The organism is Halalkalibacter alkalisediminis (genome assembly GCF_028610705.1).
Classification (GTDB): Bacteria; Bacillota; Bacilli; order Bacillales; family Bacillaceae_D; genus Halalkalibacter; species Halalkalibacter alkalisediminis.
Map to the genome: position 1 here is coordinate 1 of NZ_JAQQWT010000019.1, position 57671 is coordinate 57671.

The following is a 57671-nucleotide window of genomic DNA, read 5'->3' on the forward strand; positions in this document are numbered from 1 at the left end:
TTTATTTCTAAATAAACCATTAAATATAGCTTATTTACAACAGGGTTCCTTTTAAAAGGACCTCTTTTACCTCAGCTGAATCAGATATTACAAAGTAATTGCACCGATATTAGCGAGTTTTGATTTTTATTCGCTAGTTTCGCTACTACATCGTAACTAGCATACGAATATACGTCACTTTAATAAGAATGTAAAGAAACCAAATAATTTGTTGAAGGTCAGCCCTTTAATGTTCTTTTAAATCATATCCAGCGATAGACACCGCGTAAGGTTTTTAAAAATACAAAAGAGCTGTCAAACAGCTCTTAAAAAGATTCACTTTAATTTTTCTCCTTCTTTAATTAAGAAAGATACCATTCTTCCAACTCCATCATAATCTAACTCATATGAGGCTGCTTTTATTTCTTCATAAATTAATAAGTCAATCACATCATCTCTTTCAAGATCATCCCATTTGTTCTCTTTATCTAATTGTGCAAGTTGTGATTTGATTCGATCCATTGCCTTTCCCATGTATAGTGCCCTCCTAATAGCTATTGGTTTTCTTTTATTATACTAAAAACCACTTCTTTTACTAACTCTGTTGAAAAAAACATACTATTATAGAAATAAATACTTATGTATATAGAGGAAATGAGGGTTTGATCGGATGATTATTCGAGAAAGAGAACATGAGTATGTTTTCATTTCACAGCATGACCATGCAAATTTATCGGGGAAGATAGCGAGACAATTCAAAGGGAATTTTTTTCAGTCAGACGATTTCATGAAAGATGCGATTACCGCTGTTTATGAGCATGATCGTGGGTGGATAAAGCTAGATCAAGCTCCTATCTGGAATGAGCAAGAGAAAGGTCCTTTCTCCTTCGCACAATACCCGCTTACTCCTAAGTTAATCCACTATAAATTAGGTTTAGAAGAAGTACAAGATATAAGTAAGTATGCAGCTTTATTATGTAGCATGCATTACTGTTCTTTTTTTTCGACTGCCAAAGACAAAAAAAGTAAAGCTTTTCTAAGAAGTGAAAAAAAGAGACAAGAACAACTAAGAGAAAAGATAGACGGGATAGACTATAAGTTGCTTAACCAACACTTCCGTCTTTTACAAGTTTGTGATGACTTATCATTGTATGTCTGTTTCAATGAACCTGGGACGAGTAAGGAAAATGAACATCCTTGGTTTAAAGAAGGATTTAGGAAAAGTGAATTATTTAATGATGGCCAACATTCTCTCTGTAGCACATGGGTTGATGATGAAACAATAAGTGTAACTGGGTTTCCATTTGTAAAAGAGTTTGAAGCGAATTTAGACTACAGAGTAGTTTCAAAAGTAGACATTGTTACAAAAGGGTTAGAACAAGCATATCTAACAAGTTCTGTTTACAAGCAACGATTGAGATTTGTCCCAGCTCAATAATTACCAAAATCAGTGTCTCAGTTCGGCTGTGGCACTGATTTTTTGCGGAATGGTCATCCATTTAATTTAAAAATGAGAAAATTTGATCTAGGATAGGCACATAACTAGAAAAGAAGAATAGATTAACAGTATATGAATGTATGAATTTTGAAATTAAGGCCGATAATGAAGTCAGGGGTGATGGAGATGCCGAAGACTAAAATCATGAAGATGCGGCTTGGGAAACAATGTGTAATTTGTGAGAAGAGGAAAGAAGAAGGGATTCTTATTGCTAAATCATTTATTTGTAACACGTGTGAACATGAGATGGTTCATTTAGATGAACAGGATCAACTGTATAATGAGTATGTCAAACAGATGAGAACATTTTCTTCGCAATATGTGTAAGGGTACGAATGGAGAGAACCAATAAAAAATAGAAAGACCCAAACGTTTATGTTCTAATAAACACGTTTGGGTCTTTTACGATTAAAAGAGCTTAACGGTTCAATAGCTTTCTTTTAATCGCCCATTCAATCACCGACCAGGGAAGGACACTCTTAAGGAAAATTATTTTTTTAACACCTTTGCCTACCTGATATCGAAACCTTGGCTTTTTAGCTCGGCAGATATGTAAAATCGTCCGTATAACTTCTTTGGGATTAGATGCATTTTCAGCTGTTTTTGTTGCTGCTTGATGAATATTCTTTATATATGTATAATCCTCATCTTCAATCACTGCTACGTTCGATAACCCCTTTTCCCAAATTTCCGTTTTGAAGGAGCCGGCTTCAATTAAACTTACATGAAGATTAAAAGGTAGTAGTTCAAGGCGTAGCGATTCACTAAATCCGCTGAGCGCAAATTTAGAGGTCACATAGGGACCGAGGCCAGGGAATCCTAAGCGTCCACTAATGCTACCGAGGTTAATAATTTTTCCACCACGGTGATGTCTCATTAATGGAAGAAAAGCTTTTGTGACAGAGATGACACCAAAGAGGTTAGTCTCTAGTTGTGCTTTCCAGTCCTCTGTCTCTAGGTATTCGGTTAAACCGCCTAAGCTGTAACCGGCATTGTTTATTAAAATGTCTAGCTTTCCATAACGGGTTTGAATGTCTCTTCTTACTTCTTCAATTTGAGCCTGATTTATTACATCCATTTCAACTAATTCTATCTTTTCTAATAGGTTCATTTTTGCTGCTTCTTCTTTTAGCAGATCTGCTTTCCTTAAATCTCTCATAGTGGCAATGACAAAATAGCCATTTTGGGCGAGCTCTAAAGATGCTAAAAGCCCAAACCCAGTACTCGTACCCGTGATTAATACGATCTCCCGCTTCATTTACTTCCCTCCATATCTTTTCTTATAAAAAATGAAAAGCACCGCTTTCTTTCAATTTTCATCAGGTATGACAATCAAGTATGATAGTATGTACAAACAATCCTTAGGAGGAACAAATAATTGGACATCCCTTTAATTAAGGCTTTACAAAAACACCAAAAAAACAATCCGACTTCATTACATGTACCAGGACATAAGAATGGCCAAGTTTTTCATCCGGCCCTTTCTGATTTTAGTCCTGTATTGCCTTATGATGTGACAGAGTTAGATGGTTTAGATGATTTGCATGCACCAACAGGCATCATTCTTGAGGCCCAGCAAGCAGCTGCGAGGTTATACCAGACGGCAGAAACCTTATTTCTTGTTGGTGGGACAACCGTTGGCAATCTGGCTATGATGTATGGGCTATTTGAACAGGGAGATGTGGTGTTTATCCAACGCAACAGTCATAAATCAATTTTTCATGCGGCTCAAATTGCAGGTGTGACCCCGGTTCTCTTATCTCCTGAATTTGATTCTGAAACAGGAATGGCAGTTGGTTTGAAAAAAGAAACGCTTGAAGAAGCGATGAGACAATACCCAGAAGCAAAGGGATTAGTGCTTACGTACCCTAATTATTATGGGGTGAGTTTACCTTTACAACCTATTATAGAGTATGCAAAGCAGAATAAGTTACTTGTATTAGTAGATGAAGCACATGCTGCTCATTATTGTCTAGGATCCCCTTTTCCACCATCGACACTTGAACTAGGAGCTGACGTTGCTGTTCAATCTGCCCATAAAATGCTACCTGCATTAACGATGAGCTCTTTTTTACATATGAGTGATAAACTAAATCACCCTATGCGACATAGTATAAAAGAGGCACTGGCCATGTTTCAGTCGAGCAGTCCCTCCTATCTACTGATGGCCTCTTTAGATGCTGCACGAGCATATGTCGAATCGTTAGAAGAAATAAAAATAAAGAGGATTCTTGCAGGAGTTGAGCAAGTAAAAAAAGAATTAGCTAAGATTAAACAAATCCAAGTGGTCAATTGGTCAGATAGCTATCTTTTGGACCCATTAAAAGTTACAATAAGGACAACAACAAAGCTAACTGGATTTGAGTTACAATCTATTTTTTATCAACATCATCTTTATACAGAACTAGCTGATGAAAACCATGTTTTACTTGTATTCGGTTTAGGTGAACAAACATTTCCAGAAAACGTATGGAACGAGTTAGCAAGCACACTGAGTCCGTTTGAAGTAAGGACTAAAACGATTGCCAAAACGGTTGATGTCGGTTGTAATCGAATCAAGAAACTAGAACGATCGGCCAAACAATTACGTTCTTTACCTAAAAAGAAAATAAATTTACAAGATGCCGTTGGAATGATTGCAGCAGAAGCTATTATTCCTTATCCACCAGGTATTCCAATTGTTCTACCAGGTGAAAAGGTAGATAGACAACTAATAAATGAAATCGAAACATTAAAGCAGGCTGGCGCAAGATTTCAGTCTGAACAAGAACTAAAAAGTGTATGGATCGTTGATTCGGAGGATGGACATGAATAAAGGTTTTTTTATCACCGTAGAAGGTGGAGAGGGAGCAGGAAAAACCACTGTTCTTGATCAAATTGAAGCACAATTAAAGCAAGATGGGTATGATACCATACGGACACGGGAACCCGGTGGCATTCGTATAGCAGAACAAATTAGAACCGTTATTTTAGATGTAACACATACAGAAATGGACAGCCGTACAGAAGCATTGCTTTACGCCGCTGCTAGAAGGCAACATCTCGTCGAAAAAGTGATTCCAGCATTAGAGCAAGGGAAAATGGTTCTTTGCGATCGTTTTATTGATAGTAGTCTTGCTTACCAAGGATATGCAAGAGGGATTGGCTTTGATGAAGTAAGAACCATAAATGAATTTGCGATAGAAGGGTATTTGCCAGATCTAACCCTATTCTTTGACGTTGACCCTGAGGTAGGGATTCAACGAATTCATCAAGATCAAGATCGTGAAATTAACAGGCTTGATCAAGAGAAAATGAACTTTCATGAACGCGTTCGAAAAGGGTATAGCAAAGTGATGGATGTGTATCCGGAGCGAATCAAAAGAATAAATGCAAACCAAGCAATTAATGAAGTGTTTGTAGAAGCGATGAAAGAAATTAATCACTTTGTAGGTAGCAGACTTAACTAAAAAAGGAGCTGTTAAAGATGAAATTAATAATGGCTGTCATTCAAGATAAGGATAGTAATAGACTTTCGGATGCTTTAGTTAAAGCGGACTATCGTGCTACAAAGCTAGCAAGTACAGGTGGCTTTTTAAAGGCTGGTAATACGACCTTTCTAATTGGGACAGAGGATGAAAATGTTGATAATGTGATGACAATTATTAAAGACAATTGCCAAAGTCGTGAACAACTGGTTGCTCCAATTTCACCAATGGGAGGAAATGCGGACTCTTATGTCCCATATCCGGTCGAAGTTCAGGTTGGAGGAGCCACTGTATTTGTATTACCAGTTGAGCAGTTTGAGCAATTTTAAAGGTGTTGAAAGCAATGGAAACATGGACTGAGTTAAGAGAAATACAACCAAGAATTATCAACCTACTTGTTCGCACGATTGAAAAAGGCCGTCTCGCTCATGCGTATTTATTTGAGGGGACTCGTGGAACAGGGAAGAAAAAAGTGGCTCTTCACCTCGCGAAGAGCTTCTTTTGCGGACAGAAAAAGGGAACAGACCCGTGTTTGGAGTGTCCAGATTGCAAACGGATTGAACACGGAAATCATCCAGACGTCCATTTGATTGAACCAGATGGACAATCGATTAAAAAGCATCAAGTTGAACATTTACAGAAAGAATTTTCATATCGTGGTGTAGAATCTGCTAAAAAAGTTTATATTGTCAACCACGCTGACCTAATGACGGTCGGAGCGGCTAACAGCATATTGAAATTTTTGGAGGAACCAGCATCCCAAACGCTAGCAATCTTGCTAACAGAGCAAGGAAGTAAAGTATTACCAACTATTCATTCTAGGAGCCAAAACTTAACATTTGCTCCACTATTAAGGGATACATTTATAAAAAAATTAATAGAAGATGGTAATTCTAGTACAATTTCCAGTTTATTGGCTAGTTTAACAACAAGTTATGAAGGCGCCAAGCAAATGTTAGAAGGAGATTGGATTGCACAAGCACGAAGCGTAGTGATACAATTGATGGAAGAGGTTTATACAAGACCGAGCCAAGTTTTGTTTACATTGCAGGAAAAATGGTTGCCTCTTTTTAAAGATAAGACTGAACAAGAAATTGGCTTAGATATGATCCTCTTATGGTTGCGAGATCTGATGTATACAAAGGTTGGGAAGATTGATTCTCTTACCTACGTTGATCAACAAAATAAATTAGAACAGCAAGCTCTGAGTAGTTCTCAGGATGTATTAAGCCGAAAAATGTCTGCTGTTCTACAAGCAAAAAGACATCTATCAGCCAATGTTAATCCTCAGTTATTGATGGAGAAGTTGTTACTTAATATACAGGAGGGATAGAAGATTGCATCAAGTTGTCGGTGTGCGCTTTAAAAAAGCTGGTAAAATCTATTATTTCTCCCCCGGTACTTTTCAATTAGAGAAGGGAGAAACCGTGATTGTCGAAACGTCAAGAGGCGTTGAGTTCGGACGAGTGGTCATCGGCGCTAAAACAGTCGGTGAGAACGATGTCGTTCTTCCACTAAAACAAGTCATACGGACAGCAACAGAAAAGGACAAGTTGATTGTGCAAGAGAACGTAGAAGCAGCGAAAAAGGCTTTTGACGTATGTTCAGAGAAAATCACTCAGCATAATCTTGATATGAAGCTTGTCGACGTTGAATATACATTTGATCGGAATAAAGTTCTATTTTATTTTACGGCAGATGGACGGATTGATTTTAGAGAATTGGTTAAGGATTTAGCGGCTGTGTTTCGTACAAGAATTGAACTTCGCCAAATCGGAGTTCGAGATGAGGCGAAAATGCTCGGAGGAATTGGCCCATGTGGACGAGTATTATGCTGTTCCTCCTTTCTAGGTGACTTTGAACCTGTTTCGATAAAAATGGCCAAAGATCAAAGTCTATCACTGAATCCAGCGAAGATCTCAGGTTTATGTGGTCGATTAATGTGTTGTTTGAAATATGAAAATGATATGTATGAATCGGCTAAACAAGAATTACCGGATATTGGGAGAAGAGTTAGAACCCCAGAAGGAAAAGGAAAAGTGGTTGGTCTAAATCTTTTAGAACGATTGATACAAGTGGAATTATCTGAAGGGGATCGAGTAGTCGAGTACACAATGGACGAGCTAATGAATAAGGAAGTTGTGTCGACCAAGGCTACAGAATAAAGAGGTGGGAGCATCGTGGACAAAAAGGCGATTTTTACACAGGTGAGCCAACTAGAAGAAAGATTAGGTGAATTGCATCATGAATTAAGAGGGCTAAAAGAACAATTAGCTTACTTAATTGAAGAAAATCACTACCTTCATATTGAAAACGAAAACCTCCGTGAGAGATTAGAAGCTCAAGAGGAGCTCGAACAAGAAGGTAAAAAAACGAATACAAACGATAAAAAGTCATTTGTCGGAGAAGGCTACGATAATCTAGCAAGACTATACCAAGAAGGCTTTCATGTGTGTAATACTCATTACGGGAGTATCCGTTCTGATGGAGACGACTGCTTATTTTGTTTGTCATTTTTACATCAAAAATAAATGCTTGAAAAGACAGATCTTTCGTTTAATACGAGAGATCTTTTTATAGATTTTAAAGAAAGGTCGAACTTAACCTTCTTTAAAATCTGTAAGCAACGAGCGAAACCGCTGCCACACTCTAATCCTTTTATAAGCGCACCTCTCATAAAAGGCGAAAGCCGTAAACCATTGCCGTAACTTAGGATATTAAAAAAAAGATCGTAGAAAATAAACAGCAAAAGCATCGATACACAAGAAGGAGAGACAACAACGTGGAGTTATTAGAAGGTGAGCGTGTAGACTATATTGCAGGGACGCCATTAAAAGTCATTCAAAGTCCCGATGTATTTTCATTTTCGATTGACGCGATATTGCTTGGACGATTTGTTCAAGTTCCAATCCAAAAAGGAAATATGCTTGATCTTTGTTCAGGAAATGGTGTCATCCCTTTACTTATGACAACGAGATCTAAGGCGAATTTAGTTGGAGTGGAAATTCAGTCAAGATTAACGGATATGGCAAGGCGAACTCTTGCCTTAAATAAGGTACATACTCAAATTCAAATGGTAGAGGCAGATTTAAATGAGATGCCCCCGCATATAAAGAAATCATTTTTTGATGTTGTTACATGTAACCCTCCTTATTTTGAAACGGTGACCGAGCATGAACGAAATCGAAATGAACATTTGGCCATTGCAAGGCATGAGATTTACTGTTCATTAAATGATGTTATTCGTGTAAGTAGCCAATATGTGAAGCAAAAGGGGAAAGTGGCTATCGTTCATCGTCCGGAAAGACTTACCGATATTATGACCTACATGCGTGACTACCGAATTGAACCGAAACGAATTCAGTTTATTCACCCAAAGGATCAAAAAGAAGCAAATATGGTATTAGTAGAAGGAATTAAGGATGGAAAAGCAGGTGTAGTTTGTCTTCCCCCATTAGTCGTGTACAATGAACAGGGAGAATACACGAAGGCGTTTAGCGATGTATATGAAGGAAAATAATCATTTTGCTATAGAGAAAGGGATTTAATGATGAATCAACAATCTAGTTTTATAGATGATGGTACAGTAGGCTTACTCTATCTAGTCCCAACCCCAATCGGAAATCTCGAGGATATGACGTTTCGAGCTGTTCGCATTTTAAAGGAAGTTGATTTAATTGCGGCAGAAGATACAAGACAAACGATGAAGCTATGTCGACATTTTGATATCGACACCGCCTTAATTAGCTATCATGAACATAACAAAAGAAAAGCAGGAGAAGTACTTATCGAGAAAATAAAAGCTGGAAATTCCATTGCACTTGTTAGTGATGCGGGTATGCCAGCGATCTCTGACCCCGGACAAGATATAGCTCAAGAAGCAATCAAAGAAGGAATTAAAGTCATCGCATTACCAGGTGCCAATGCCGCACTGACGAGTTTAGTTGCTTCTGGTTTATCGACTGAGAGGTTCGAATTTATTGGTTTTCTTCCGAGGCAAAATAAACAACGTCAAAGCTTCTTAGAAGAAATAAAAGGAGATAAAGCCACGCTCATTTTTTATGAGTCTCCACATCGATTAAAAGAATCGTTATCATCGATGTATAAGGTGCTTGGAAACCGACACCTCTCCATCAGTCGTGAGCTTACGAAAAAATTTGAAGAATACCAACGTGGCACATTAGAGGAAGCCATTCAGTGGTGTGAAACAGGAACGATTAAAGGAGAATTCTGTATCGTTGTCGAAGGATGTCATACAGAGGAAGTCAAGGATGAATGGTGGGAGCCAATATCCATGCAGCAACATGTTGAACACTATGTAGGCCTTGGTATGACATCTAAAGAAGCGATTAAACAGGTTGCTCTGGAACGAAATGTTCAAAAGCGGTTGGTTTATGCGGAGTATCATCAAGACTGAGAGTTAATTAGATACAGGGACATCAATAAATAAAAAAGGCACCTCAACAAGAACATACCCGATACGTAAAGTAACGATGTAGAACTTGTTAAGGTGCCCTTTTTATCAAAAGGTGATTAAACTTGAGTTGTGCGTGTAAGGTAATCTTGAAGATCCTTGATGATTTCTTGAGCACCTTGTGGGCTAAGAATAATTTTTCCATTTGCAATAGAAAGATTCTCATCTGAAACTTCTCCAGTTACTTGACATGTCATGTTTGGCTTGTACTTCTTTAAAATGATACGATCATTATCAACATAGATTTCAAGCGCATCTTTCTCGGCAATATCTAAAGTACGGCGAAGCTCTATTGGAATAACCACACGTCCTAATTCATCAACTTTACGAACGATACCTGTAGATTTCATTCTACTTTCTCCTCTCAGACTAAAACAATTTATTTTGGTGTCATTATTCGACAATTTTCTATCTGCATTTAGAGTACCAGTGTTTCCAAATCAAGTCAATTAGTTTTTATTCTTTTAGAGCAAGAAAATTTTTACTTTTTTTTGAGAAATGCTGATAATATGCAAGTTACAGAGCGAGGTGATTTTATTACATGTTACAAATTTATCCTGAAATTGTAATTAAATTAAAAAAAGTAAATAATAGTCTGCAACATATTTACCAACACTCAGGGAGTGATAAAACGATAATTCGACAAAAACTCCATCAATCCAAAGCTGAAATTCGACAAATCCAACGATTTTCGACAGAAGCTCTTCATGATTGGTTGAAGGGAAAACATGTAGCGGCTGTTGATGGGTCTGTTAATCAAACGAAGGGTGATCCACCGCATGTTCTTTATTTTTTTCAAGCACTAGCTAAGACCACAACTGGTCATGCATGTCAGGCAGCAGATATTTACTCTCCTTTATTAGAAGAAACGATAGAAGAAGACAATCACAAGAATTGGCGTTCTCATTTATTAGCGAAATTGGAGTTAAAGGTAGCTATTCAATTAATTGAAGAAATGCCCTTGACGATTTTGCTAATGGATGGAGCTCTGTACCACTACCGAATTGATGCCCCAGATGAGTGGGAACAGCTAAAAAGAAAAGCGATTGAACAGCAAGTTCTCCTAGTTGGAGTCTCGGAGGAAATTACGACGGAAAACTTAGTGAAGTTAGATTCATTTGCTGACTATGGAAAGCAGCCGCATACCTATGACCGTGATTTACTGTTTGGTGTGTTAGAAAAAGAAGAAATGCTTTTTGTTGAGTCGATTCAGAGTAAGGCGGGGTTACAATCCGTTTGGATGAGGTTAAGCTCAGATCCTGCAATCACAGGATTTGATGTACTAGAGGAACAAGCTTCAATGAAAGAGGAGATTGCTAGTCTATTATTAACCTTAACTCCTCGTGATGGTCGTGGAATCCCACTTTGGCTTGATCATGTAGACCTTGAAGTACGAGTAACCGATAAGTTAGTCGAGGCATTAGTCGAACAGTATATTGACCCAGAAATGAAAAAGAGATTTTTTGAGAAGAAACGAGGAGCAAGACCATGGTGAGGAAAGGTTTTTGTAAGAGTTAGTGATGACCTTTAAATTCTTGTTAAAACAGGGGGAAAGAGAATGCAAATAGTTGGGGTAACAACGCAGCATGAAGTGTATGTAGCTTCTAAGACGCATAAATTTAGAATGAATGAAATGCTCGTAATAGAAGATGAGGCACTCTATTTTCCAAAGGGTGAAGTCGTGGAAACCTTCTCTTATAACCGTTATATCCCAATGGGGTTTGATAAAGGTATTGCTGATGATCAAGTTTTAAAGACACTCGAGCATATTGGGTATGATATTGGAGCAGACGATATCAACCTAGCTAAAGTGCGGTTGTTTGAAGAAGCTGTTCAACCGATACAAACAGGGGCGAATGTTCGTCACCCGGAGTTCAGCGAAATCTCCTCTTTATTAGTTAAAACATCACCTGAGGATGGACTTTTGCTTGGAGAAGTCAAATCAACTGACTTTATTGAATCAACATTACCTGATCACTTAAAAGGTTTGTTACATATTCAAGATCATGATCAAGTGCGTAAGCAAAATGGTGTCCCTTTTATCTTTGATATCAGGGCGATGCAGCAATACCCTCATATTGGGGTTTTTGGTGGGTCTGGATCAGGGAAGTCATTTGGATTACGAGTCATGCTTGAAGAAATTATGAAATTGCAAATTCCATCTTTAGTATTTGACCCTCACTTTGAAATGAATTTTGCTACTCAGGCAAAAGAAGTAGCTAATGCGCCTTCTTATAGGGATCGCTATATCGTCGTACAGATAGGTCAGGATGTCGGTGTCGATTTTTCAGCGCTTTCTACTAGAGATGTAGAACGTTTGTTGTCTGCAGCTGGTTCACTCACTGAATCGATGATAAATGTTATTCAAACCGTACATAAGCGCAAAGATAGCTATCAGTCCTTTAGTGACCGAGTGGCTAATTTAGCAGAGGCATTAGAGCTTGGTAAGCAAAAAGTCGAGGCAATGCTTCATGATGCGGGAATGACAAGAGATGAGATCAACCGGTTTGCTACGTTTAAAAGATTGTTAGACCAATATGGTAGTTTACCATTAGCGTCCATTAAGGGGATACAATGGCGTGTAAATCGGCTTTATCAAGCTGGATTATTCCAACAAAATATTCGGGTGATTGAGCAAGGTATTCACGCAGGGAAGCTGGTAGTCATTCAAGGAGCGGTGTGGTTGCTTCAAGTTTTTTCAAGTTACGTCATTGGGGCGTTATATGGAAAGCGTCGCTCGTTTCGCGATGCCAAACTACAACAAAAGCAAGGTGAGTTTTTCCCGCCTTTTATTGTTGTAACGGACGAAGCTCATAACTTTGCTCCAAAAGGCTATGATGCACCAGCTAAATCAGTATTAAAGGAAATTGCTCAAGAAGGTAGAAAATATGGAGTTTTTCTTATTTTCGCCACGCAGCGACCTACTCTGCTAGATGAAACAATTACTGCGCAATTGAACTCGAAGTTTGTATTTCGAACCGTAAGAGGAACCGATATTCAAACGATTAAAGAGGAAACGGATTTAACACATGATGAAGGAAAGCGACTCCCTTATTTACGATCAGGCGACGTTTTTATTTCCTCGGCTATAATGGGGAGAACAATGGCTGTTCGAATCAGGTTTGCACATTCTGCAAGTCCGCATACATTAAATCCATTCGATGAACTAAAAAAAATGAAAGAACAAGATTCAGAGCAACTTTTAAAAGCGCTCGATTCCTATTTACCTTTGGCTGAAATGAGTATCATGAATCACTTGACGAATTTGAATCAAGATGCGGAGAAAAACTGGGACGTACAAACGTGGAAACAAGAGCTTGAACGATTAAGTAGCGAGGGCGTGATAAAAAAAGAAAAAACACCATTTGCTACTTTATACACACGACCTTGACTAGTATGCATGGATTAGGTATATTTTGGGTAGAATCGTTTATAGAGTCTATTCAAATAGGTGATGTTTCCCAGTATGAACAGACTCGAAGCAATGAGTGGAACCGCTACAAGACTTTGAGCCTCTAGGGGGGTTCTTAGAGACGTGTTGCGTGTGGAGCCATTGCCATCTTTTTAAACACGGTCTAATAGGTGAATAAATGAACATCCGATGAAGGGATAAGTAAAATCAATGATCTATAGGTAGCACTTGCTATGTAGAGAGCCGGGGGAGCTGAAAACCGGTATAGATGTTGATTTGAAGATGGTCCTGGGAGGAATTTGCTTTCGAGTGTTAGACATAAGAGAGTGACGTAGCTGGCGTTAACAGTGGAAGTCTTGGACTTCGTGAGCCTTTTTGTTGTGAAACGGAAAGGGAATTTGGGTGGTACCACGTGAGATATGCTCTCGTCCCTAGGATGAGGGCTTTTTGTATGCAAAAAATGAGGAGGAAGAATTGTGACAGAAAAAAAGACATTTTATTTAACAACACCGATTTATTACCCGAGTGATAAGCTTCATATCGGCCATGCTTATACGACCGTAGCTGGGGATGCGATGGCTAGATACAAACGTTTACGTGGCTATGATGTTCGCTTCTTAACAGGAACGGACGAGCATGGACAAAAAATTGAAACAAAAGCCGCAGAAAAAGGACAAACCCCTCAGGAGTTTACAGATCAAATTGTTGCGGGGATTCAAGAGCTATGGAAGAAATTAGATGTCTCGTATGATGATTTTATTCGTACGACAGAAGATCGTCATAAAAAAGTCGTCGAACAAATTTTTGAGCGTCTGCTTGAAAAGGGCGATATTTATTTAGATGAGTATGAAGGTTGGTACTCCATCCCAGACGAGACGTTTTACACAGAACGTCAACTAGTTGACCCGATCAAGAATGAAGCAGGTGAAGTGATTGGCGGAAAAAGCCCAGATAGTGGCCACTCAGTTGAAAAAGTACGTGAACAATCTTATTTCTTTAAAATGAGCCATTATGCGGATCGCCTGCTGAAATTTTATGAGGACAATCCAACATTCATTCAGCCAGAGTCGCGGAAAAATGAAATGATTAATAACTTTATTAAACCAGGACTAGAGGATTTAGCTGTATCAAGAACATCTTTTAAATGGGGTGTTCAAGTTCCAAGCAATCCTAAGCATGTGGTCTACGTTTGGATTGATGCGTTATCCAATTATATTACAGCGCTTGGATATGGCAGTGAGAATGAAGAGCTTTATCATAAATATTGGCCGGCGGATGTTCACTTAGTAGGGAAAGAAATTGTTCGTTTCCATACAATTTATTGGCCAATAATGCTCATGGCGCTTGACTTGCCATTACCGAAGAAAGTATTTGGACATGGCTGGTTGCTTATGAAGGATGGAAAAATGTCTAAGTCTAAGGGCAATGTTGTTGATCCGGTACCACTTATTGACCGTTATGGTTTAGATGCGTTACGTTATTACCTCCTTCGTGAAGTTCCTTTTGGGTCTGATGGCGTATTTACACCAGAAGGCTTTGTTGAACGTGTCAATTACGACCTAGCTAACGATTTAGGGAATTTATTAAATCGCACAGTAGCGATGATTAATAAGTATTTTGGTGGTGAGATTCCAGAGTACGTGAAGGATGCAACACCTTTTGATGCGAGCCTAGTTGATTTGGTTCAGTCAACGGTTGCCAAAGTAGAAGAAGCTATGGAAGAGATGGAGTTCTCAGTTGCTTTGACAGCGATTTGGCAACTTATTAGCCGTACAAATAAATACATTGATGAAACACAACCATGGATTTTAGCTAAGGATGAGGCAAAAAAGGTAGAACTTGGATCTGTCATGTACCATCTAGCTGAATCATTGCGTCAAGTTTCGATTATGGTGCAACCATTTATGACGGCAACACCAAAGCGTATTTGGGCACAATTAGGTCTTAAAGAAGAGGTCACGGCTTGGTCGACGCTCACAACATTCGCTCAAATCCCAACTGGTACAAAGGTTGAAAAAGGGGAACCTATCTTCCCACGTCTTGAGATGGAAGAGGAAGTGGCTCATATTGTTGGTTTAATGGGTGGTACAAAAACAGAAGCATCTGCTGAAGAAGAAGTACCTGAAGGGAATGAAAATGAAATAACGATTGATGATTTTACGAAAGTCGAACTTCATGTAGCTGAAGTATTAAAAGCAGAACCTGTATCAGGCGCAGATCGTTTGTTAAAAATACAATTAGATCTTGGATTTGAGCAACGTCAAGTTGTTTCTGGTATAGCGAAATACTATTCTCCAGAGGATCTTGTTGGAAAAAAAGTCATCTGTGTGACAAACTTAAAGCCTGTGAAGCTTCGTGGAGAACTTTCTCAAGGAATGATTTTAGCAGGATCAAAAGGCAAGAAATTACAGCTAGCAACGATTGACGGCAGTTTGCCAAATGGAGCAAAAGTAAAATAAAGAAAAAGGAAGGAGAGAGTGTTCGATTCTCTCCTTTATTATATTAGTAAAACAAAAAGGGGTTAGTAGTCATGTTATTTGATACACATGTACACTTAAACGCAGATCAATTTGATGAAGATCTAGAAGAAGTGATTACTCGTGCCAAAGAAGCAGGAGTCGAAACGATGGTCGTCGTCGGTTTTGATGAGAAAACGATTAATCGTGCTTTATCCTTGATTGAAACGTATGACTTTTTGTATGCAGCAGTAGGTTGGCACCCGGTCGATGCAGTCGATATGGAAGAGAAGCATCTAGTCTGGTTAGAGGAATTAAGTGCACACCCGAAAGTGGTTGCTTTAGGGGAAATGGGCCTTGATTATCATTGGGATAAGTCACCAAAAGACGTCCAAAAAGAAGTGTTTCGTAAACAGATTCAATTAGCTAAGAAAGTGAAATTACCTATTGTGATTCATAATCGCGATGCAGATCAGGATATTGTAGATATCTTGAAAGAAGAAGAGGCACATGAAGTCGGTGGAATTATGCACTGTTTTGGTGGCAGTGTTGAAATTGCGCAGGAATGTTTGCGAATGAATTTTCATATATCTCTGGGAGGCCCGGTTACATTTAAAAATGCAAAACGTCCAAAACAAGTGGCCAAGGAAATTCCGCTTGACCGATTGCTCATCGAAACCGATTGTCCATATTTAGCCCCCCATCCTTATCGTGGAAAACGAAATGAACCTGCGTTAGTAAAGCTTGTGGCAGAGCAAATTGCAGAACTGAGAGAGATGGAATATGAGCAAATTGCAGAGCAAACAACAATCAACGCAAAAAAACTTTTTGGCATATCTTGATAGCGAACTTTGGGGACTTTTGACGAGGCTTGTCTAAGTTTCGTCTGATTCGAACTAGTTCTACAAAGCTCCTCATCAGCATAGAGTGGACGTGTCGATAAGTTTTTGTTTTCAACGCGTTTGTTTTCATAGATAATGGGGACAATGCGGATTTTACAAAAATTAGAGCGTTGACAAAAGGGGGTACAGTGTTTATAATTTTTGACGTTGAGAAGGAGGAATGCTTTGAGATGGAAACAAACAGGAGCCAGTTCCTTTCCGCAATGAGTTTTGGAAAGAAGTTGGTAATCTCCGTTGTCAGTCTCATTCTCTTCGGAGGCGTGATTACTTACGCTGTATACGAGGCGACAAAGGCAACTGTAACAATCTCTATCGATGGAGAAGATCTTGAGGTGCAAACACATGCATCGACAGTTGCTGAGTTGATGAAGGAGCAAGAATGGAACGTCCAAGAATATGACCATGTAGAGCCCGGGTTAGATACGGAGATTTCAGGTAATATGAATGTTACTTGGGATCAAGCGAAGGAAGTATTTGTCACGATTCATAACCATGAAGAACAAGTATGGACAACCGCAGATAATGTTGAAGAGTTTATACAAGAATTAGATATTGAAGTAAAAGAACATGATTTTATTGCACCAGCATTGAGTGAAGAAATAACTGATAGAATGAATCTAATCTATGAATCTGCCTTTCAAGTTGAGCTTACTAGTGACGGTGAACAACAGGAATTATGGACAACTTCGACGACTGTCGCTGACTTTTTAGAGAGAAAGTGTTACATTAGGTGAGCTTGATCGTGTTGAGCCCAATTTAGAAGAAAGGCTTGACCGAGAATCAGAGATTAAAGTAATACGGGTAGAAAAAGTCACCGATGTGGTGGAAGAGTCCGTTGCTTTTGGAACGGTTACACGCAAAGATAATAATTTGCGTAGTGGGAAAGAAGAAGTCGTTCAGTCAGGAGAAAACGGAAAAGTAGAGAAGCACTATGAAGTGATTCTTGAAGACGGAGAAGAAATTTCAAGAGAGCTTGTAAAAACAGATACAGTAAAGGAAAGCAAGGATCGTATTGTAGCGATTGGTACACAACCAGCACCGACACCGACTGTATCACGTGGTTCGACTCCAAGCTCTAGTTCAAGTAATACAACAGCGAGCAATGGTCGAACATTTTCAGTAACAGCAACAGCTTACACGGCTGGTTGTAGTGGGTGCAGTGGAATTACAGCAACGGGCATTAATTTAAATAATAACCGTAATATGAAAGTCATTGCCGTGGATCCAAGTGTGATCCCTTTAGGTACTCGTGTACATGTAGAAGGATATGGCGAGGCCATTGCAGGGGATACGGGTGGCGCCATTCGAGGCAACAAGATTGACGTTCATGTTCCAACGAAGTCAGAAGCCTATCGCTGGGGAAAGCGGACAGTGAAGGTTACCATTTTAAATTAACGTCTTTTCGGCACAGAGTGGCTAACCACCCTGTGCTTTTCTTGTTGTTTCAATGAAATTCACTTATATTTATGTAAACACGTGGTAAAGGCTAAACTAAGGATGAAACCTATTTTTTCGAGGAAACTGAAAAAATATTTTCATTTTTAGTGGCTTCATTTGGTTAGGGGTATAAAGATGAAAATTAAAGAAGTAATTGTTGTCGAAGGTAAAGATGATACGGTTGCTGTAAAAAGGGCGGTAGAAGCCGATACGATTGAAACAAATGGTTCGGCTGTTAGTGAAAGTACACTCGCTCAAATTGAACTAGCGCAAGAACGCCGAGGGGTTATCATTTTCACAGATCCAGATTATCCAGGAGAGCGGATAAGACATATTATTAGTAAGCGTATTCCAGCTTGTAAACATGCGTTTTTGCCGAAAAAAGAAGCCATTTCTAAAAACCTGGATGATCTAGGTGTAGAAAATGCTTCGGTTGAGGCCATTCGTGAGGCATTATTGCATGCGAAAGAAGAAAATGAACATTTTCTTGAGGTTGTCACCTGGCAAGACCTCCATGATGCTGGTTTGATTGCTGGACCTACCTCTAGGAAAAGAAGGGAACGGGTGGGAGACTTGCTACGAATCGGTTACGCCAATGGAAAACAACTACATAAACGCTTGCAAAAGTTTAGGATTACAGCTACTGAGTTTGCAGAAGCCATGGAGCGTGTGTTTGAGGAGGAGAAAAAGTCATGATGAAAGACATTGCTACACCACAGAGAACGAAAGAGATCTTAAATAAGTATGGATTTAATTTTAAGAAAAGTTTAGGTCAAAACTTTTTAATTGATACAAATGTATTACGAAATATCGTGGCTGCGGCCGACATCACCGACGAAACGGGTGTTATTGAAGTAGGTCCTGGTATTGGTGCTTTAACAGAACAGCTAGCTAAAAGGGCTAAAAAGGTTGTTTCCTTTGAAATTGATCAAAGATTGTTACCGGTACTTGATGATACGTTGCAACCGTATGAGAATGTTGAAATTATCCATTCAGATGTGTTAAAAGCAGATATACAAGGAACGATTGATCAACAGTTCGAAGGTGTAGAAGATTTAATGGTTGTAGCAAATTTACCTTATTACGTAACAACACCTATTTTGATGAAGTTGCTTGAAGAGCATTTGCCGGTCCGGGGCATTGTTGTCATGATTCAGGCGGAAGTCGCTGACCGTATAGCGGCTAAGCCGGGAACAAAGGAATATGGAGCGTTGTCGATAGCTGCACAGTATTATGCAACCGCTGAAAAAGTCATGACAGTGCCAGGCACTGTATTTATGCCTCAGCCACGAGTTGATTCTGCTGTATTACGTTTAACGATAAGAGAAGAACCCGCTGTAGCGGTGCAAGATGAGGCGTATTTTTTCAAAGTATTCCATGCTTGCTTTGCTAATAGACGAAAAACAATCTTAAATAATTTAGTTCATAACCTAGGTCCAAAAGAGAAGAAGGTAGAAATAGAAGCTGCGTTACAAGAAGCTAACATTGATCCGAAACGACGAGGTGAAACACTTTCCTTAGATGAGTTCGGCAAATTAAGTGATGCTCTTTTAAAAAGATTATAGAATATAAGCACATTAGCCTGCCTTTCCACATATTTTAGTTGGAGAGGAGGCGTGACAATGAAGGTGAATAAAGGAGATATCGTCGCTCGCCCTTCGTATAAGTGCGATCTGTTATTTAGGGTAGTCGAAATATATCCAGACTATGTGGAACTAGCTGGTGAGGACATGCGCCTAATTGCAGATGCTCCACTAGATGATATCGTAATCGTTTCTGAAAAAGATCGGTCTGAACATGAGAAAAAGTCTAAAGAAATAGAAGAACATTCTTATCTTCTTTTTAGACAAGATGCAAAGCTCATGAAGCAGCGAGGAGAGTACGAAATAACATCTGGTTATAAGAGAGAGCCGAATCATTTTGAATTGCGAGGACGTGTCCTGCATATTGATGGCGACCCTTTGTATTTACGCAAATGTACAGAGCTATATAATAGATTAGGTGTACCTGTTTACGGTGTCCATCTCCACGAAAAGGAAATGCCTGAACAAATAGGGTCTTTGCTCGAAATGGTCCAACCTGATATCGTAGTTGTCACAGGACACGATGCTTATTTAAAAGGAAAAGGCTCTGAAGAGGATTCAAGGTCCTACCGTCATACGAAGTATTTCGCTGAGTGTGTGAGAATTGCTAGAAAATATGCTTGGCACCGAGATGAGCTGGTGATCTTCGCCGGGGCGTGCCAATCTCATTTCGAAACATTGATTAAAGCAGGAGCTAACTTTGCTAGTTCACCGGAACGGATCAATATTCATGCCTTAGATCCAGTTTATATTGCAGCTAGAGTTAGCCTCACATCCTTTATGGACGGAATCAGTTTATCGGATGTTTTACGTAACACGATAAGTGGTGAGCAAGGTCTTGGTGGGATTGAAACAAAGGGAGTTATGAGACGCGGGATGCCAATTAAATATGATTAAATGAAGGTGACTTAAGGTCTTTATATGCGGATTGGATACAAACTGTAATAAAGATCTCGAGTCATCTTTTTCTCTTTTTTATAAACAGTTGTTGGCATAAATAGAAACGCCCTTGAAATTTTCACTATTTTTTCTCTACATAAAAAATTTCCCTTTCTGCCATACTAAAGTCGAGTTAGTAATAGTACTTTTTATTTTTTCTCGTCAAAATCATTGACAAAAATCTTGTTCACTTGATATAATTTTAAATTTATTTGACGAAAAATGTAGATTGTGGTATGCTACATATACAGTGAGGTGGGGTGTAGTAATGGCAAAAACGTTAATAGACATTAAGCGCGCATTAGATGCTAATGTTGGTAAGAGAATCACGATTAAGGCAAATGGTGGTCGTCGGAAAACGTCAGAACGTTCTGGTCTCCTTGAAGAAACTTACCCTTCTGTGTTCATCGTAAAACTAGATGAACAACAAAATGCGTTCGAACGAGTTTCTTACAGTTATGCGGATATCTTAACCGAAACTGTAGAATTAATGCTTTGTGAAGAAGGCGTCGATTCAACCGTTTTAAAAGCATAATGTACGGACTAGATATACACACAAACATAACCCTCTGAAGGTAAATTCTTCAGTGGGTTATATTTGTGTAGTGACCAATACTATTACTGTCTTCGGTACGATTAACGTGCCGAAGACTTGCTTTTCTGACTAGCTTATAAAGGGGTTGTTGTGACATGAGTAGAAGAAGAGGGATCATGTCTGACAGGTTCAAAGAAGAACTAGCGAAAGAGCTTGGCTTTTACGACACCGTTCAAAAAGAAGGATGGGGAGGCATTCGCTCAAGGGATGCTGGGAATATGGTTAAAAGAGCCGTTGAGATAGCTGAACAGCAGTTAGCTCATGAAAAGAGCCAGAAAAGATCATAAATTGATAACCGGTGCGAAAGCCCGGTTTTTTTAGTGACCTTAAAGCAAAGTACGGAGCCATGGCCACTTCCTCGAAATCAAATGTTTTGTGTGATAACTTTCACTTGAAAATTCCACAATCAATTTAATGTTTATGTATTCCATACTAGGCGAAACTAATAAAATCCAATTATATAAAAAATGTTTCACTTTGTTACGGACATGATAGAAAAATTTTCAGATTGTGGTATGTTAGGTGGACAAATGATAAAATAACGTAAGCAAATGGATATAGAAGGTGACTAGTGTGAAATGTTCTGTGAAAGCACCGGCGAAAATTAACTTATCGCTTGATGCGATAAAAAAACGTGATGATGGGTTTCATGAAGTTGAAATGATAATGACAATGGTTGATCTTGCTGACCGAATTGATTTAACTGATACCGATGATGGTAGGATAACAGTTGATGTATCTGAAGGGTTTGTTCCAAACGATCATCGGAATTTAGCTTATCAGGCAGCATCTTTGTTGAAAGAGCGTTGTAATGTGAAAAGGGGAGTATCGATTTATATTACAAAACGAATACCCGTTGCTGCTGGTTTGGCAGGGGGGAGTAGTGATGCTGCTGCCACGTTGAAAGGATTAAACCAGTTGTGGGATTTAGGGTTAAGCTTGGACGAGCTTGCTGAAATGGGAGCTGAGATCGGATCCGATGTTTCATTCTGTGTGTACGGAGGAACAGCTCTAGCAACAGGTAGAGGGGAGATTATAAAAGCCATTTCTTCTCCGCCACCGTGTTGGGTAATTTTAGCTAAACCACCTATTGGTGTGTCAACAGCAGAAGTATACAAACGTTTAAAAGTAAATGAGGTTGAACATGCGAACACGTCAGCTATGATTAAGGCGATTGAAGAACAGAGTTTTTCTGGTATTTGTAATAATTTACATAATGTTCTTGAAACGGTTACGTTGGATTTGTATCCAGAAGTAAAAAATATTAAAGAACAAATGATTCGCTTTGGGGCTGATGGTGTACTAATGAGTGGAAGTGGACCTACGGTTTTTGGACTCGTTGAACATGAATCCCGCTTACACCGTGTATACAATGGTTTAAGAGGATTTTGTCAGGATGTCTTTGCCGTTCGGCTTATACGTTCAACAGACTCTTGATAAAAACCGAACAAACGTGTTATATTAAATGAAAATATTCGGTTTTTTGGAGGTAGCATGAAAAAGCTAAAGCGTAGTGGTCGTCTTGTTGATATGACCCATTTTTTACTCCAGCATCCTCATGAAGTGATTTCGCTTACTCATTTTTCGGAACGTTATCAATCTGCAAAATCCTCCATCAGTGAGGATCTCGTAATTGTTAAAGAAATTTTTGAAGATGAGGGATATGGTTCCCTTTTAACGATTTCTGGGGCAAGCGGTGGGGTTAAATTTATCCCTCGAATTCATGAAGAGCAAGTTGAGGATTTTGTAAATGAAGTGATTGAACAACTAGCTGTACCTGAGCGGATCCTTCCTGGTGGATACTTATATATGATGGATTTATTAGGAAATCCGAAATTTATTCAAAAACTAGGTCAAGTGTTTGCATCCGTATTAGCCAACCAGAAAATAGATGCAGTCTTGACGGTTGCAACTAAGGGGATTCCGCTAGCGTATGCTGTCGGCCAATATTTAAATGTTCCTGTTAGTATTGTCAGAAGAGACCATTTAGTTACGGAAGGCTCAATGGTTAGTATTAATTATGTATCTGGGTCTTCGAAACGAATTCAAACCATGACGCTCGCAAGAAGAAGTTTAGCTCCGGGTTCACGCGTTTTTATTATTGATGATTTCATGAAAGCTGGCGGTACCATTAGAGGAATGATGGACTTGCTTGAAGAGTTCCAAGCTGAATTAGTAGGAATTGGTGTACTTGTCGAAACAATCGGGGTTGAAGAGCGGTTAGTTGACGAGTATATGTCTATTACAAGGCTTTCTGAAGTTGATGTAAGAAATAAAACGATTAAAGTAGAACAAGGTAATGTTCTTGAGTTATTAAAATCAATGGAATTGAGGGATGAGAAATGAAAACTGTTTACACGAAATTAGCACCTGATGCGATTGGACCTTATTCTCAAGGGATTATTGTGAATAATCTTTTTTACAGCTCAGGTCAAATTCCTTTAACAGCAGACGGCGATTTAGTACAAGGAACTGTTGAAGAACAAACACATCAAGTTTTTAAGAATCTACAAGCCGTGTTAACAGAAGCAGGCGCTTCATTTGAAACTGTTGTGAAAGCGACCGTTTTTATAAAAAATATGGACGATTTTCCTCGAATTAATGAAGTGTATGGTCAATATTTTAGTGAACATAAGCCAGCACGTTCATGTGTAGAGGTAGCACGCTTACCTAAGGATGTTCAAGTAGAGATCGAAGTAATTGCTTTAGTGAAATAGTTAAAAAGACCTTTAGCCTCGTAAGGATTAGGTTAAAGGTTTTTTTTAGTGTTCTTTTATTAATAGTAAATATCCGCCAATATTTGTGAACGGATACATGCGAAGGATTATGTTTTTTAGTAAAAAAATACCGAACCAATTCGCTAAAAACTGGTCTTTAGTCATGCTCTTTATTTAATTTGTCAAAAAAGAAAGAAAAAGTTGAAAAAAGTTTTGACTAAAGAAGGAATTATTAAATATTTAGAGAATTGATAATGTATGACAAACACAAATATAGGTGGTGGCCAGCATGCAGGTAACAGATGTGAGATTACGTCGAGTTAATACTGAAGGTAGAATGAGAGCGATTGCTTCAATTACGATTGATCATGAATTTGTGGTTCATGATATTCGCGTAATCGACGGTAATAATGGATTATTTGTCGCAATGCCAAGTAAAAGAACTCCAGACGGTGAATTTAGAGACATTGCGCACCCAATTTCTTCTACAACTAGAGAGAAGATCCAAAATGCAGTGTTATCGGAATATGAGAAAGCAGGAGAATTTGAAGAAGTTGAATTTGAAGAAGCTGGAGCTTCTTAAACAGGAAAGAAGATGTTTCTAAAGGTGACCTTTTGACCTTTTGAAGCATCTTCTTTTTTGGGGATTGGGTTATTATTCAATAAAAAAATGTGTCAAAAAGTTGTCAATGTAAGAGAAAGCGATATTTCCTTGAAATACCCTCGGTTTTAAGATATATTCGTAAGGGAAAACGGAACACCTGGAGGGGAAATATGAGCAATCGTTATGCGATCATACTAGCAGCAGGTCAAGGAACACGAATGAAATCCAAATTATATAAAGTGTTGCACCCAGTATGTGGAAAACCAATGGTTCAACATGTCGTGGATCAAGTTTCAAGTTTAGGCTTTGAGGAAAAGGTAGCAGTTGTAGGCTACGGGGCCGAAATTGTTCAAGAACAATTAGGGGATCAAGTTTCTTATGTTGTACAGAAAGAACAATTGGGTACGGGCCATGCAGTGATGCAAGCTGCAGACATACTACAAAATAAAAACGGTACTACAGTGGTTCTTTGTGGAGATACTCCACTTTTGACAGCTGAAACGATTGACCGTTTACTAACTTGCCATGCCAATGAAAACGCAAAGGCAACGATTTTAACGGCTGTAGCGGAAGATCCAACAGGATACGGAAGAATTATCCGAAATGACGATGGACTTGTTGCACGAATTGTTGAACATAAAGACGCAACAGAAAAAGAGCGAAGCGTTCAAGAAATCAATACAGGAACGTACTGCTTTGATAATGCTTCTTTGTTTGCTGCTTTGCAAAAAGTTGGAAATGACAATGCTCAAGGTGAATATTACCTCCCAGATGTAATTGAAATTTTAAAGAATAACGGCGAAACGATCTCAGCTTACCAAACACCATCATTTGATGAAACCATTGGTGTGAACGATCGCGTAGCATTAGCGGAAGCAGAAACGATTATGAAGCGTCGTATTAACGAGAATTGGATGAAGCAAGGTGTCACCATTATCGATCCAGTTAATACTTATATTTCAACAGAAGCTGAAATTGGTCAGGATACGGTTATCATGCCTGGAACGATGATCGTAGGAACTGTAAAGATTGGTGCAGAATGTTTGGTCGGTCCTCATACGGAGATCAAAGACAGTACAATTGGTGATGCTACGGTAATTAAGCAATCAGTAGTGTATAATAGTGAAGTTGGAAACAATGTTACTATTGGACCTTTTGCTCACATTCGACCAGATTCAATGATAGCAGATGATGTGAGAATTGGTAATTTCGTTGAAACGAAGAAAGCAACTTTAGGCAAAGGTAGTAAAGCGTCTCACTTAAGCTATATTGGCGATGCTGAAATTGGTGAAAATGTAAACTTCAGTTGTGGTGCAGTAACGGTAAACTATGACGGGAAAAATAAGTTTAAGACGACGATTGAGGATGGGGCTTTCATTGGCTGCAATGCTAATTTAATTGCTCCTGTAACAATCGGTAAGAATGCACTGGTAGCAGCTGGTTCAACGATTACAGATGATGTACCCGGCGAATCACTTTCGATTGCACGTGCAAGGCAAACGAATAAAGCGGATTATTTAAAGAAGAAGTAGAGCTAATTAGAATAGCGGAGGGAAAAAAAGTGGCTAAATACGGCGATCCAAGTTTAAAAGTTTTTACATTGAATTCAAATAAAGGGCTAGCACAGGAAATTTCAGATCATATTGGAGTTACACTGGGAAGAAGCTCTGTTACTCGTTTTAGTGATGGGGAGGTTCAAATTAATATTGAAGAAAGTATTCGTGGTTGTGATGTTTATTTAATTCAATCAACATCTGCTCCTGCAAATGAGCACATCATGGAGCTATTAATTATGATTGATGCCCTAAAACGTGCATCTGCTAGAACGATTAACGTAGTTATGCCATACTACGGCTATGCACGTCAAGATCGTAAAGCGCGTGCCCGTGAGCCTATTACGGCTAAGCTAGTTGCAAACCTAATCACAACAGCCGGTGCAACTAGAGTACTTACTCTTGATCTACATGCAACACAAATTCAAGGGTTCTTTGATATTCCAGTCGATCAATTAATGGGTGTGCCGATTCTAGCTGAATATTTCTCTCAAAAGGAATTAGACGATATTGTCATCGTATCTCCTGACCATGGTGGAGTGGTACGTGCACGTAAAATGGCTGATCGCCTAAAAGCTCCTATTGCTATCATTGATAAGCGCCGACCTAAGCCTAACGTTTCTGAAGTGATGAACATCGTTGGTAACATTGAAGGCAAAACAGCGATCATCATTGACGATATCATCGATACAGCTGGCACTATTACGTTAGCAGCTAATGCACTCGTTGAACATGGAGCAAAAGAAGTATATGCATGTTGTACGCATCCTGTATTATCGGGTCCAGCTATGGAGCGCATCAACAATTCAAAAATAAAAGAACTTGTTGTAACAAACTCTATTGTGTTAGATGACGAAAAGAAAAGCGAAAAAGTAACAGAACTTTCAGTAGCCGCGCTTATGGGAGAAGCCATTATCCGCGTTCATGAACATGCATCTGTAAGTACGTTATTTGACTAAAAAAGGGCGAACTTTCCCTTTTTTGGTGCAATGAGCGCAGCGTGTGCAGCCATTGCCATCTGAATTCACTAAAGCTCCCTGAATTTGCTCAAGGTCTTTTGAAGAGACCAACTCACTCTTCTCAAACCAATTATAAAAACAAGCCACACCTTTTAAATCACCCAAAAAACGTTTAAATTTTCTCTAGAAGGGAACATATGTATAGAGAGAGTTTTAAAACTATTATGAGGTGATAAGTCATGGCTACAGTTTTAAAAGCAAATCCAAGAGAAGATTTAAGAGGTTCAGCAACAAGGAAGATCCGCAAACAAGGACTTGTTCCAGCAATCCTTTATGGAAATAAAATCGATAGTCAACCTGTGTCAGTAGAAAGTGTTGATTTTCTCAAAACAGTTCGCTCTGCTGGGAAAAATGGTTTATTTTCTCTTGAGGTAGCAGGGAAGAAAAGTCACCAAGTGATGATTCATGATATGCAAATTGATCCATTGAAGAATGAATATACACACATTGATTTTTTTGAAGTTGATATGACTTCAGAAATTGACGCCAGCGTTCCAGTTCGATTAGAAGGTGAGTGTCCTGGGGAAAAAGAAGGTGGCATGGTTTCTCATCTTATGTATGAGATTACGGTAAGGTGCTTACCATCAGATATCCCAGAAGAGATTACAGTCGATGTTTCAAATTTAAATATTGGTGATTCCATTCAAGTCGCTGATATTCGTTCGGTTGTGTCTGTCACGATTACAAGCCAAGACGATGAAACCATTGTTACGGTCCAGCCACAAGCCGCTGAGCAAGAGAATGGTCAAGCTGGTGACGAAGAAGTAAGTGGAACGGAAGAAGCTGCTGAAGCAACAGAAGAAAAACCGGCAGAAGAATAAAAGAAAGAGAGGGTGACATAGTCGCCCTCTCTTTAACAGTGTGAGGAGAGGTCGAATTGAAGCTAATTGTCGGACTTGGCAATCCAGGTCAAAAATATGCGGGTACACGACATAATGTAGGTTTTGATTGTATTGACTACTGCGCCGAAGAAATGAACATTGACCTAAGCCAAACGAAATTTAAAGGGCTATATGGACAGGGTATGGTAAATGGAGAAAAGATTTTTCTACTAAAACCACTTACATATATGAATTTATCAGGTGAATCAGTACGTCCTTTTGCCGACTATTTTAATATTGAACTTAAAGATATTGTTGTGATTTATGATGATATGGACTTGCCAGTAGGAAAGATTAGACTAAGACAAAAAGGCAGTGCTGGCGGCCATAATGGCATCAAATCATTAATTCAACATCTAGGGACAGCAGAGTTTAATCGAATTCGAATTGGGATTGATCGTCCGCAAAATGGAGAATCGATTGTGAACTATGTGCTTGGGACGTATCACCCTGATCAGCGTGAGCCTGTTCAAGATTCCATTATTCAAGCTGCAAAGAGCGTACGGGCATGGACGTCAAAGTCTTTTCTTGAAGTTATGAACGAATTTAATTAGAATCGTATAGAGTGCTTCTTTGCTGTTAAGAATAGTAGTAGTTCTATCAGCAAAAGGAGGTTCAACTCTTGGCTATTCACTATCAATGTCGACATTGTAAGACTAAGTTAGGTGAAATTGTTCAACAGGTCCACTCAGATTCGTTAGGTTTTAATCAGCTAACAAGTCAAGAGCGAACGGATATGTTGACATACCATTCAAGTGGAGATATTCATGTTGATGCAATTTGCGAAGATTGTCATGAAGCTCTCATGCGAAACCCGGACTTATATGAATTAGACCATGTTATACAATAATCACCAGTAAGAATTTAGCTTTGGTTCATAACCAAAGCGTTTTTCTGTTCTAACTATTTACAAAAATATATTTTGACGAGTGAGATTCCACTCCTTGCTCGAGTATAGGTAAAAAGGGTGATATCTTCTTTTTTTGAAAGCCCTTGAGCAGGATTCTAGTGCTCGACCAAGAATAGAGAGAAGAGTGATTGAATAATTATAGCTGGTAAGAGGATGAAGATACATAGATGGGTCATGAAGCCCATAGTAGGTGAAGACATAACAGGGGGAACGACATGTTAGGATTGCAACAATACTTACGTTCAAACGAAGAGATAAAAGCGGTTTCAGATAGTTTGGAAACCAATATGAAGGAGCAGCTTATTTCTGGGTTAACTGGTTCTGCAAGGACATTATTTATGTCCTCTTTGTACCGTGAATCTAGACGACCACTGCTTGTTGTCACACATAATTTATACCAAGCACAGAAGTTATACGATGACTTAGTTAGTTTCTTAAATGAAGAGGATGTTTTGTTATATCCTGTTAATGAATTAATCTCGGCTGAAATTGCGATTGCAAGCCCAGAGATGAAAGCCCAAAGAATAGATGTCTTAAATAAATTGGTGCACTCATTTAAGGGAATTGTTATAGCCCCATTAGCCGGGGTACGGAGACAGCTTCCTCCGGTTCATGTTTGGGAAGACGCCCAAATCGAGTTAGAGGTCGGAATTGATATAGATGATATTGCCTCTTTACTAGAGAAATTAATCATGATGGGCTTTCAGCGAGTTGATATGGTGGCCTCACCAGGCGAAGTGAGTGTTCGTGGAGGAATTATTGATCTATACCCATTAACGGAACAAGATCCTATTCGAATTGAATTGTTTGATACGGAGATTGATTCAATTCGAACGTTTGAGGTAGATAATCAAAGGTCAAAGGAAGAACGCAAAAAGGTCGTCATCGGACCAGCTCAAGAAGTTCTTCTGCAGAAAACTCATTATAACCGTGCAGCGCAATTGCTATCGGAAGGGTTAACCGTTTCATTGAAGAAAATAAAAGCAAAAGAAACGAAAGAAAAACTGTCCCAAAATATTTCCTACGAGATTGGACAGCTAAAACAACAATCGACGTTTCAAGGCATGTATAAATACATGTCACTTTATTATGAAGGCGATCATTCCCTTCTTTCGTATCTGCCTGAAGAGACTGTTATTACAATCGACGAAGTATCAAGAGTGAAAGAAATATCTGATAACTTAGAAAAAGAAGAAGCCGAATGGAATACAGCGTTACTGGAACAAGGGGAAATCATTCATAATGTCACCCTGTCTGTTCCGGTCTTTGATTTGTTTAAGAGCATGCCTAATTCTATTTTATATTTATCGCTTTTCTTAAAACATGTTCCATCGACAAATCCTGAAAATGTGATGAGCATATCATGCAAATCGATGCAGCAATTTCATGGTCAAATGCAGCTACTTCAATCTGAAATAGAGAGATGGAAAAAGGCTAATCAAGCCGTTGTATTTATGGCTGGCACGATGGAGCGCGCTAAGCGACTTTCTCTCAACTTAGAGGATGAAGGCATTGATACGAGAATCGTCGAACAAGCTACCGAATTAGTGACTGGACAGGTTCAAATAATGGTTGGTAATATGCAATCGGGTTTTGAGTTACCAGCGAGTAAATTGGTAGTAGTAACAGAGGAAGAAGTATTTGCTAAGAAACAAGCAAAACGCCCACAACGAAAACAAGCGATCTCTAACGCAGAGCGTATTAAAAGTTACTCTGAGCTTAAAGTTGGGGATTTAATTGTCCATACTAACCATGGAATTGGTAAATATTTAGGTGTTGAAACACTAGAGATAAATGGGCTTCATAAAGATTATTTACATTTGCGGTACGCTGGTAATGACAAGCTTTATGTACCAGTTGAGCAGATTGATCAAGTTCAAAAATACGTGGGATCTGAGGAAAAAGATCCAAAGATTTATGCACTTGGTGGGAACGATTGGAAGAAGGTAAAGAAAAAAGTTCAATCTTCCGTAGAAGACATAGCAGATGATTTAATTAAGCTTTACGCTGAACGTGAAGCGAGTAAAGGATTTGCTTTTTCTAAAGATGGAGTAGAACAACAAGGTTTCGAATCCTCCTTTCAATATCAAGAAACAGAAGATCAACTGCGAACGATTACTGAAATCAAAGCAGACATGGAAAACATCAGACCGATGGATCGCCTTTTATGTGGGGATGTTGGTTATGGAAAAACAGAAGTAGCGATTCGTGCTGCTTTTAAAGCAATAATGGACGGCAAGCAAGTTGCTATTTTAGTTCCGACAACCATTTTAGCTCAACAGCACTATGAAACGATTAAAGAACGATTTGCTGATTACCCTATTAATATTGGTGTCCTAAGTCGCTTCCGTTCGAGAAAAGAGCAAACGGAAACGCTAAAAGGAGTAAAAGCAGGTTCAGTTGATCTCATTGTGGGAACACATCGTCTTCTTTCAAAAGATGTGATCTTTAAAGACCTTGGTCTCCTGATCGTTGATGAGGAGCAACGCTTTGGTGTTACACATAAGGAAAAAATTAAACAACTTAAATCAAATATTGATGTTCTCACGTTAACAGCTACACCAATTCCAAGAACATTGCATATGTCGATGCTAGGTGTTCGTGATTTGTCGGTTATTGAAACACCACCGGAAAACCGCTTTCCGGTTCAAACGTATGTCGTTGAATATAACGCGGCTCTTGTCCGAGAGGCTATTGAGAGAGAAATGACACGTGGTGGTCAAGTGTACTTCCTCTACAATCGAGTTGAAGATATTGAACGCATGACGGAACAATTATCGATGCTTGTCCCTGATGCAAAGATCAGTTATGCACATGGACAGATGAATGAACGTGAGTTAGAAACGATTATGCTCGATTTCTTAGAGGGCAATAGCGATGTATTGGTCACAACGACAATCATTGAAACAGGTGTTGATATTCCGAACGTAAACACGTTAATTATTTACGATGCTGACCGGATGGGTCTGTCACAGCTTTACCAAATTCGAGGTCGTGTAGGACGTTCAAACCGGGTAGCCTATGCTTACTTTACGTATCAGCGCGATAAAGTGTTAACAGAAGTCGCAGAAAAACGACTACAAGCGATTAAAGAATTCACAGAGCTCGGTTCAGGATTTAAAATTGCGATGCGTGACTTGACGATTCGAGGTGCTGGTAATCTGTTAGGTGCACAGCAACATGGCTTTATTGAATCCGTTGGGTTTGATTTGTATTCACAAATGCTAAAAGAAGCGATTGAGGAAAGAAAAGGTGATAAACCAAAAGAACCGCCGTTCCAAGTGGAGATGGATGTGAAAATTGATGCCTATATTCCTGAAAATTATATTCAAGATGCTAAGCAGAAGATTGAAATGTATAAACGTTTTAAAGGAGCAGAATCGGTAGAAGATATTACGGACCTAAAGGACGAAATGTTTGACCGATTCGGTGAATATCCAAAGCAAGTCGACTTCCTTCTCCGCCTGACACAAATTAAATTACTTGCCAACCAAGAACGAGTTGAGCAAATAACGGAAGTCAAAGATCAGGTTGAGATTCTTTTGTCGGCAGACTCTTCAACTTTAATGGATGGATCAAAATTGTTTGAATTAACACATCAGCTTGGGCGAGAGGTCGCATTAGGTACAGCAGGAGAAAAAATTAAATTTGTTATTAAAACAAAAACGTTGAGTGATGAGCAAGTTTTATCCTTTATCGAAAAAATCGTTGAAGGGCTTCACAAAGGGAAAAAATAAGATAAAATGAAGAAAATTTCCTCGCTTTTTTCAATATGTTGGGTCGATTGGCTTATTTAGTCTTTCAAACAAATTCATGGATTGGTGAATAGTTCTTTTTTTAAGAAAGATACTATAGTTAAGAAAAGAAATGGTTATTTTCTTACCACTTACCATCAAGTGAATACATCATAAGAAAGTGAGGCAATACAGTATGAAAGCAACAGGTATCGTACGTCGTATTGATGATTTAGGACGGGTTGTTATCCCGAAAGAAATCAGAAGAACACTTCGAATCCGTGAAGGAGATCCTCTTGAAATCTTTGTCGATCGTGATGGCGAAGTGATTTTAAAGAAATACTCGCCAATTTCTGAGTTAGGTGATTTTGCAAAAGAGTATGCGGAGGCGCTATATGATAGTTTAAATCACTATGTATTAATTGCTGACCGTGATACATTTATAGCAGTTGCTGGTGCACCAAAGAAAGAATATGCTAATAAGGGCATCGGAGAAATTGTTGAAAAATGTATGGATGACCGTAAAACAAAGGTGGAAACAAGTGCAGGTGAGCACAACCTTGTCGGCGATCATGCAGATGAATTAAAAGGGTATGTTATTACACCGATTATTGCGAATGGAGATCCAATTGGTGCTGTCGTGATTTTTAGCAAGGAAACAGAGCTTTCTGGCATGATTGAACAGAAGCTAGCAGAGACAGCAGCAAGTTTTTTAGCAAAACAAATGGAGCAATAACTATACTTAGTCAAAAAAGCTCGTCTCTTTTTTTAAAGAGAACGAGCTTTTTTGTTGAGTTAGGATCGCAATGAGATATATAAGACCACTAACAGCTATTATAACGGGTTTCACTTATGATAAGATGGGTGCAAAGAAGCTAAGGAGAAAAGAAAAACCGTGCAAGTGACTCATTCGAACAATAACAGTGTCTTAAAGGGGATCGCCCTTTTATCTGGAGTTGCACTACTGGCTAAAGTAATAAGTGCAGCTTACCGAATTCCCTACCAAAACTTATCAGGGGATCTCGGCTTTTATGTGTATCAACAAGTATATCCGCTTTACGGAATTATTATGGTACTCGCAATGTATGGATTTCCGGTTGTCCTATCAAAGGAGCGAGCCGAATTATTAGCGGGAGGCAAAGTAGAAGAGGCAAAAAAAATGATGAGTTTGTTCTTTTATGGACTCTTACTTTTTTCGGTCGTTAGTTGGGTGGCTTTGTTTGCCTTTGCTGAGGTTATTGCCTTCATGATGGGGGATGGCAGATTAGAAACTCCCATTCGAGCGATGAGTCATGTGGTGTTACTCCTGCCATTTTTAAGTGTAGGCAGAGGATTCCATCAAGGAGAAGGAGATTTAATTCCTACAGCTGTTTCGCATGTCGCCGAACAATTTATACGTGTTTTATTCATCTTAGGTTTCACCTATTTGTTTGTGGAATTGGGGTTTAATGCCTATACAATTGGAACAGGAGCGGCCTATGGATCGGTATTTGGAGGAATTGTAGGGATTCTCCTTTTACTCATTCTTACGAAAGCGCGCTGGATTCGTGAGTTGGTTCATCCACGTCATCTAAATTTCTTTAGTATGATGAAAAGCAACCTGGCGCTGATGAAGCAAAGTGTTTTTATTTGCTTAACAGCCTTAATTTTAGTGTTGTTTCAACTAATTGACGCCTTTTCTGTTGTGAGGTTGTTACAGTGGAGTGGAACTCTAGAATTAGTTGCTTTTGAAGCAAAGGGGGTATTTGATCGAAGTCAACCCCTTCTCCAGCTTGGTACGATTATAACGACGACATTAGCATTGGCTTTAGTACCGATGTTGACTAAAGCCATTATGGAAGGAAATACAGAACGAGCTCAGCACTATCAACACCTTTCTTATCGCTTAGCGATATTAGTGGGAGGGGCTGCGACCGTTGGGTTATTTGTCATTATTGAACCAACCAACCACTTTTTATATACGGATGCAGCTGGAACTAATGTATTAAGAGTCATGAGCTTAGCGATTTTGTTTTCTTCGCTGTTTACGACAATTTCAGCTGTGTTACAAGGGTACAACTTTACCTATATACCGGCTATTGCTGTTGTGCTTGGCGTATTCGTAAAGCTTGGCAGTAATGTCATTCTCATTTCCTTTTTTGGTACATTAGGGGCAGCTTGGTCTACGGTAATAGCGGCAAGCGTGATGGTCGTCTTTTTGCTTTTGGCTTTCCATAAGAAAAAAGAGTTACATCTTGGTTCTTACCGTTCTTATGTCCCAATCATAATGGTTTTAGCTGTGATGGGAATGGTCACTTTCCTTTGGAAGAGTGGGTTCACGTATCTCGTCTCAGGTGATTCTAGAGGACTAAGTGCATTCATCGCGTTATCTTCAGCTGGGGTCGGGGGTTTAATTGTAGCGGTTTGTTTGTTTACTATGCCAATCTTTACTGAGGAAGAATGGAGCAACATTTCAAAATTGAACCAAATAAGAGTAAGATTAAAAAAGTGGTTACAGTATTTGAAGGAACATGGAGGAAAAAGATGAAAAAAATAACCGTATTAGGATTAGGAGCTGGAGATCTAGAGCAAATGCCACTTGGTGTATATCGGCATTTGTTAAAGCAAAAAAGCGTCTATATTCGAACAGAGGATCATCCAGCTATTCGAGAATTAACTGAAGAAGGGGTGTCTTTTCAGTCATTTGATTCTACATATGAAGAACATGATGAATTTGAATCTGTCTATCAATCCATTGTCGCTCAACTGTTAGAAAAAGCAAAAGAAGAGGAAGTGACGTATGCCGTCCCAGGTCATCCTTTTGTGGCGGAACGAACGATTCAACTTTTAGTGGAAGCAAGTCAAAGAGATGAAGTAGAAGTCACCTTTTTAGGGGGGCAAAGCTTTCTTGATGCGATGTATACCGCTCTTCGTATTGATCCAATCGAAGGCTGTCAAATTGTCGATGGTACAGCGTTCAACCGAGACGAAATTGAATTAAACCATCACTTGATTATTGTGCAAGTGTATGATGCGATGATTGCTTCTGAAGTGAAATTAACATTAATGGAGCGGCTCCCTGATGATTATGAGGTAACGATTGCTACAGCGGTTGGTTCAAAAGAAGAACAGTTGACGAAGGTTCCACTATACGAACTCGATCATGCGACCACATTAAACAACTTAACGGCTGTTTATGTCCCTCCTGTTCGAGAAGACAAACTACTCTATGGGGAGTTTGATAAATTAAGGGAGGTCATCGCAGTTCTTCGAGGACCAAATGGCTGTCCATGGGATCAAAAGCAAACCCATGATTCGTTGAAAAAATACTTTATTGAAGAAGTGTACGAGGTACTTGAAGCGATCGATGAAGAGGATGATGAGCATTTAATAGAGGAGCTTGGAGATGTCCTCCTGCAAATTATGTTGCATGCTCAAATTGGAGAGGATAATGGGTATTTCTCCATTCGGGATGTGATTCATGCAATTACAGAGAAAATGATTCGCAGACACCCTCATGTATTTGGAGAAGTGACCGTGAATGATGCCGATGAAGTCGTTTCTAATTGGGATGAGATTAAAAAACAAGAAAAAGGGCATACAGAAGAAGAATCCATTCTTGCCTCCATCCCTAAAGGGCTTCCAGCTTTAATCGAAGCAACAAAATTACAAAAGCAAGCGGCAAAAGTGGGGTTTGATTGGGATGACGTTGCCCCAATGTGGATGAAAATGCAAGAGGAGTTGGCAGAGTTCTTAGTAGAAGTAAAAGCAGGAAATCAACCAAACATGCAGAAAGAACTAGGAGATGTTCTTTTTGTGATCGTCAATTTGGCTCGCTTTTATAAAATAGACGCTGAAGAAGCTCTTTTAAGTACAAACCGCAAGTTTCATAGACGCTTCCGTTATATAGAGGAGGCGGTGAAAAACGAAGGCAATGTAATTACGGAGCTTTCACTTGAAGAGCTCGATCAAAAATGGGAAGCTGCAAAACGATTCGAAAAAGAAAATTGAGGTGTTTATGATGCGTTTAGATAAATTTTTAAAAGTATCTCGTTTAATTAAACGGAGAACATTAGCAAAAGAAGTTTGTGACCAAGGTCGAATTACGATTAATGGACAAGTGGCCAAAGCTGGATCTGCTGTGAAAGCAGGAGACGAATTAGTCGTTCGTTTTGGTCAGAAGTTAGTAACGGTTAGAATTGACGCTGTCAGGGAAATTGTCAGAAAAGAGGAAGCTGGTACGATGTATACAATTGTTAGCGAAACGCCGGTTTCGGAGTCTAGATAAGGAGCTTGTTCTATTTTAAGTTCCCCACTCATACACTGCTATGAAAGCATATGGAGGAGGGACTTATGATGGATCAACATTATGAATTTGGCACACCTATGGGCCGTGATAGACAAAATAACGACCACGATGTGATCTTAAAAGCTAGAAGACAATTAGATATCACGGGTGTTAAGCAAGTAGAAAGTTTTGATAATGAAGAGTTTCTATTAGAAACAGTCATGGGCTTTTTGTCTGTACGAGGTCAAAATTTGCATATGAAAAACTTAAATGTTGAGCAGGGAATTGTGTCAATTGAAGGTAAGGTGTACGACCTCATTTATCTTGATCAGAATCAACAAGATAAAACAAAAGGCTTCTTTGGGAAGTTATTTAAGTGACGCTAACAGTTCAACTCTATACGATGTTATCAATGGCTGCTATGGGAATCTATCTGGGTGCAGCTATTGATACGTATGGGCGATTCACCCGAAAAAGACCTTCATTCAATTGGCTTGTTGCATGCAATGATGTTTTGTTTTGGCTCGTACAGGCTCTAGTTGTCTTTTATGTGTTGTTGCAAGCGAACAATGGTGAAATTCGTTTTTATATATTTTTAGCGCTAGTATGTGGATTTGCAGCTTATCGAGCTCTATTTCAAACGTTCTATCAAAGAGTTTTAGAAATCATGATTACAAGAATTATTCAAACGTATCGACTAACGATCAAGCTCATTACGATATTATTGATTAACCCGGTCAAGTACTTATTGAAAGTCTTGTATTCCTTATGTATTATGGTATTAACAGCTTGTTTAACCGTTCTATTATTCTTACTGAACCTCATCTGGAAACCGCTAAGATGGTTTCTCCTTCTTTTGTATAAATGGACAGGGCTGAATAAGCAAGTAAATAAAATTAAACCCATTTTACGGAAAATGAAGGATTTTCTCCAGTCAATGAGGAAAAAGAAAGAATAAGGGGTGATGACATGGTCTCAAATCAGACTTCTAGAGTAAGAGAAATGGATAAAGCTTATATTCAGCAGCGTGAACAAGAACTCGAGCTTGAAAGAAGAAAACGTCGAGGGCTTTTTCGCAGATTATCTGCATTAGCCATCATTATCTTGGTTCTAGGAACAATGGGGTTTGTGACGATTTATGCCCAGGCTCAATCGCTAGAAGATAAAAAGCAAGATAAACTAGCGCTTGAACAACAAATAGAACAGTTGAAAGCTGAAGAGAAGCGTTTGCATCAAGATATCGTGAATTACAATGATCTTGATTACATTGCTGAAATTGCTAGGCGAGATTATTATTTAACTAAGCCAGGCGAAACCTTGTTTAAATTACCTGACTCTCAGTCAAATTGACACATTTTTAGAGTTAGGTATAATATAAAAAATGAACATTTTCAGATTTCTTAAGGAGGATCTATTTTTTCATGTCAATCGAAGTAGGCAGCAAGTTACAGGGTAAGGTTACAGGAATCACTCATTTTGGTGCATTTGTGGAGCTGCCGGGTGGTTCTACAGGCCTTGTACACATTAGTGAAGTCGCTGATAATTATGTTAAGGACATTAACGAGATTTTAAAAGTTGGGGACGAAGTGCTTGTAAAGGTAGTTAACGTTGAGAAGGATGGAAAAATTGGTCTTTCCATTCGTAAGGCAGTCGATCGTCCAGCTGCTCCTGAACGTCCGTCACGTCCAAGACCTGAACGTTCGGATCGACCAGATCGTCCAAGTCGTCCATTTAACTCTCAACGTCCAAGTCGCCCACAAGGTGGCGGCGGTGGTCGTGGACCAAGACCAAACCAAGCACGTCCATCTCTTACTTTTGAAGACAAAATGAGTCGCTTTTTAAAAGACAGTGAAGAGCGAATCTCTACATTGAAGCGTCAAACAGAATCTAAACGCGGGGGTCGAGGCGCCCGTCGAGGATAACTTGCTGCTCTAATGCGAGGGCATTTATTTTAGGGGTTAGGCATTGTATGTTGCCTAACTCCTTTTTTAAAGAGAAAAATTTTATAACGATGATTAAAGTAATGAAGTCATCCAAAGATGCTTTTGATTATTTGAGGAAGCGCAATGATTCCGCTCATTGCTTCAAAAAAATTAATGTCATTGTTTTTGTTGACTTTTGGTTTGATTCATAGTATATTAATTCTTGTCGCAATTAATGTTTTGGCGGTGTAGCTCAGCTGGCTAGAGCGTACGGTTCATACCCGTGAGGTCGTGGGTTCGACTCCCTCCGCCGCTACCAATACATAATACTCAAACCTGTGTCCATTGGATGCAGTTTTTTTTGATTGCTTAATTAACAAAACGAGCAAATCTATTCTCCTTTCCCTCAGTAACCTTAAAATTAAACACATCAGCTTTGTTTTATTCAAACTTTCCTTCTTCAACTTTCACCATAGTCTGCAATAATCCCCCATAAAACTAGGGGGAAAGTCTACTACTTTATGAATACTATAGCTATTGCTACCTATTTGAGACGAAACAAGTCGAACGCTTTTTGTAAAGTACCTTGTGATTTTGACAAAAACTGAACCCCATCTCTGTTTATAATGAACACACGAATAAAACTAGGGTGGTGGATGTTGATGATTCAAAAGTTTGCAAAAGAATGGACGGAACCAGCTGAAGAAGGAACAGTGATTCAAAGCAAATGGACAACCTTCACAAAAGGCGTAACTGACAAAGTCTCAACATGGGCACGCGTTGCTTTTATCCAATATGGTCTTATGATTGCAATCATCGGCTTTTTACTTGGAAGAGCGATGATCTTATCAGAACTTGCTCCTTTTGTGCTACCTTATTTAGCTGCGGTTTATATGCTTAAGCGAGAGCGAGCTGGATTAGCAGCACTTTCCTTACTTGCAGGTGCAGCTACAGGCTTCCATGGTCAAGTTGTTTTTGTATTTTTAGCAATTGTTGCTTATGTACTCATCCAAAAAGGTGTAACTAAATTCGCGACCGATGCCACTAAAGTGTTACCATATACGGTTTTTGGGGCAAGCATCGTGACAAGGTTAGGACTCGTCTTTTTTACAGAAGGAACGATTTCCAATTATGCGTTAATGATGGCGACTGTAGAAGCTGGGTTAAGTTTTATCTTAACGATGATTTTTGTTCAAAGTGTTCCCATTGTCACAACACATAAATTAAAACAACCTCTTCGGAATGAAGAAATTGTTTGTCTCATTATCTTACTAGCCTCGGTCATGACTGGAACGGTTGGCTGGATGATTTATGATATGACAATTGAGCATGTCCTAGCTCGCTATTTAGTATTAGCTTTTGCTTTTGTGGGTGGAGCAGCAATTGGCTCGACCGTTGGTGTGGTAACCGGTTTAATTTTAAGCTTAGCTAGTGTAGCCAGTTTATATCAAATGAGCTTACTTGCTTTTGCTGGTCTTTTAGGTGGCCTTCTTAAAGAGGGAAAGAAAATGGGAGTTGGTATTGGACTTCTCGTAGGAACTCTTTTAATAGGTTTATATGGTGAAGGCGCTACGGAAGTATCTGTTACGTTAATGGAATCTATGCTTGCGATTCTGATTTTCTTTGTGACACCGAAAGGCGTATTTACAAACCTTGCTAAATATATTCCAGGAACAGTAGAACATTCAAAAGAGCAGCAACAGTATTTGAGAAAAATACGAGATTTAACTGCTGGTCGGGTAGAGCAATTCTCAACCTTATTTCAAACCTTATCAAATAGTTTCCAGACCCCTCCACAACCTGTAAATGGAGATGAGGAAGAAAGGGAAGTGGACTATTTCTTGAGCAATGTTACAGAAAAAACGTGTCAAACTTGCTTTAAAAAAGAACGCTGCTGGGTACAAGACTTCTCTAAAACCTATGATTCGATGCAGCGAATTATGACAGATACAGCAGAACATGGTGGATTAAAAGATCAGGTTTTAATGGCTGAGTGGAAAAAACATTGTATTAAACCTGATAAAGTAGTTAAAGCAATTGAATCAGAGCAAAATCAACATCAAGCGAATCAAAAATTAAAAAGACAAGTCATTGAAAGTAGAAGACTAGTAGCCGATCAGTTATTAGGTGTATCTCGCGTAATGGGTGATTTTGCTAGAGAAATTCAAAAAGAAAAAGAAGCCCACCACTTCCAAGAAGAGCAAATGCTCGAAGCGTTGCGTGGCGTCGGCCTTGAAATAGGTCATATTGATATTTATAGTTTGGAAAAGGGAAACCTTGAGATTGAAATGAGCATTGCTTCTGACCATAAACATGGACAATCTGAAAAAATCATTGCACCAATGTTGTCCGATCTATTAAAAGAGACGGTCATTGTCAAAAAAGAGGAGCATGCTTTTTACCCGAACGGACTGAGTCATGTGTCGTTTGGTTCAGCTAAACAATTTGTTGTCGACACGGGTGTTGCTCATGTCGCCAAAGGAGGAGCTTATGTTTCGGGTGATTGTTACTCTACGATCGAATTAGGGTCGGGCAAATTTGCAATTGCAATAAGTGATGGAATGGGAAACGGTGAACGTGCCCATCTTGAAAGCAATGAGACATTGCAGCTGTTGCAGAAAGTATTGCAATCAGGAATAGAAGAAACCGTTGCAATTAAATCAGTCAACTCTGTTTTGTCATTAAGAACAACAGATGAGATTTTCTCAACGCTCGATTTAGCCATGATTGATCTTCAAGATGCAACAACCAGATTCTTAAAGATTGGCTCGATTCCAAGCTTTATTAAACGAGGAAACCAAGTTATTAAAATAGAAGCAAGTAATCTACCGATGGGGATGATTCAAGAGTTTGATGTCGATGTGGTCAGTGAACAGCTGAAAGCGGGGGACTTGCTGATTATGATGAGTGACGGAATCTATGATGCTCCGAAACATGTTGAAAATAAAGAAGCATGGATGAAGCGCTTATTAATTGAGCTGGAAACAGAAGACCCGCAAGAAGTCGCTGATGTCATTCTTGAAAAAATTATCAGGTCAGGGCAGGGTTCCATTGATGACGATATGACCGTTGTCGTCTCTAAGATCAAACGGAATACACCGAAGTGGTCAGCGATTCCCCTTTACAAGACTCCTAAAATGGTGAGGAAAAGACCGAAAAAGAAAGCAAGTTCTTAAGGGGCTGCATCTAATTGAGATGAAGAAAAGGAGGTAAAGTGGAAGACGAAACGGGAATGACGTTTCGTCTTCTGTTGTTTGTAACTAGTAATTGAATGGGTATTTCGCTAAGTTTTTAATTTCTATATGGGTAAAATCGTTCGACAAATCCCTTCATTACGTATAAAACCTCTGAGGCTAGTGAATGATGGTAACATTCAGACTACTTGGAGGGGACGCGAGATGAGTAAAGGTACATTAAAACAAATTTTATTACTAACAGATGGACATTCAAATCAAGGTGAAGATCCGATCGCGATTGCTGCATTGGCAAGAGAGCAAGGAATTACCGTCAATGTGATTGGTGTTGTGGATGGCGATCATTTAAATGAGCAAGGGATTGAAGAAGTAGAAGCCATTGCTATGGCTGGGGGCGGGGTGAGTCAAGTTGTTTATGCTAAACAATTAGCTCAAACCGTACAAATGGTTACGAGAAAAGCGATGACCCAAACCATTCATGGTGTTGTGAACAGAGAGTTGTCGCAAATTTTAGGTCAAGATCAAGAGATGGAAAACCTCTCACCTGCTAAACGAGGCCAAGTGATGGAAGTCGTCGATGAGCTGGGAGAGACGATGAATTTAGATGTGCTAATTTTAGTGGATACGAGTGCAAGTATGAGAAACAAATTGCCAATGGTTCAAGAAGCACTAACCGATTTATCTATTAGTCTGACATCAAGAATGGGAGCGAATCGATTTGCGCTTTATTCCTTCCCAGGAAAGAAAAAAGATATTGATAAATTACTTGATTGGTCGCCACAACTAAATTCATTATCGGGTATTTTTCAGAAATTATCATCCGGTGGAATTACCCCGACCGGACCTGCCATGCAAGTAGCCCTTCAGAAATTCTCAAAGTCTGGTTCAAGAAGGAGTTTGATGGCTGGTGATGAAGAACAGCTATTCGAAGAATCAGGAATGTAAGTTAGCATCAGGGAGTAAAATCCTTGGAAAGTGGCATAGCAAGCCATATAAAATTGTAAGGACACTTGGAGCAGGGGCAACAGGGACTGTTTATTTAGCGGAATCAGCTAGCGGACTTGTTGCGTTAAAAGTAGGTTCAGATAGTATGTCTATCACGTCAGAAGTCAATGTTCTAAAGCATTTCTCTAAGGTTCAAGGACAAGTTCTTGGACCTTCTTTGCTAGATGTCGATGATTTAGTTTTACCAGAAGGGACCTTTCCTTTTTATGCAATGGAATATTTAAAAGGCGATCAGTTGATCGACTATATGCAAAACCGTGGCGTAGAGTGGTTAGGGATTCTGATGATTCAACTACTTGGAGACTTGAACCGTCTGCATACGGCTGGTTGGGTCTTTGGAGACTTAAAACCAGATAATGTACTCGTTGTCGGGCCACCTGCTAAAATTAGGTGGATTGATGTTGGGGGTACGACCTTACTTGGTCGCTCCATTAAAGAATATACAGAGTTTTTTGATCGTGGTTATTGGGGCCTTGGATCAAGAAAAGCAGAACCGAGTTATGACTTGTTTGCTGTAGCCATGATGATGATCAATAGTGCGTACCCTAAACGATTTGATAAGCAAGGAGATAAGACAATTGTGTTTCTTAAACAACAAATTGATTCCAAACACCTTCTTTTGCCTTATCGAGATGTTTTGATTCAAGCGTTACAGGGAAAATATGAGAACGCGCTGCAAATGCGTCAGGATATGATAAAAGCCGTCTCAAATAGTACAACATATAAGCATCAACCGATAAAAGATAAAACAAAAAAAAGCACACCGAAGAAAGTAAAAGTTAATAAAAAACAACAAAAGACGAAGAGAGAAAAGAAATCTTCTTACTTTGTTGAAATCTTCCTCCTTTCCTCTTTTCTTCTACTTGTATATATCCTATACTTATTTGGACAAATGATGTAGGTACAAGTAGTAAAAGTGAAACGTACGCGTAAATGGAGTTGTTGAAATGAATGCAGATCGTATGATGGATATTTGCCTTCTTGCTGGCGAAATTATGTTAACATATGGGGCCGAAACGTACCGGGTAGAAGAAACGATCGAACGAATGGCTAAATCAGCTCATTTTAAAAACGTCCATAGTTTCGTAACGACTACAGGCATTTTTCTTTCATTTGAAGAAGAGACAAAGGGCGATGTCATGCAAATGATACGTGTGGATGACCGGATGCAAGACTTAAATAAAGTAACACTTGTTAATCAAGTATCTAGAGAATTTGTAAGTGGCGAGTTAGACGGCGACCAAGCTCTGCAAAAACTTGAGGAAATTGCAAAAGCACCGATGAACTACTCACCTCTCTTACTACACTTCTCCTCTGGCGTTGCTGGAGGAGCCTTCTCTTATTTATTTGGTGGTAATCTATTTGATACGATACCAGCGTTTATAGCTGGATTTGCTGCAAGTTGGTGTATTGTTTTTCTTCAAGATTATACGAAGGTTAAATTTTTTGCGGAATTCATGTCAGCGTTTTTAGGTGGGACTGTGGCGATCGCACTCGTACTTTTTGGACTTGGAGAAAATCTGAATCAAGTCATTATTGGTACCTTAATGCCGCTAGTCCCAGGAATACCGTTAACGAATGCCGTCCGTGATTTAATGTCTGGAGATTTAGTAGCTGGAGTAAGTAGAGGGGCTGAAGCGGTCATTACAGCTCTATCCATAGCGACAGGGATCGCTCTTGCCATTGCTTTGTTCCTATAATGAACAAATACTTCATGGCGTACATCATTTTTGGTTACACGTTTTCCTTGACAAGATACAAGATACTTAAGGGAAGCGGTTGTCTCTTAGAGGGAGGCATATAGGAGGATTTAGTATGATAGTGGAGCTTATCTTTTGTTTTGCAGCGACAGTAGCATTTGGCATTATTTTTAATGTGCCAAAACGTGTGCTTTGGATTGGCGGGGCTATAGGTTCCCTTGCTTGGTTTATTTATTCGACTTTGCCATCGTTTGGAATGTCAGATATTTTTGCAACAGCTGTAGCTGCGCTTGCTTGTGCAGCATTATCACATTTGCTTGCAAAAAAATACCGTGTTCCTGTTACGACGTTTAGTATTCCTGCCATTATTCCGTTAGTTCCGGGTAGTAGAGCTTACTTTACTATGCTTGCTTTCGTTGATGGAGATTATTTAAATGGAATACAATTAGGAGTCGAAACGATGCTTCGTGCTGGTGCGATTGCGGCAGGGTTAGTCTTTGCTTTATCGATATTCTCCATTGGTAAAGGGGGGATTGGACAGCGCTATGAAAGCCGACGTACATAAATTTATTCAAAACCATCAGCTCATTGAAGCGGGTGACCGTCTATTTGTCGCTGTTTCAGGGGGACCTGACTCTATGTCTCTTCTTCATTATCTGTGGTTAAGACGAGAGGTGGATGAGTTTCGGCTTATTGCTTGTCATGTACATCATCAGTTAAGAGGAGAAGAGGCAGATGCGGATGCGAGTTATGTGAAGCAGTTTTGTCTCGATCATCAAATTGAATGCCTTGAAAAGAAAGTGGATGTAAAAGGGTATGCGAAAGAGAAAAACATCGGAACACAACTAGCAGCAAGAGAGCTAAGATATCAATGGTTTGCTGAACTTCTTCAATCCTCAAAAGATAAATTAGTAACGGGTCATCACGGGGATGATCAAATCGAGACGATGTTGATGAAAATCGTTCGAGGAATAGTTCCACTTCATTCATTTGGTATTCCAGTTAAGCGTCAATTAGGAAATGGATTTTTAATTCGACCGCTTTTAGGAATAACGAAAGACAAAATAGAGCAATATTGTAGAGAAGCTTCTATAAGTCCTAGACAAGATTTGAGCAATCATTCTTCCACTTACACAAGGAATCGCTTTCGTAAAGCTGTCCTGCCTTTCTTAAAGAAGGAAAATCATCATATCCATCTTCATATGCAAAGGCAAAATGAATGGGCAAGTGATGATCACGATTTTTTAATGGCAGAAGCCAACAAGCACATGTCTGACATTATAATGAAAAAAAGTGAACGAAACGTTACAATTTCACGTATAGCCCTTCTCCGTATAGGCGTCGCTTTACAAAGAAGAGTGATTCATCTAATATTAAGTTATCTTTACGGGAAAAATTCCCGATTTATTACGTCTATACATATCGAACAAGTGCTACACATGTTCCAAGGGAAGAAAACAACAGCTGAACTTCACTTATCGGACTCTTTAATCGTAAGGCGAGATTATGATCTTTGTCATTTTTTAAGAGGTTCCATGAATAGGATGGAAGAACAAGCTCAAATTCTTCGTATTCCAGGCAGGATATCGCTGGCAGAGTGGGAAATAGAAACATATGTAACGGAAAACGTTCATTTAGTCGAAGGTCAGCATCAAATGGTCTTAGATTATGAAAAAGTCTTTGAACCTCTTCTTGTTCGCCGTAAACAACCACAGGATCGAATGTCTTGTAGGGGAATGGAAGGAACAAAGAAAATCGGACGGTTATTCATTGACCGAAAGATCGCTAAACAGGAACGTGAAGCTTGGCCTCTTCTTGTAGATGGCAAGGGAGAAGTGTTATGGGTACCGTTCTTACATAGATCGAAACTCGCCAACATCGATCATCAGACGAAAAAAGTAGTGGTCGTTTCATGCAAACGTCTTGATGATTGACCGAAAATTAGGAGGTTTATTTAATTGATCAGGGATGAAATTCAAGAAATACTTATTACTGAAGAAGAAATTCAGGCAAAATGCAAAGAGTTAGGAAAGCAAATAACAGAAGAATATGATGGGAAGTTTCCACTTGTGATTGGTGTTCTAAAGGGAGCTATGCCATTTATGGGTGACCTCACGAAGCGTATTGATACACATATCGAAATGGATTTCATGGATGTATCAAGCTACGGAGCAGGGATGGTTTCTTCTGGAGAAGTAAAGATTGTCAAAGACTTGGATACATCTGTTGAAGGAAGAGACGTTCTCATCTTAGAGGATATTATTGATAGTGGCCTTACCCTCAGCTATTTGGTCAAGCTTTTTCACTATCGTAAAGCCAAATCAGTGAAGATCGTAACCCTTTTAGATAAACCAGAGGGACGAAAAGTCGATTTAGTTCCAGATATGGCTGGTTTTACTGTGCCAGATGCTTTTGTGGTCGGCTATGGCTTGGATTACGCTGAACGTTACCGTAACTTACCTTATATTGGCGTTTTAAAACCTGAAATCTACGAGAGTTAATATTTGTTAACAAAAGAAAAGTTATGATACGATAAACAAAGCTGTTTTGTCGTGGGAGGAGGTCAAGGATGAATCGTATATTCCGTAATACCATTTTTTATTTACTTATCTTTCTCGTAATTATTGGAATTGTAAATGTGTTTAGTTCCGATCAAACTGAAACAGAGAGTGTTACGTATACACAACTGACAGAAAGACTTGAGCGTGGGGAGGTTCGTGAACTCTCCGTGAAACCAGTCCGTCAAGTGTACTTAGTGCGTGGACAATTCACTGACCAAGCAGATGATGAGTATTTTGAAACATATGTGTTAAAAAGCGAGCAAACGGCTGATTTATTAGCTAATGCACAAGGGCCAGGTGGTGTACCACTTGGAGTAGATGTTCAACCAGCTGATGAAACAAGTGGTTGGGTCACATTCTTTACATCGATCATACCTTTCATTATTATCTTTATTTTATTCTTCTTCTTATTGAGCCAAGCTCAAGGCGGCGGTGGCCGTGTCATGAACTTTGGTAAAAGTAAAGCCAAATTGGTGAGTGACGAAAAGAAGAAAGCTAGATTTAAAGATGTGGCAGGGGCCGATGAAGAAAAACAAGAGCTTGTTGAAGTCGTAGAATTCTTGAAAGATCCAAGAAAGTTCTCGGCGATTGGCGCTCGTATACCAAAGGGTGTCTTATTAGTGGGACCTCCTGGAACAGGTAAAACATTACTAGCGCGTGCAGTTGCTGGTGAAGCAGGAGTACCGTTCTTCTCTATTAGTGGTTCTGACTTTGTTGAAATGTTTGTCGGGGTCGGGGCTTCACGTGTTCGTGATTTATTTGAGAATGCGAAGAAGAATGCACCTTGTATTATCTTTATTGATGAGATTGATGCTGTTGGTCGTCAGCGTGGAGCTGGTTTAGGTGGCGGACACGATGAACGTGAACAAACACTAAACCAATTGCTTGTTGAGATGGATGGTTTCAGTGCGAACGAAGGAATCATCATCATTGCAGCGACAAACCGCGCAGATATTTTAGATCCAGCGCTTTTACGTCCAGGTCGTTTTGACCGACAAATTCAAGTGAACCGTCCAGATGTAAATGGACGTGAAGATGTCTTGAAGGTGCATGCTCGTAATAAGCCATTAGATGATGATGTTAATTTAAGAGCGATTGCGGAACGGACACCGGGCTTCTCAGGTGCTGATCTCGAGAACTTATTAAATGAAGCAGCGTTAATTGCCGCCAGGAATGATAAAACAAAAGTCAATATGATTCATGTAGAAGAAGCGATTGATCGTGTGATCGCAGGTCCTGCGAAAAAGAGCCGAGTTATTTCTCCGAAAGAGAAGAACATTGTTGCTTGGCATGAAGCGGGGCATACCGTTGTCGGGGTTAAGCTTGAAAGTGCCGATATGGTTCATAAAGTAACGATTGTACCGAGAGGGATGGCTGGTGGTTATGCCGTTATGCTTCCTAAAGAAGATCGCTACTTCATGACGAAGCCTGAATTACTTGATAAAATTATTGGATTACTTGGCGGTCGTGTGGCTGAGGAAATTCAATTCGGAGAAGTAAGTACAGGTGCTCATAATGACTTCCAACGTGCTACAGGTATTGCTCGGAAAATGGTTACAGAATACGGAATGAGTGAGAAGATGGGTCCAATGCAATTTGGATCAGGAAATTCCGGTGGCCAAGTGTTCTTAGGTCGTGACATTCAAAATGAGCAAAACTATAGTGATGCATTTGCTCATGAGATTGACTTAGAAGTACAACGCATCATTAAAGAATGTTACGCGCGTTGTAAGCAAATTCTTAATGAGAACAAAGCAAGCTTAGACCTTGTCGCTGAGACATTATTGAAGCTTGAAACACTTGATGCTGAACAAATCAAGTCGTTAATCAATGAAGGGAAGCTTCCTGAAAACCATCACACAACGAAACATATAGAAGAAAATGGTTCGTCTTCTGATGCTGATCTTAAGGTGAACATTCACTCTAAAAAGGACGAAGAAGTAAGTGTAGATGAGAAAGCAGTTAAAAAGGATGAGCAACCTTCAACAGATGAAAAGAAAAAAGATGAATAATACCTCTGGGGATGTCGTTTTTTCGACATCTCTTTTGTTTGCTTTAAAAGCAAATATCAAGGGTTTTAGCTTGAGTTGAATTATAATAGAAAAGTGAGTGTATCAGCAGAAGGAGATCAAAAGCCATGGATCTGCACGTTCGCACCAGCTTTTGATGCCTGTTTCAAGCATAGTAAAAGAAGGCAAGGACTACGCACATTGCAGCTTATTTATATAGCTGAAAATCAACTTTACAATGAGCTCTTAGTTGGGGGGATTGCATATGATAATGGTAGTGGATGTAGGGAATTCCAACATCGTCTTAGGTGTATATGAAGGAAAAGAGTTAAAATATCACTGGAGAATGTCTACAAGTAGACAAAAGACGGAAGATGAATGGGCAATGTCTATTAAAGGTTTATTTGCTCATGAACATTTAACTTTTGATGCAATTGAAGGAATCATTATTTCCTCTGTTGTTCCACCTATCATGTTTGCGCTTGAGCAAATGTGTAAAAGATACTTTAACATTAAGCCGATGGTCATTGGTCCTGGTATAAAGACAGGGCTCAATGTGAAATATGATAATCCACGGGAAGTAGGAGCCGACCGGATTGTGAATGCAGTAGCTGCGATTCAACTCTACGGTGCACCTCTTATTATCGTAGATTTTGGAACGGCGACAACGTACTGTTACGTAAACGAGAACAGACAATATATGGGTGGAGCGATTGCCCCAGGAATCTCTATTTCTACAGAGGCTTTATATACAAGGGCATCTAAACTTCCTAGAATTGAAATTGCTAAGCCAAAGAATGTGCTAGGGAGCAACACGGTTCATGCGATGCAAGCGGGTATCTATTATGGGTATGTTGGGCAAGTTGATGGGATCGTAAAACGTATGAAAACCTTATCCGAAAAAAAACCTACTGTTATCGCAACAGGTGGACTTGCTACATTAATTGCCTCTGAATCAGAAACGATTGATGTCATTGAGCCATTTTTAACGTTAAAAGGTTTACAAATGATTTATGAAAAAAATTCGTTAGGACGTGAGTAAACAATGGAAGATTATTTAGTGAAAGCAACGGCATTTGAGGGTAAGGTTAGAGCCTATTCTCTAGTAGCAACGAATATGGTTAATGAGGCAGTCAAACGTCAAGGTACTTGGCCAACGGCTTCAGCAGCCTTAGGACGTGCCATGATGGCTGGTACGATGATGGCCATGATGTTAAAAGGAGATTCGAAATTAACTGTCAAGATCGAAGGACAAGGCCCAATAGGAGCTATTATTGTAGATGCCAATACGAAAGGGGAAACAAGAGGCTATGTAAGTAACCCTCAAGTTCATTTTGATTTAAATAGCCAAGGGAAATTAGATGTAGCCCGTGCGGTTGGAACAAGTGGCTATTTGTCGGTTGTAAAGGATCTAGGCATGAAAGAGAATTTCACAGGAAGTGTACCACTCGTTTCAGGAGAGTTAGGAGAAGACTTCACTTATTACTTTGCTTCGTCTGAACAAACGCCATCGTCCGTCGGAGTCGGAGTCTTGGTCAACCCAGATAACTCCATTTTAGCAGCGGGAGGATTTATTATTCAATTAATGCCTGGTGCAGATGATGCGGTTATTGACGAAATTGAAAAACGTCTTTCAACGATTCCTCCTATTTCTAAGTTGGTTGAAGCGGGAATGCCGCCAGAAGAAATGCTTCAAGCCTTACTTGGCGATGATAATGTGAAATTCTTAGATAAGCTTCCGGTCAATTTCTCTTGCAGATGTTCAAAAGAGAGAATTGAAAATGCGATTATCAGCTTAGGGAAGAAAGAAATTCAGGCGATGATTGACGAAGATGGAGGGGCGGAGACGACTTGCTCTTTCTGTAATGAACAATATAATTTAACGGCAAAAGAGTTAGAAGGTTTACTTGAACAAGGAAAATAATTTTGGGCAAAAGATTTGAATCCAACTAATTGACTTATCTGAAAACGTCTGATACTATAAATTTAATAAAACCAATAAACTTACTAGGGATTGAGGGGGCGTTTTTGTGAGAGTTGTAAATTCAATTACAGAGCTTATCGGACAAACACCATTAGTAAAATTAAACCGTCTTGTAACAGAGAAACATGCGGATGTCTATTTAAAATTAGAATTTATGAATCCAGGTAGCAGTGTAAAAGATCGTATCGGTCTAGCGATGATCGAAGCCGCTGAAAAAGCTGGAAAATTAAAGCCGGGAGTAACAATCGTTGAACCTACAAGTGGTAACACAGGTATTGGTCTAGCAATGGTTGCAGCTGCAAAAGGCTATAAAGCTAAATTAGTGATGCCAGAAACAATGAGTATGGAACGCCGTAACCTTTTACGCGCTTACGGAGCAGAGTTAGTATTAACGCCAGGCCCAGAAGGAATGGGTGGAGCGATTCGTAAAGCGACAGAGCTTGCAAAAGAAGATGGCTACTTCATGCCACAACAATTCGAGAACGAAGCGAATCCAGAAATTCACCGTCTAACAACAGGTAAAGAGCTTCTTGAGCAAGTTGATGGTCAAATTGATGGTTTCGTATCTGGTATCGGTACAGGTGGAACGATTACCGGTGCTGGTGGTCTTTTAAAAGAGCACTTCCCTAATCTTCACATTGCTGCAGTTGAGCCAAAGGATTCACCAGTTCTTTCAGGTGGAAATCCAGGTCCTCATAAAATTCAAGGGATTGGTGCAGGTTTCGTACCAAGCATCTTAAACACAGAAATTTATGATGAGGTTATTCAAGTAGCTAACGAAGAGGCATTTGAATATGCACGTCGTGCTGCAAAAGAAGAAGGAATTTTAGGTGGTATTTCTTCAGGTGCTGCGATTTCAGCTGCACTTACGCTTGCTGAAAAGCTTGGACCAGGTAAAAAAGTGGTAGCGATCATTCCATCAAACGGTGAGCGTTACTTAAGTACACCACTCTATCAGTTCGAAGATTAATCTTTATAATATTGATAAATGATAGAAGATAACTCAAAACGATTCTGAGTTATCTTCTTTTTGTATGGTTTTAAACGCAACGGGAAAGATAATAGGTGATTAGAAGATGAAAGGAGCATGCTTGCTAGTGAGTGAAATTGTAACCATTTTACTTCGAACGGTCGTTGTGTTTATCATCATTCTAATGTTTTTTAGATTTATGGGAAAAAAAGAGCTAGGTGAATTAAGTTTACTAGATATTATCGTTTCTTTAATGATTGCAGAGTTAGCGGTGATTGCAATTGAAGATCCTAATGTGTCGATGGCGCGAGGACTTGCGCCGATATTTTTATTGATTTTCATTCAAGTTACTCTAACTTACATCAGTTTGAAAAATCAAAAGTTTCGAGACTTGATTGAAGGTAGACCTATTATGATTATTGAAGATGGAAAAATGAATCAGGTAAATATGAGGAAGCAGCGATATAACATAGATGACGTTCTGTTTCAGTTGCGAGAAAAAGGAATTTCTGATATTCGAGAAGTGGACTATGCCATGCTAGAGAGATCAGGTAATTTATCTATTTTTAAAAGGGATAAAACGACCTCATTATTTACATTGCCTCTTATACAAGATGGAGAAATTCAAGATGAGCATCTGATCGTCGTCAAGAAATCAAAAGAATGGCTATTAAGTGAGTTAAGCAAGATGGGATATGATCACATTAAGGATATATTTTATTGTAGTTATATGGAAGGACAATTTTTCATTGAAGAAAGAGACAATAAGCAAACAAAAGCGTAAACATTGATTATACCATCTAACCAATAGTAAAGCGATCACTGTTGTTTTTATCTTCAGTTCTCATGTAAAATAGACAAAAAGAATGGAAACGGAAGTGAGCGCGTTGCAACATAAGAATGAACCAGAATCAAAGCGGATAAATGTAGTTAAGTCGTTTCCACTAGATGAAAAGGTTTGGTTTTCCCGATATGTCACGTTAGCTGCTGACAAGAAGCAACACGTACTTTTAGAAAGTGGCAGAGGTGGTCGTTATAGCATGATCGGACTACAACCATTTGCAATCGTTTCAGGAAAGGCTGATCAGTTGAGAGTCGAGTTGGAAGGAGATGTTAAGATTAAAAAAGGACCCTTGCTTGAAAGTTTAAAAGAAACTCTTGCTCCTTACTACCAACCAACGATCAAAGACTTACCTCCATTCCAAGGGGGGGCTATTGGTTATTTCTCATATGATATTGTCCGAGAAATTGAAAACCTACCGAATCAAGCCTCAGACGATCTGGATCTCCCAGAGCTTTATTTTATGCTTTTTAATGACGTTTTCGTGTATGATCATTTGAAAAAAGAATTATGGGTCATCAGTCATGGAGAGCAAGGTGAACAGGAAGCCCTTGAAAAGAGGGTCGCTCATTACGTAGATGAATGGGAAAGAACCGATCTTCCCCTTCCTGTACAAAAAACACTTTCTGAAAAGACGGATAAGAAAACAGCTTCGTTATCGGAAGACGCTTTTTGTGAGGCAGCCGAAAAGATTAAAACCTATATTGCTGCTGGAGATGTGTTTCAAGTGAACTTGTCTGTCAGACAATCGCGGGAGTTAACGACAGACCCTCTTCATGTTTATGAGGTATTAAGAGAGTTAAATCCTTCTCCTTATATGAGTTATTTTCATACACCGGATTTCCAATTTGTTAGTGCTTCTCCGGAATTACTCGTTAAGAAAAATGGTGAAGAGTTAAGTACTAGACCGATTGCTGGAACACGTTCACGAGGAAAGAATGATAAAGAAGATCAAGAACTGGCTGATACGCTCATCAATAACGAAAAAGAACGCGCAGAACATGTAATGCTTGTTGACTTAGAGCGAAATGACCTAGGGAGGGTCTCGGAGTATGGGAGTGTAGAAGTAGATGAATTAATGGTCATTGAAAAATACTCTCACGTGATGCATATCGTTTCAAATGTTAAAGGGACGTTAGCTGAGAAAAATGACCTTTATGATGTCATTCGTGCAACCTTTCCTGGAGGAACGATAACTGGGGCACCGAAAGTAAGAACGATGGAAATCATAGAAGAGCTTGAACCCGTTAGAAGAGGGATTTATACTGGATCTATAGGATGGATTGGCTTTGATAAAAACATGGAGTTAAATATTGCCATTCGAACAATGGTCTGTAAGGGTGGTCAAGCACATGTACAGGCCGGAGCGGGGATTGTGATTGATTCCATTCCATCTAATGAATACAAGGAATCATTGAAAAAAGCAAAAGCGCTTTGGCGTGCATTAGAGCAAAGTGAAGTAGAGATGAGAAAAAGAACAGTTAGCATGAGCTGAGGAGGAGAATGAAATGATTTTAATGATTGATAACTATGATTCATTTACGTACAATCTCGTTCAATATTTAGGAGAAATGGGACAAGAACTAGTGGTTCGTCGTAATGACCAAATTACGATTGAAGAGATTGAACAGATGAAACCTGATTTTCTGATGATTTCCCCAGGACCTTGTAGTCCGAATGAAGCAGGAATTAGTTTAAAGGCAATTGAATATTTTGCTGGGAAACTACCGATTTTTGGTGTGTGCTTAGGGCATCAATCCATAGCGCAAGTTTTTGGTGGTGATGTGATTCGTGCTGATCGACTCATGCACGGAAAAACATCTGAGATCACACATAACGGTGAATCGATTTTTGCAGGATTAACCTCGCCATTAACGGCCACTAGATATCATTCTTTAATTGTTAAAAAAGAAACATTACCCGACTGTCTTGAGATCACGGCGGAAACAGACGAAGGGGAAATTATGGCATTGCGACATCGTGAGCTTCCAATTGAAGGGGTTCAATTCCACCCAGAATCGATTATGACTTCAGATGGCAAGCAATTGTTGCGCAATTTTATTGATAAATACGGCAAGGAGAAATCAACGTGTTCGTCTATGTAAATGGTGCAATTGTACCGAAAGAAGAGGCACTAGTGTCTGCTTTTGATCATGGTTATTTATATGGTTTAGGGCTTTTTGAGACATTTCGTGTTGAAAATGGTCATCCCTTTTTGTTGGATGACCATTTTCAGCGTTTACAAGAAGGTCTCGAAACGTTAGGGATTGCTTGGTCGATGTCTAAATCTGAAGTCGTCAAGATTCTTAAAGAGCTTTTAGCAGCCAATCAATTGGATAGTGCCTATGTGAGATGGAATGTAGCTGCTGGAGCGGAGGAACTTGGCCTTTACACGGGGGAATATAGGGAACCAACTGTCATTGTTTATATGAAGCCACTCCCCGCTGGAAGTGCAGAAAAAGAAGCGAGCATCCTTTCGCTAAGGCGAAATACGCCAGAAGGTTCTTATCGATTAAAATCACATCATTATTTAAATAATGTGTTGGCGAAGCGAGAATTAGGCGATGCTATAAAAAGTGAGGGAATCTTTCTAACGGAAGAGGGATTTGTGGCAGAAGGCATTGTTTCGAATGTATTCTGGGTGAAAAACGGGATGGTTTATACACCGTCTATAGATACAGGCATCTTGGATGGAATAACAAGAAGGTTTGTTTTAGCTTTATTAGACAAAAAGTCGATTCCCTATGAAGTCGGCTTCTATCAGGAGAGCGAGCTTCTTGATGCTGATGAAGCTTTTATTACGAATTCTATTCAAGAAATTGTTCCGCTTTGTTCAATTAACGGCATAACGTTAAAAGGAGAGCGGTCCATCACGGGTGGACTCATGCGTGAGTTTGATCGATATCGAGATCAATTGTGGAGTCGATCGGAGATTTTTGGAGGTAGGTAAGTAATGAGTGAACAACGAACAAGAAATGAACAATTATTTCAAAAGTTGCAAGAGAAAACCTTAATAATGGGTATTTTAAATATCACTCCAGACTCATTTTCAGACGGAGGGAAGTTTGACGAAATAGACATTGCGATTGCTAGAGCAAAGCAGTTGGTAGAAGATGGCGCCGATATCATTGATGTTGGTGGTGAATCAACACGCCCTGGGGCAACACAAGTGGATGCTTTTGAGGAAATTCGTCGAGTGGTTCCTGTTATTAAAGCACTAGCGGCTGAACTAACGGTACCGATCTCCATTGATACATATAAAGCAGAAGTAGCGAAACAAGCATTAGAAGCGGGTGCAAGTATTTTAAACGACGTATGGGGAGCGAAGTGGGACCCGGAGATGGCAAAAGTAGCTGCTTTGTTTCAGGTTCCTATTATTCTTACTCATAATCGTAGAGAACAAGAATATAGCGATTTAATCAATGATGTAATCGCAGACCTTCAAGAAAGTGTGTCTATTTGCATGGATGCCGGAGTAGCTAAAGAAGATATTTTGTTAGATCCAGGTATTGGTTTTGCCAAAACGTATGAAGAGAATATGGAAGTGATGAGGCACCTTGATCAAATTGTTGATATGGGATACCCTGTTCTTCTTGGAACGTCGCGGAAATCCGTTGTTGCAAAAACGCTCAATCTCCCTGTTGATGAACGTATGGAAGGGACAGGGGCAACAGTTTGTTATGGGATCATGAAGGGGTGTCAATTGATGAGGGTCCATGATGTGAAGGAAATCTCTCGGATGGTCAAAATGATAGATGCCTTAGAGAGAAAGGAGATTCAATAAATGGATAAAATTTATATGAATCAGTTAGCGTTTTATGGCTATCACGGTGTCTTTGACGAAGAAAAGAAGCTAGGGCAGCGGTTTATTGTTGATTTAGTGTTACATTTGGATTTGGCACAAGCCGGCCAAACCGATCATCTCGATGACACGATTAATTATGGGGAAGTCTATGAAAAAGTAAAACAGATTTTGGAGGGCCAACCTTGTAAGCTTGTTGAGTCCGTTGCAGAACGCGTTGCAGCAGATCTACTAAATACCTTTGACCTTTTACAAATGTGCACAGTGAAAATCATTAAACCAGATCCACCTATACCTGGGCACTATCAATCGGTTGCAGTTGAAATAATGAGGGTGCGCAAATGAGTCATAATGTATATATTGCTTTAGGATCTAATATAGGCGATAGGTATGAACACTTAATGAGTGCGATTGAGCTTCTGAAGGAGCAGCCCCGTATTCAGTTCTTAACTAGTTCGTCTATTTATGAAACAGAACCTGTTGGCTATGTCGATCAGCAGTCTTTTTTAAATATGGTCGTAGCTGTGACGACGACTCTCGGTCCAAGGGAATTATTGGCTGTAACTCAATCAATCGAAGAGCGGTGTGGCCGCACGAGGGATGTGAGGTGGGGTCCTCGAACAATAGATCTTGACATTTTGCTCTTTGACCAAGAGAATATGGTGATGGAGAACCTTTCAATTCCTCATCCGAGAATGTGGGAGCGGGCCTTTGTAATCGTCCCGTTAATGGAAGTGTATCCAGATCTTTATGCCACGCATCTCAAGCAATCGATTCAAGAAATATATAAAGCATTACCAGATAAAGAAGGGGTACGAATATGGAGTCCAGAATGAACGGAAGAAGAATTCGAGCCTACCGCAAACTCAAAGGATACACCCAAGAAGAATTTGCAAAAGAAATAGGAATGTCTGTGTCTGTGTTAGGGGAAGTAGAGAGAGGCAATCGTCTACCAAGTGAGCCTATTCTCGAACGAATGGCTTTGATTTTAAATATAAGTAAGCAAGAATTGCATTCATAAGTTAAGGTGAGGTGAGGTGAGAGGTATGTTGAAGATAGGTAATATTGAAATGAAGAACCAAGTCGTTTTAGCGCCAATGGCTGGAGTCTGTAATCCGGCTTTCCGTTTAATAGCGAAAGAGTTTGGTGCAGGACTCGTTTGTGCTGAAATGGTAAGCGATAAAGCGATTCTTCACAAAAATGAAAAATCATTAAGTATGCTTTATGTAGATGAACGTGAAAAGCCATTAAGCTTA

62 protein-coding genes and 1 tRNA gene (1 of these 63 running past the window's edge) are annotated in these 57671 nt (G+C 39.4%); 60 read left to right on the top strand and 3 right to left on the bottom strand.

The annotated features are described in order from the left end of the window. Nucleotides 1-315 precede the first annotated feature (315 nt). Nucleotides 316-513, bottom strand: a complete 198-nt coding sequence (locus PQ474_RS18905) for a hypothetical protein (RefSeq protein WP_273846689.1) — start codon at nt 511-513, stop codon at nt 316-318. A gap of 136 nt (nt 514-649) precedes the next feature. Here PQ474_RS18905 and PQ474_RS18910 point away from each other — a divergent pair, with 136 nt between their 5' ends. Both PQ474_RS18910 and PQ474_RS18915 read left to right on the top strand, forming a co-directional pair. Beyond that, nucleotides 650-1417 (top strand): DUF3891 family protein, encoded by a 768-nt coding sequence (locus PQ474_RS18910; RefSeq protein WP_273846692.1) that lies wholly within the window; start codon nt 650-652, stop codon nt 1415-1417. 186 nt (nt 1418-1603) lie between these two features. Beyond that, entirely contained in the window at nt 1604-1804 is a 201-nt protein-coding gene (locus PQ474_RS18915; RefSeq protein ID WP_273846694.1) for a sigma factor G inhibitor Gin, read from the top strand. Between the two features lie 91 nt (nt 1805-1895). Here the strand turns inward: PQ474_RS18915 and PQ474_RS18920 are convergent, their stop codons facing one another. Beyond that, a complete protein-coding gene (locus tag PQ474_RS18920; RefSeq protein WP_273846696.1) occupies nt 1896-2735 on the bottom strand; it encodes an SDR family oxidoreductase in 840 nt (279 codons plus the stop codon). Nucleotides 2736-2855: 120 nt separating this feature from the next. Between PQ474_RS18920 and PQ474_RS18925 the strand changes: the two genes are divergently transcribed. The 8 genes from PQ474_RS18925 (at nt 2856) to rsmI (ending at nt 9361) form a co-directional block, all read left to right on the top strand. Next, a complete protein-coding gene (locus tag PQ474_RS18925; RefSeq protein WP_273846698.1) occupies nt 2856-4292 on the top strand; it encodes an aminotransferase class I/II-fold pyridoxal phosphate-dependent enzyme in 1437 nt (478 codons plus the stop codon). Next, entirely contained in the window at nt 4285-4926 is a 642-nt protein-coding gene (gene tmk / locus PQ474_RS18930; protein WP_273846700.1) for a dTMP kinase, read from the top strand. The genes PQ474_RS18925 and tmk overlap by 8 nt, the downstream gene beginning before the upstream one ends. A 17-nt stretch (nt 4927-4943) precedes the next feature. Beyond that, on the top strand, nt 4944-5273 hold the full coding sequence (locus PQ474_RS18935) for a cyclic-di-AMP receptor (RefSeq protein WP_273846702.1): 330 nt from the start codon (nt 4944-4946) through the stop codon (nt 5271-5273). Nucleotides 5274-5287: 14 nt separating this feature from the next. Next, a complete protein-coding gene (gene holB, locus PQ474_RS18940) occupies nt 5288-6277 on the top strand; it encodes a DNA polymerase III subunit delta' (RefSeq protein ID WP_273846705.1) in 990 nt (329 codons plus the stop codon). A gap of 4 nt (nt 6278-6281) precedes the next feature. Then, entirely contained in the window at nt 6282-7109 is an 828-nt protein-coding gene (locus PQ474_RS18945) for a PSP1 domain-containing protein (protein ID WP_273846706.1), read from the top strand. 15 nt (nt 7110-7124) lie between these two features. After that, complete coding sequence (gene yabA, locus PQ474_RS18950; protein WP_273846710.1) at nt 7125-7475, top strand: DNA replication initiation control protein YabA; 351 nt, start codon at nt 7125-7127, stop codon at nt 7473-7475. Nucleotides 7476-7726: 251 nt separating this feature from the next. Then, entirely contained in the window at nt 7727-8464 is a 738-nt protein-coding gene (locus PQ474_RS18955) for a tRNA1(Val) (adenine(37)-N6)-methyltransferase (RefSeq protein ID WP_273846712.1), read from the top strand. Nucleotides 8465-8494: 30 nt separating this feature from the next. Continuing rightward, nucleotides 8495-9361 (top strand): 16S rRNA (cytidine(1402)-2'-O)-methyltransferase, encoded by an 867-nt coding sequence (gene rsmI, locus PQ474_RS18960; RefSeq protein WP_273846714.1) that lies wholly within the window; start codon nt 8495-8497, stop codon nt 9359-9361. A gap of 116 nt (nt 9362-9477) precedes the next feature. Here the strand turns inward: rsmI and PQ474_RS18965 are convergent, their stop codons facing one another. Beyond that, entirely contained in the window at nt 9478-9768 is a 291-nt protein-coding gene (locus tag PQ474_RS18965) for an AbrB/MazE/SpoVT family DNA-binding domain-containing protein (protein WP_273846716.1), read from the bottom strand. Between the two features lie 191 nt (nt 9769-9959). Between PQ474_RS18965 and PQ474_RS18970 the strand changes: the two genes are divergently transcribed. The 50 genes from PQ474_RS18970 to dusB all read left to right on the top strand — a co-directional run. Next, nucleotides 9960-10913, top strand: coding sequence for a DNA double-strand break repair nuclease NurA (locus PQ474_RS18970; RefSeq protein ID WP_273846718.1), 954 nt, complete (start codon nt 9960-9962; stop codon nt 10911-10913). Nucleotides 10914-10976: 63 nt separating this feature from the next. After that, nucleotides 10977-12809, top strand: a complete 1833-nt coding sequence (locus PQ474_RS18975; protein ID WP_273846720.1) for an ATP-binding protein — start codon at nt 10977-10979, stop codon at nt 12807-12809. Between the two features lie 494 nt (nt 12810-13303). Next, complete coding sequence (gene metG, locus PQ474_RS18980) at nt 13304-15289, top strand: methionine--tRNA ligase (RefSeq protein WP_273846813.1); 1986 nt, start codon at nt 13304-13306, stop codon at nt 15287-15289. 71 nt (nt 15290-15360) lie between these two features. Further along, nucleotides 15361-16128 (top strand): TatD family hydrolase, encoded by a 768-nt coding sequence (locus PQ474_RS18985; protein WP_273846722.1) that lies wholly within the window; start codon nt 15361-15363, stop codon nt 16126-16128. 230 nt (nt 16129-16358) lie between these two features. Next, nucleotides 16359-16922, top strand: coding sequence for a ubiquitin-like domain-containing protein (locus PQ474_RS26415; RefSeq protein ID WP_337956378.1), 564 nt, complete (start codon nt 16359-16361; stop codon nt 16920-16922). Between the two features lie 85 nt (nt 16923-17007). Next, nucleotides 17008-17583 carry a G5 and 3D domain-containing protein gene (locus PQ474_RS26420; protein ID WP_337956379.1) on the top strand — a complete coding sequence of 192 codons (576 nt, stop codon included), beginning with the start codon at nt 17008-17010 and terminating at the stop codon, nt 17581-17583. A 177-nt stretch (nt 17584-17760) separates the two neighbouring features. After that, nucleotides 17761-18321, top strand: coding sequence for a ribonuclease M5 (rnmV, locus tag PQ474_RS18995; protein ID WP_273846724.1), 561 nt, complete (start codon nt 17761-17763; stop codon nt 18319-18321). Further along, nucleotides 18318-19190, top strand: a complete 873-nt coding sequence (gene rsmA, locus PQ474_RS19000) for a 16S rRNA (adenine(1518)-N(6)/adenine(1519)-N(6))-dimethyltransferase RsmA (protein ID WP_273846726.1) — start codon at nt 18318-18320, stop codon at nt 19188-19190. Before rnmV ends, rsmA begins: the two co-directional genes overlap by 4 nt. Before the next feature lie 57 nt (nt 19191-19247). Continuing rightward, nucleotides 19248-20105 (top strand): sporulation peptidase YabG, encoded by an 858-nt coding sequence (yabG, locus tag PQ474_RS19005; RefSeq protein WP_273846728.1) that lies wholly within the window; start codon nt 19248-19250, stop codon nt 20103-20105. A gap of 310 nt (nt 20106-20415) precedes the next feature. Continuing rightward, a complete protein-coding gene (gene veg, locus PQ474_RS19010) occupies nt 20416-20682 on the top strand; it encodes a biofilm formation stimulator Veg (RefSeq protein WP_273846731.1) in 267 nt (88 codons plus the stop codon). A gap of 155 nt (nt 20683-20837) precedes the next feature. Beyond that, a complete protein-coding gene (locus PQ474_RS19015) occupies nt 20838-21029 on the top strand; it encodes a small, acid-soluble spore protein, alpha/beta type (RefSeq protein ID WP_273846735.1) in 192 nt (63 codons plus the stop codon). Between the two features lie 286 nt (nt 21030-21315). Further along, nucleotides 21316-22179 (top strand): 4-(cytidine 5'-diphospho)-2-C-methyl-D-erythritol kinase, encoded by an 864-nt coding sequence (ispE, locus tag PQ474_RS19020; RefSeq protein ID WP_273846737.1) that lies wholly within the window; start codon nt 21316-21318, stop codon nt 22177-22179. A 57-nt stretch (nt 22180-22236) separates the two neighbouring features. Continuing rightward, a complete protein-coding gene (purR, locus tag PQ474_RS19025) occupies nt 22237-23088 on the top strand; it encodes a pur operon repressor (protein ID WP_273846739.1) in 852 nt (283 codons plus the stop codon). Further along, nucleotides 23085-23459 (top strand): RidA family protein, encoded by a 375-nt coding sequence (locus PQ474_RS19030; protein ID WP_273846742.1) that lies wholly within the window; start codon nt 23085-23087, stop codon nt 23457-23459. Before purR ends, PQ474_RS19030 begins: the two co-directional genes overlap by 4 nt. A 289-nt stretch (nt 23460-23748) precedes the next feature. Further along, nucleotides 23749-24042: a septation regulator SpoVG gene (spoVG, locus tag PQ474_RS19035; RefSeq protein ID WP_273846745.1), complete on the top strand. Its 294-nt coding sequence runs from the start codon at nt 23749-23751 to the stop codon at nt 24040-24042. Nucleotides 24043-24233: 191 nt separating this feature from the next. Further along, nucleotides 24234-25595, top strand: coding sequence for a bifunctional UDP-N-acetylglucosamine diphosphorylase/glucosamine-1-phosphate N-acetyltransferase GlmU (glmU, locus tag PQ474_RS19040; protein WP_273846746.1), 1362 nt, complete (start codon nt 24234-24236; stop codon nt 25593-25595). A gap of 29 nt (nt 25596-25624) precedes the next feature. Further along, nucleotides 25625-26575 (top strand): ribose-phosphate diphosphokinase, encoded by a 951-nt coding sequence (locus tag PQ474_RS19045; protein ID WP_273846748.1) that lies wholly within the window; start codon nt 25625-25627, stop codon nt 26573-26575. Between the two features lie 239 nt (nt 26576-26814). Continuing rightward, nucleotides 26815-27456, top strand: coding sequence for a 50S ribosomal protein L25/general stress protein Ctc (locus PQ474_RS19050; RefSeq protein WP_273846750.1), 642 nt, complete (start codon nt 26815-26817; stop codon nt 27454-27456). A 56-nt stretch (nt 27457-27512) separates the two neighbouring features. Next, complete coding sequence (gene pth / locus PQ474_RS19055; RefSeq protein ID WP_273846752.1) at nt 27513-28070, top strand: aminoacyl-tRNA hydrolase; 558 nt, start codon at nt 27513-27515, stop codon at nt 28068-28070. Between the two features lie 68 nt (nt 28071-28138). Continuing rightward, nucleotides 28139-28366: an anti-sigma-F factor Fin gene (locus PQ474_RS19060; RefSeq protein WP_273846754.1), complete on the top strand. Its 228-nt coding sequence runs from the start codon at nt 28139-28141 to the stop codon at nt 28364-28366. Nucleotides 28367-28641: 275 nt separating this feature from the next. Next, complete coding sequence (gene mfd, locus PQ474_RS19065) at nt 28642-32163, top strand: transcription-repair coupling factor (protein ID WP_273846756.1); 3522 nt, start codon at nt 28642-28644, stop codon at nt 32161-32163. A gap of 193 nt (nt 32164-32356) precedes the next feature. Beyond that, nucleotides 32357-32896, top strand: a complete 540-nt coding sequence (spoVT, locus tag PQ474_RS19070) for a stage V sporulation protein T (protein ID WP_273846758.1) — start codon at nt 32357-32359, stop codon at nt 32894-32896. Nucleotides 32897-33055: 159 nt separating this feature from the next. Then, a complete protein-coding gene (locus PQ474_RS19075) occupies nt 33056-34687 on the top strand; it encodes a putative polysaccharide biosynthesis protein (protein ID WP_273846759.1) in 1632 nt (543 codons plus the stop codon). Continuing rightward, the gene (yabN, locus tag PQ474_RS19080) at nt 34684-36150 is read left to right on the top strand and encodes a bifunctional methyltransferase/pyrophosphohydrolase YabN (protein ID WP_273846761.1); all 1467 of its coding nucleotides are present in this window, start codon (nt 34684-34686) and stop codon (nt 36148-36150) included. Before PQ474_RS19075 ends, yabN begins: the two co-directional genes overlap by 4 nt. A 10-nt stretch (nt 36151-36160) precedes the next feature. Next, on the top strand, nt 36161-36427 hold the full coding sequence (locus PQ474_RS19085) for an RNA-binding S4 domain-containing protein (protein ID WP_273846763.1): 267 nt from the start codon (nt 36161-36163) through the stop codon (nt 36425-36427). A gap of 68 nt (nt 36428-36495) precedes the next feature. Continuing rightward, on the top strand, nt 36496-36807 hold the full coding sequence (gene yabP / locus PQ474_RS19090; protein ID WP_273846764.1) for a sporulation protein YabP: 312 nt from the start codon (nt 36496-36498) through the stop codon (nt 36805-36807). After that, nucleotides 36804-37385, top strand: coding sequence for a spore cortex biosynthesis protein YabQ (yabQ, locus tag PQ474_RS19095; protein WP_273846766.1), 582 nt, complete (start codon nt 36804-36806; stop codon nt 37383-37385). The genes yabP and yabQ overlap by 4 nt, the downstream gene beginning before the upstream one ends. Nucleotides 37386-37396: 11 nt before the next feature. Then, a complete protein-coding gene (locus PQ474_RS19100) occupies nt 37397-37777 on the top strand; it encodes an FtsB family cell division protein (RefSeq protein WP_273846768.1) in 381 nt (126 codons plus the stop codon). Between the two features lie 71 nt (nt 37778-37848). Continuing rightward, nucleotides 37849-38349 carry a S1 domain-containing RNA-binding protein gene (locus PQ474_RS19105; protein ID WP_273846771.1) on the top strand — a complete coding sequence of 167 codons (501 nt, stop codon included), beginning with the start codon at nt 37849-37851 and terminating at the stop codon, nt 38347-38349. Nucleotides 38350-38591: 242 nt separating this feature from the next. Further along, nucleotides 38592-38668: transfer RNA gene (locus PQ474_RS19110), tRNA-Met, on the top strand. Nucleotides 38669-39011: 343 nt separating this feature from the next. Then, on the top strand, nt 39012-41525 hold the full coding sequence (spoIIE, locus tag PQ474_RS19115; protein WP_273846773.1) for a stage II sporulation protein E: 2514 nt from the start codon (nt 39012-39014) through the stop codon (nt 41523-41525). A gap of 222 nt (nt 41526-41747) precedes the next feature. After that, nucleotides 41748-42488 carry a VWA domain-containing protein gene (locus PQ474_RS19120; RefSeq protein ID WP_273846775.1) on the top strand — a complete coding sequence of 247 codons (741 nt, stop codon included), beginning with the start codon at nt 41748-41750 and terminating at the stop codon, nt 42486-42488. Next, a complete protein-coding gene (locus tag PQ474_RS19125) occupies nt 42454-43449 on the top strand; it encodes a protein kinase domain-containing protein (protein ID WP_273846816.1) in 996 nt (331 codons plus the stop codon). The genes PQ474_RS19120 and PQ474_RS19125 overlap by 35 nt, the downstream gene beginning before the upstream one ends. 46 nt (nt 43450-43495) lie before the next feature. Next, nucleotides 43496-44248 (top strand): threonine/serine exporter family protein, encoded by a 753-nt coding sequence (locus PQ474_RS19130; RefSeq protein ID WP_273846778.1) that lies wholly within the window; start codon nt 43496-43498, stop codon nt 44246-44248. Nucleotides 44249-44363: 115 nt separating this feature from the next. Continuing rightward, nucleotides 44364-44813 (top strand): threonine/serine exporter family protein, encoded by a 450-nt coding sequence (locus PQ474_RS19135; RefSeq protein WP_273846781.1) that lies wholly within the window; start codon nt 44364-44366, stop codon nt 44811-44813. After that, complete coding sequence (tilS, locus tag PQ474_RS19140) at nt 44794-46182, top strand: tRNA lysidine(34) synthetase TilS (RefSeq protein ID WP_273846783.1); 1389 nt, start codon at nt 44794-44796, stop codon at nt 46180-46182. Before PQ474_RS19135 ends, tilS begins: the two co-directional genes overlap by 20 nt. A 27-nt stretch (nt 46183-46209) precedes the next feature. Next, nucleotides 46210-46749 carry a hypoxanthine phosphoribosyltransferase gene (hpt, locus tag PQ474_RS19145; RefSeq protein ID WP_273846819.1) on the top strand — a complete coding sequence of 180 codons (540 nt, stop codon included), beginning with the start codon at nt 46210-46212 and terminating at the stop codon, nt 46747-46749. 68 nt (nt 46750-46817) lie between these two features. Beyond that, entirely contained in the window at nt 46818-48821 is a 2004-nt protein-coding gene (gene ftsH / locus PQ474_RS19150) for an ATP-dependent zinc metalloprotease FtsH (protein WP_273846785.1), read from the top strand. 262 nt (nt 48822-49083) lie between these two features. After that, complete coding sequence (locus PQ474_RS19155) at nt 49084-49860, top strand: type III pantothenate kinase (RefSeq protein ID WP_273846787.1); 777 nt, start codon at nt 49084-49086, stop codon at nt 49858-49860. Nucleotides 49861-49863: 3 nt separating this feature from the next. Beyond that, entirely contained in the window at nt 49864-50742 is an 879-nt protein-coding gene (gene hslO / locus PQ474_RS19160; protein WP_273846789.1) for an Hsp33 family molecular chaperone HslO, read from the top strand. A gap of 106 nt (nt 50743-50848) precedes the next feature. Next, entirely contained in the window at nt 50849-51772 is a 924-nt protein-coding gene (cysK, locus tag PQ474_RS19165) for a cysteine synthase A (RefSeq protein ID WP_273846791.1), read from the top strand. Nucleotides 51773-51878: 106 nt separating this feature from the next. After that, nucleotides 51879-52556 (top strand): DUF421 domain-containing protein, encoded by a 678-nt coding sequence (locus tag PQ474_RS19170; RefSeq protein ID WP_273846793.1) that lies wholly within the window; start codon nt 51879-51881, stop codon nt 52554-52556. Between the two features lie 82 nt (nt 52557-52638). Then, nucleotides 52639-54108 (top strand): anthranilate synthase component I family protein, encoded by a 1470-nt coding sequence (locus PQ474_RS19175; RefSeq protein WP_390186423.1) that lies wholly within the window; start codon nt 52639-52641, stop codon nt 54106-54108. Nucleotides 54109-54121: 13 nt separating this feature from the next. Further along, nucleotides 54122-54718, top strand: a complete 597-nt coding sequence (gene pabA / locus PQ474_RS19180) for an aminodeoxychorismate/anthranilate synthase component II (protein ID WP_273846795.1) — start codon at nt 54122-54124, stop codon at nt 54716-54718. Further along, complete coding sequence (pabC, locus tag PQ474_RS19185) at nt 54703-55563, top strand: aminodeoxychorismate lyase (protein ID WP_273846798.1); 861 nt, start codon at nt 54703-54705, stop codon at nt 55561-55563. The genes pabA and pabC overlap by 16 nt, the downstream gene beginning before the upstream one ends. Nucleotides 55564-55566: 3 nt before the next feature. After that, on the top strand, nt 55567-56397 hold the full coding sequence (gene folP / locus PQ474_RS19190; RefSeq protein ID WP_273846800.1) for a dihydropteroate synthase: 831 nt from the start codon (nt 55567-55569) through the stop codon (nt 56395-56397). Then, on the top strand, nt 56398-56760 hold the full coding sequence (gene folB / locus PQ474_RS19195) for a dihydroneopterin aldolase (protein WP_273846803.1): 363 nt from the start codon (nt 56398-56400) through the stop codon (nt 56758-56760). Continuing rightward, nucleotides 56757-57251, top strand: a complete 495-nt coding sequence (gene folK, locus PQ474_RS19200) for a 2-amino-4-hydroxy-6-hydroxymethyldihydropteridine diphosphokinase (RefSeq protein WP_273846806.1) — start codon at nt 56757-56759, stop codon at nt 57249-57251. The genes folB and folK overlap by 4 nt, the downstream gene beginning before the upstream one ends. After that, a complete protein-coding gene (locus PQ474_RS19205; RefSeq protein WP_273846808.1) occupies nt 57236-57436 on the top strand; it encodes a helix-turn-helix domain-containing protein in 201 nt (66 codons plus the stop codon). The genes folK and PQ474_RS19205 overlap by 16 nt, the downstream gene beginning before the upstream one ends. A gap of 25 nt (nt 57437-57461) precedes the next feature. Then, nucleotides 57462-57671: the 5' portion of a tRNA dihydrouridine synthase DusB gene (gene dusB, locus PQ474_RS19210; RefSeq protein ID WP_273846810.1), read on the top strand. The gene runs 792 nt beyond the window's last position; 210 of the gene's 1002 nt are visible here — the first part of the coding sequence; its start codon is at nt 57462-57464; the stop codon falls past the right edge of the window.

Coding starts and splice junctions, on each gene's coding strand:
- spoIIE (WP_273846773.1), top strand. CDS start 39,012: ATGATTCAAAAGTTTGCAAAAGAATGGACGGAACCAGCTGAAGAAGGA.
- ftsH (WP_273846785.1), top strand. CDS start 46,818: ATGAATCGTATATTCCGTAATACCATTTTTTATTTACTTATCTTTCTC.
- PQ474_RS19155 (WP_273846787.1), top strand. CDS start 49,084: ATGATAATGGTAGTGGATGTAGGGAATTCCAACATCGTCTTAGGTGTA.
- PQ474_RS19130 (WP_273846778.1), top strand. CDS start 43,496: ATGAATGCAGATCGTATGATGGATATTTGCCTTCTTGCTGGCGAAATT.
- glmU (WP_273846746.1), top strand. CDS start 24,234: ATGAGCAATCGTTATGCGATCATACTAGCAGCAGGTCAAGGAACACGA.
- rsmA (WP_273846726.1), top strand. CDS start 18,318: ATGATGAAAGACATTGCTACACCACAGAGAACGAAAGAGATCTTAAAT.
- purR (WP_273846739.1), top strand. CDS start 22,237: ATGAAAAAGCTAAAGCGTAGTGGTCGTCTTGTTGATATGACCCATTTT.
- PQ474_RS18910 (WP_273846692.1), top strand. CDS start 650: ATGATTATTCGAGAAAGAGAACATGAGTATGTTTTCATTTCACAGCAT.
- PQ474_RS18935 (WP_273846702.1), top strand. CDS start 4,944: ATGAAATTAATAATGGCTGTCATTCAAGATAAGGATAGTAATAGACTT.
- PQ474_RS18985 (WP_273846722.1), top strand. CDS start 15,361: ATGTTATTTGATACACATGTACACTTAAACGCAGATCAATTTGATGAA.
- PQ474_RS18915 (WP_273846694.1), top strand. CDS start 1,604: ATGCCGAAGACTAAAATCATGAAGATGCGGCTTGGGAAACAATGTGTA.
- tmk (WP_273846700.1), top strand. CDS start 4,285: ATGAATAAAGGTTTTTTTATCACCGTAGAAGGTGGAGAGGGAGCAGGA.
- PQ474_RS19015 (WP_273846735.1), top strand. CDS start 20,838: ATGAGTAGAAGAAGAGGGATCATGTCTGACAGGTTCAAAGAAGAACTA.
- folP (WP_273846800.1), top strand. CDS start 55,567: ATGAGTGAACAACGAACAAGAAATGAACAATTATTTCAAAAGTTGCAA.
- PQ474_RS26415 (WP_337956378.1), top strand. CDS start 16,359: ATGGAAACAAACAGGAGCCAGTTCCTTTCCGCAATGAGTTTTGGAAAG.
- tilS (WP_273846783.1), top strand. CDS start 44,794: ATGAAAGCCGACGTACATAAATTTATTCAAAACCATCAGCTCATTGAA.
- PQ474_RS18905 (WP_273846689.1), bottom strand. CDS start 513: ATGGGAAAGGCAATGGATCGAATCAAATCACAACTTGCACAATTAGAT.
- PQ474_RS19120 (WP_273846775.1), top strand. CDS start 41,748: ATGAGTAAAGGTACATTAAAACAAATTTTATTACTAACAGATGGACAT.
- yabG (WP_273846728.1), top strand. CDS start 19,248: ATGAAGGTGAATAAAGGAGATATCGTCGCTCGCCCTTCGTATAAGTGC.
- PQ474_RS19050 (WP_273846750.1), top strand. CDS start 26,815: ATGGCTACAGTTTTAAAAGCAAATCCAAGAGAAGATTTAAGAGGTTCA.
- PQ474_RS19105 (WP_273846771.1), top strand. CDS start 37,849: ATGTCAATCGAAGTAGGCAGCAAGTTACAGGGTAAGGTTACAGGAATC.
- PQ474_RS18970 (WP_273846718.1), top strand. CDS start 9,960: ATGTTACAAATTTATCCTGAAATTGTAATTAAATTAAAAAAAGTAAAT.
- pabA (WP_273846795.1), top strand. CDS start 54,122: ATGATTTTAATGATTGATAACTATGATTCATTTACGTACAATCTCGTT.
- rnmV (WP_273846724.1), top strand. CDS start 17,761: ATGAAAATTAAAGAAGTAATTGTTGTCGAAGGTAAAGATGATACGGTT.
- PQ474_RS19030 (WP_273846742.1), top strand. CDS start 23,085: ATGAAAACTGTTTACACGAAATTAGCACCTGATGCGATTGGACCTTAT.
- hslO (WP_273846789.1), top strand. CDS start 49,864: ATGGAAGATTATTTAGTGAAAGCAACGGCATTTGAGGGTAAGGTTAGA.
- PQ474_RS19085 (WP_273846763.1), top strand. CDS start 36,161: ATGCGTTTAGATAAATTTTTAAAAGTATCTCGTTTAATTAAACGGAGA.
- PQ474_RS19100 (WP_273846768.1), top strand. CDS start 37,397: ATGGTCTCAAATCAGACTTCTAGAGTAAGAGAAATGGATAAAGCTTAT.
- PQ474_RS19205 (WP_273846808.1), top strand. CDS start 57,236: ATGGAGTCCAGAATGAACGGAAGAAGAATTCGAGCCTACCGCAAACTC.
- holB (WP_273846705.1), top strand. CDS start 5,288: ATGGAAACATGGACTGAGTTAAGAGAAATACAACCAAGAATTATCAAC.
- PQ474_RS18975 (WP_273846720.1), top strand. CDS start 10,977: ATGCAAATAGTTGGGGTAACAACGCAGCATGAAGTGTATGTAGCTTCT.
- spoVG (WP_273846745.1), top strand. CDS start 23,749: ATGCAGGTAACAGATGTGAGATTACGTCGAGTTAATACTGAAGGTAGA.
- PQ474_RS19135 (WP_273846781.1), top strand. CDS start 44,364: ATGATAGTGGAGCTTATCTTTTGTTTTGCAGCGACAGTAGCATTTGGC.
- PQ474_RS19125 (WP_273846816.1), top strand. CDS start 42,454: ATGAAGAACAGCTATTCGAAGAATCAGGAATGTAAGTTAGCATCAGGG.
- spoVT (WP_273846758.1), top strand. CDS start 32,357: ATGAAAGCAACAGGTATCGTACGTCGTATTGATGATTTAGGACGGGTT.
- PQ474_RS19175 (WP_390186423.1), top strand. CDS start 52,639: ATGGAAACGGAAGTGAGCGCGTTGCAACATAAGAATGAACCAGAATCA.
- PQ474_RS19170 (WP_273846793.1), top strand. CDS start 51,879: ATGAAAGGAGCATGCTTGCTAGTGAGTGAAATTGTAACCATTTTACTT.
- mfd (WP_273846756.1), top strand. CDS start 28,642: ATGTTAGGATTGCAACAATACTTACGTTCAAACGAAGAGATAAAAGCG.
- folK (WP_273846806.1), top strand. CDS start 56,757: ATGAGTCATAATGTATATATTGCTTTAGGATCTAATATAGGCGATAGG.
- yabN (WP_273846761.1), top strand. CDS start 34,684: ATGAAAAAAATAACCGTATTAGGATTAGGAGCTGGAGATCTAGAGCAA.
- folB (WP_273846803.1), top strand. CDS start 56,398: ATGGATAAAATTTATATGAATCAGTTAGCGTTTTATGGCTATCACGGT.
- PQ474_RS18920 (WP_273846696.1), bottom strand. CDS start 2,735: ATGAAGCGGGAGATCGTATTAATCACGGGTACGAGTACTGGGTTTGGG.
- yabP (WP_273846764.1), top strand. CDS start 36,496: ATGGATCAACATTATGAATTTGGCACACCTATGGGCCGTGATAGACAA.
- rsmI (WP_273846714.1), top strand. CDS start 8,495: ATGAATCAACAATCTAGTTTTATAGATGATGGTACAGTAGGCTTACTC.
- PQ474_RS18965 (WP_273846716.1), bottom strand. CDS start 9,768: ATGAAATCTACAGGTATCGTTCGTAAAGTTGATGAATTAGGACGTGTG.
- veg (WP_273846731.1), top strand. CDS start 20,416: ATGGCAAAAACGTTAATAGACATTAAGCGCGCATTAGATGCTAATGTT.